The 57671-nt window shown below is 42.7% G+C and carries 51 protein-coding genes, 9 tRNA genes and 5 pseudogenes (1 of these 65 only partly in view); 16 read left to right on the forward strand and 49 right to left on the reverse strand.

The window, feature by feature from the left end:
- The 3 genes from M1E09_RS16735 to M1E09_RS16745 form a co-directional block, all read right to left on the reverse strand.
- On the reverse strand, nt 1-617 hold the 5' portion of the coding sequence (locus M1E09_RS16735; RefSeq protein WP_456271976.1) for an HD domain-containing phosphohydrolase. It extends 592 nt beyond the left edge of the window; only the first 617 of its 1209 coding nucleotides appear in the window; the start codon lies at nt 615-617; its stop codon lies off the left edge, out of view.
- A 318-nt stretch (nt 618-935) separates the two neighbouring features.
- A complete protein-coding gene (gene chrA / locus M1E09_RS16740; protein WP_456271977.1) occupies nt 936-2120 on the reverse strand; it encodes a chromate efflux transporter in 1185 nt (394 codons plus the stop codon).
- Between the two features lie 210 nt (nt 2121-2330).
- The gene (locus M1E09_RS16745) at nt 2331-2666 is read right to left on the reverse strand and encodes a hypothetical protein (protein WP_456271978.1); all 336 of its coding nucleotides are present in this window, start codon (nt 2664-2666) and stop codon (nt 2331-2333) included.
- A gap of 180 nt (nt 2667-2846) precedes the next feature.
- On the opposite strand from M1E09_RS16745, the gene M1E09_RS16750 reads away from it, so the two are divergent.
- The gene (locus M1E09_RS16750) at nt 2847-4214 is read left to right on the forward strand and encodes a TrkH family potassium uptake protein (protein ID WP_456271979.1); all 1368 of its coding nucleotides are present in this window, start codon (nt 2847-2849) and stop codon (nt 4212-4214) included.
- A 69-nt stretch (nt 4215-4283) separates the two neighbouring features.
- On the opposite strand, the gene M1E09_RS16755 is transcribed toward M1E09_RS16750, so the two are convergent.
- The 7 genes from M1E09_RS16755 to M1E09_RS16785 all read right to left on the reverse strand — a co-directional run bounded on the left by M1E09_RS16755 (nt 4284) and on the right by M1E09_RS16785 (nt 12553).
- Nucleotides 4284-6419 carry a heavy metal translocating P-type ATPase gene (locus tag M1E09_RS16755; protein ID WP_456271980.1) on the reverse strand — a complete coding sequence of 712 codons (2136 nt, stop codon included), beginning with the start codon at nt 6417-6419 and terminating at the stop codon, nt 4284-4286.
- Entirely contained in the window at nt 6412-6789 is a 378-nt protein-coding gene (locus M1E09_RS16760) for an ArsR/SmtB family transcription factor (protein WP_456271981.1), read from the reverse strand. Before M1E09_RS16760 ends, M1E09_RS16755 begins: the two co-directional genes overlap by 8 nt.
- 282 nt (nt 6790-7071) lie before the next feature.
- The gene (locus M1E09_RS16765; protein WP_456271982.1) at nt 7072-7491 is read right to left on the reverse strand and encodes a universal stress protein; all 420 of its coding nucleotides are present in this window, start codon (nt 7489-7491) and stop codon (nt 7072-7074) included.
- Between the two features lie 16 nt (nt 7492-7507).
- The gene (locus M1E09_RS16770; RefSeq protein ID WP_456271983.1) at nt 7508-8956 is read right to left on the reverse strand and encodes a SulP family inorganic anion transporter; all 1449 of its coding nucleotides are present in this window, start codon (nt 8954-8956) and stop codon (nt 7508-7510) included.
- Between the two features lie 227 nt (nt 8957-9183).
- On the reverse strand, nt 9184-10602 hold the full coding sequence (locus M1E09_RS16775) for a SpoVR family protein (protein ID WP_456271984.1): 1419 nt from the start codon (nt 10600-10602) through the stop codon (nt 9184-9186).
- 209 nt (nt 10603-10811) lie between these two features.
- A complete protein-coding gene (locus tag M1E09_RS16780; RefSeq protein WP_456271985.1) occupies nt 10812-12017 on the reverse strand; it encodes an MFS transporter in 1206 nt (401 codons plus the stop codon).
- 227 nt (nt 12018-12244) lie between these two features.
- Nucleotides 12245-12553, reverse strand: coding sequence for a DUF3889 domain-containing protein (locus M1E09_RS16785; RefSeq protein ID WP_456271986.1), 309 nt, complete (start codon nt 12551-12553; stop codon nt 12245-12247).
- 169 nt (nt 12554-12722) lie between these two features.
- On the opposite strand from M1E09_RS16785, the gene M1E09_RS16790 reads away from it, so the two are divergent.
- Together M1E09_RS16790 and M1E09_RS16795 are read left to right on the forward strand one after the other, a co-directional pair.
- Nucleotides 12723-12977 carry a YhdB family protein gene (locus M1E09_RS16790; protein ID WP_456271987.1) on the forward strand — a complete coding sequence of 85 codons (255 nt, stop codon included), beginning with the start codon at nt 12723-12725 and terminating at the stop codon, nt 12975-12977.
- Between the two features lie 122 nt (nt 12978-13099).
- A complete protein-coding gene (locus M1E09_RS16795) occupies nt 13100-13492 on the forward strand; it encodes a VOC family protein (RefSeq protein WP_456271988.1) in 393 nt (130 codons plus the stop codon).
- 90 nt (nt 13493-13582) lie between these two features.
- Here the strand turns inward: M1E09_RS16795 and M1E09_RS16800 are convergent, their stop codons facing one another.
- From M1E09_RS16800 to M1E09_RS16830, 7 genes and pseudogenes are all read right to left on the reverse strand, one after another.
- Entirely contained in the window at nt 13583-14224 is a 642-nt protein-coding gene (locus M1E09_RS16800) for a response regulator (protein WP_456271989.1), read from the reverse strand.
- Between the two features lie 15 nt (nt 14225-14239).
- Complete coding sequence (locus tag M1E09_RS16805; RefSeq protein ID WP_456271990.1) at nt 14240-15364, reverse strand: GAF domain-containing sensor histidine kinase; 1125 nt, start codon at nt 15362-15364, stop codon at nt 14240-14242.
- Nucleotides 15365-15915: 551 nt separating this feature from the next.
- Nucleotides 15916-16637 (reverse strand): annotated as a pseudogene (locus M1E09_RS16810) (SDR family oxidoreductase).
- 48 nt (nt 16638-16685) lie between these two features.
- Nucleotides 16686-18431: a phospho-sugar mutase gene (locus M1E09_RS16815; protein ID WP_456271991.1), complete on the reverse strand. Its 1746-nt coding sequence runs from the start codon at nt 18429-18431 to the stop codon at nt 16686-16688.
- Between the two features lie 275 nt (nt 18432-18706).
- Nucleotides 18707-20248 (reverse strand): GNAT family N-acetyltransferase, encoded by a 1542-nt coding sequence (locus tag M1E09_RS16820; protein WP_456271992.1) that lies wholly within the window; start codon nt 20246-20248, stop codon nt 18707-18709.
- Nucleotides 20249-20310: 62 nt separating this feature from the next.
- Entirely contained in the window at nt 20311-20862 is a 552-nt protein-coding gene (locus M1E09_RS16825) for a hypothetical protein (protein WP_456271993.1), read from the reverse strand.
- An 84-nt stretch (nt 20863-20946) separates the two neighbouring features.
- Nucleotides 20947-21150, reverse strand: coding sequence for a hypothetical protein (locus tag M1E09_RS16830; protein WP_456271994.1), 204 nt, complete (start codon nt 21148-21150; stop codon nt 20947-20949).
- Between the two features lie 220 nt (nt 21151-21370).
- On the opposite strand from M1E09_RS16830, the gene M1E09_RS16835 reads away from it, so the two are divergent.
- The 3 genes from M1E09_RS16835 (at nt 21371) to M1E09_RS16845 (ending at nt 23256) form a co-directional block, all read left to right on the forward strand.
- Nucleotides 21371-21793 carry a disulfide oxidoreductase gene (locus M1E09_RS16835; protein WP_456271995.1) on the forward strand — a complete coding sequence of 141 codons (423 nt, stop codon included), beginning with the start codon at nt 21371-21373 and terminating at the stop codon, nt 21791-21793.
- Between the two features lies 1 nt (nt 21794).
- The gene (locus tag M1E09_RS16840; protein ID WP_456271996.1) at nt 21795-22262 is read left to right on the forward strand and encodes a thioredoxin family protein; all 468 of its coding nucleotides are present in this window, start codon (nt 21795-21797) and stop codon (nt 22260-22262) included.
- Nucleotides 22263-22332: 70 nt separating this feature from the next.
- Nucleotides 22333-23256 carry a nuclease-related domain-containing protein gene (locus M1E09_RS16845; protein WP_456275022.1) on the forward strand — a complete coding sequence of 308 codons (924 nt, stop codon included), beginning with the start codon at nt 22333-22335 and terminating at the stop codon, nt 23254-23256.
- Nucleotides 23257-23936: 680 nt separating this feature from the next.
- Here the strand turns inward: M1E09_RS16845 and M1E09_RS16850 are convergent.
- Nucleotides 23937-24332, reverse strand: a complete 396-nt coding sequence (locus M1E09_RS16850; RefSeq protein ID WP_456271997.1) for a DUF5365 family protein — start codon at nt 24330-24332, stop codon at nt 23937-23939.
- Nucleotides 24333-24506: 174 nt separating this feature from the next.
- Here M1E09_RS16850 and M1E09_RS16855 point away from each other — a divergent pair, with 174 nt between their 5' ends.
- The gene (locus tag M1E09_RS16855; RefSeq protein WP_456271998.1) at nt 24507-25415 is read left to right on the forward strand and encodes an RluA family pseudouridine synthase; all 909 of its coding nucleotides are present in this window, start codon (nt 24507-24509) and stop codon (nt 25413-25415) included.
- Nucleotides 25416-25555: 140 nt separating this feature from the next.
- On the opposite strand, the gene wrbA is transcribed toward M1E09_RS16855, so the two are convergent.
- The 6 genes and pseudogenes from wrbA to M1E09_RS16885 all read right to left on the reverse strand — a co-directional run bounded on the left by wrbA (nt 25556) and on the right by M1E09_RS16885 (nt 32239).
- Entirely contained in the window at nt 25556-26161 is a 606-nt protein-coding gene (gene wrbA / locus M1E09_RS16860) for an NAD(P)H:quinone oxidoreductase (RefSeq protein WP_456271999.1), read from the reverse strand.
- Between the two features lie 268 nt (nt 26162-26429).
- Nucleotides 26430-27257 carry an aldo/keto reductase gene (locus tag M1E09_RS16865; protein WP_456275023.1) on the reverse strand — a complete coding sequence of 276 codons (828 nt, stop codon included), beginning with the start codon at nt 27255-27257 and terminating at the stop codon, nt 26430-26432.
- Nucleotides 27258-27359: 102 nt separating this feature from the next.
- Nucleotides 27360-29630, reverse strand: a complete 2271-nt coding sequence (helD, locus tag M1E09_RS16870; RefSeq protein ID WP_456272000.1) for an RNA polymerase recycling motor HelD — start codon at nt 29628-29630, stop codon at nt 27360-27362.
- Between the two features lie 955 nt (nt 29631-30585).
- Nucleotides 30586-30945 (reverse strand): annotated as a pseudogene (gene mscL / locus M1E09_RS16875) (large conductance mechanosensitive channel protein MscL); the annotation flags it as partial.
- 96 nt (nt 30946-31041) lie between these two features.
- Complete coding sequence (locus tag M1E09_RS16880; RefSeq protein ID WP_456272001.1) at nt 31042-31500, reverse strand: hypothetical protein; 459 nt, start codon at nt 31498-31500, stop codon at nt 31042-31044.
- Between the two features lie 421 nt (nt 31501-31921).
- Nucleotides 31922-32239 carry a winged helix-turn-helix transcriptional regulator gene (locus M1E09_RS16885; protein ID WP_456272002.1) on the reverse strand — a complete coding sequence of 106 codons (318 nt, stop codon included), beginning with the start codon at nt 32237-32239 and terminating at the stop codon, nt 31922-31924.
- Between the two features lie 162 nt (nt 32240-32401).
- Between M1E09_RS16885 and M1E09_RS16890 the strand changes: the two genes are divergently transcribed.
- Nucleotides 32402-32992: a nitroreductase family protein gene (locus M1E09_RS16890; protein WP_456275024.1), complete on the forward strand. Its 591-nt coding sequence runs from the start codon at nt 32402-32404 to the stop codon at nt 32990-32992.
- 219 nt (nt 32993-33211) lie between these two features.
- Here M1E09_RS16890 and M1E09_RS16895 read toward each other — a convergent pair whose 3' ends face one another.
- Nucleotides 33212-34861, reverse strand: a complete 1650-nt coding sequence (locus tag M1E09_RS16895; RefSeq protein ID WP_456272003.1) for a M20/M25/M40 family metallo-hydrolase — start codon at nt 34859-34861, stop codon at nt 33212-33214.
- A 176-nt stretch (nt 34862-35037) separates the two neighbouring features.
- Here M1E09_RS16895 and M1E09_RS16900 point away from each other — a divergent pair, with 176 nt between their 5' ends.
- From M1E09_RS16900 to M1E09_RS16915, 4 genes are all read left to right on the forward strand, one after another.
- Nucleotides 35038-36336 carry an NCS2 family permease gene (locus M1E09_RS16900; RefSeq protein ID WP_456272004.1) on the forward strand — a complete coding sequence of 433 codons (1299 nt, stop codon included), beginning with the start codon at nt 35038-35040 and terminating at the stop codon, nt 36334-36336.
- A 964-nt stretch (nt 36337-37300) separates the two neighbouring features.
- A complete protein-coding gene (locus M1E09_RS16905) occupies nt 37301-38248 on the forward strand; it encodes an L-lactate dehydrogenase (protein ID WP_456272005.1) in 948 nt (315 codons plus the stop codon).
- Between the two features lie 70 nt (nt 38249-38318).
- Nucleotides 38319-38750 (forward strand): transporter, encoded by a 432-nt coding sequence (locus M1E09_RS16910; protein WP_456272006.1) that lies wholly within the window; start codon nt 38319-38321, stop codon nt 38748-38750.
- A 9-nt stretch (nt 38751-38759) separates the two neighbouring features.
- On the forward strand, nt 38760-39422 hold the full coding sequence (locus tag M1E09_RS16915) for an SIMPL domain-containing protein (protein WP_456272007.1): 663 nt from the start codon (nt 38760-38762) through the stop codon (nt 39420-39422).
- A gap of 134 nt (nt 39423-39556) precedes the next feature.
- On the opposite strand, the gene proC is transcribed toward M1E09_RS16915, so the two are convergent.
- The 7 genes from proC to M1E09_RS16950 form a co-directional block, all read right to left on the reverse strand.
- Nucleotides 39557-40363, reverse strand: a complete 807-nt coding sequence (gene proC, locus M1E09_RS16920) for a pyrroline-5-carboxylate reductase (RefSeq protein WP_456272008.1) — start codon at nt 40361-40363, stop codon at nt 39557-39559.
- A 106-nt stretch (nt 40364-40469) separates the two neighbouring features.
- Nucleotides 40470-41534 (reverse strand): phosphotransferase enzyme family protein, encoded by a 1065-nt coding sequence (locus M1E09_RS16925; RefSeq protein ID WP_456272009.1) that lies wholly within the window; start codon nt 41532-41534, stop codon nt 40470-40472.
- A gap of 123 nt (nt 41535-41657) precedes the next feature.
- Nucleotides 41658-42824, reverse strand: a complete 1167-nt coding sequence (gene yhbH, locus M1E09_RS16930) for a sporulation protein YhbH (RefSeq protein ID WP_456272010.1) — start codon at nt 42822-42824, stop codon at nt 41658-41660.
- 351 nt (nt 42825-43175) lie between these two features.
- Complete coding sequence (locus M1E09_RS16935; RefSeq protein ID WP_456272011.1) at nt 43176-45071, reverse strand: PrkA family serine protein kinase; 1896 nt, start codon at nt 45069-45071, stop codon at nt 43176-43178.
- A gap of 411 nt (nt 45072-45482) precedes the next feature.
- The gene (nfsA, locus tag M1E09_RS16940; RefSeq protein WP_456272012.1) at nt 45483-46232 is read right to left on the reverse strand and encodes an oxygen-insensitive NADPH nitroreductase; all 750 of its coding nucleotides are present in this window, start codon (nt 46230-46232) and stop codon (nt 45483-45485) included.
- Between the two features lie 141 nt (nt 46233-46373).
- Nucleotides 46374-46847 carry a tRNA (uridine(34)/cytosine(34)/5-carboxymethylaminomethyluridine(34)-2'-O)-methyltransferase TrmL gene (gene trmL / locus M1E09_RS16945; RefSeq protein ID WP_456272013.1) on the reverse strand — a complete coding sequence of 158 codons (474 nt, stop codon included), beginning with the start codon at nt 46845-46847 and terminating at the stop codon, nt 46374-46376.
- Between the two features lie 66 nt (nt 46848-46913).
- Complete coding sequence (locus M1E09_RS16950; RefSeq protein ID WP_456272014.1) at nt 46914-47771, reverse strand: amidase domain-containing protein; 858 nt, start codon at nt 47769-47771, stop codon at nt 46914-46916.
- Nucleotides 47772-47990: 219 nt separating this feature from the next.
- On the opposite strand from M1E09_RS16950, the gene M1E09_RS16955 reads away from it, so the two are divergent.
- Complete coding sequence (locus M1E09_RS16955) at nt 47991-48890, forward strand: glycerophosphodiester phosphodiesterase (RefSeq protein WP_456272015.1); 900 nt, start codon at nt 47991-47993, stop codon at nt 48888-48890.
- 97 nt (nt 48891-48987) lie between these two features.
- Here the strand turns inward: M1E09_RS16955 and M1E09_RS16960 are convergent, their stop codons facing one another.
- Nucleotides 48988-49260 carry a hypothetical protein gene (locus M1E09_RS16960; RefSeq protein WP_456272016.1) on the reverse strand — a complete coding sequence of 91 codons (273 nt, stop codon included), beginning with the start codon at nt 49258-49260 and terminating at the stop codon, nt 48988-48990.
- 237 nt (nt 49261-49497) lie between these two features.
- On the opposite strand from M1E09_RS16960, the gene M1E09_RS16965 reads away from it, so the two are divergent.
- On the forward strand, nt 49498-49770 hold the full coding sequence (locus M1E09_RS16965; RefSeq protein WP_456272017.1) for a DUF1292 domain-containing protein: 273 nt from the start codon (nt 49498-49500) through the stop codon (nt 49768-49770).
- Between the two features lie 182 nt (nt 49771-49952).
- Here M1E09_RS16965 and M1E09_RS16970 read toward each other — a convergent pair whose 3' ends face one another.
- The 3 genes from M1E09_RS16970 to queG all read right to left on the reverse strand — a co-directional run bounded on the left by M1E09_RS16970 (nt 49953) and on the right by queG (nt 53614).
- On the reverse strand, nt 49953-50690 hold the full coding sequence (locus tag M1E09_RS16970; protein WP_456272018.1) for a hypothetical protein: 738 nt from the start codon (nt 50688-50690) through the stop codon (nt 49953-49955).
- Between the two features lie 25 nt (nt 50691-50715).
- On the reverse strand, nt 50716-51933 hold the full coding sequence (locus M1E09_RS16975) for a Bcr/CflA family efflux MFS transporter (protein ID WP_456272019.1): 1218 nt from the start codon (nt 51931-51933) through the stop codon (nt 50716-50718).
- 544 nt (nt 51934-52477) lie between these two features.
- The gene (gene queG / locus M1E09_RS16980; RefSeq protein ID WP_456272020.1) at nt 52478-53614 is read right to left on the reverse strand and encodes a tRNA epoxyqueuosine(34) reductase QueG; all 1137 of its coding nucleotides are present in this window, start codon (nt 53612-53614) and stop codon (nt 52478-52480) included.
- Between the two features lie 122 nt (nt 53615-53736).
- On the opposite strand from queG, the gene M1E09_RS16985 reads away from it, so the two are divergent.
- A complete protein-coding gene (locus tag M1E09_RS16985) occupies nt 53737-54402 on the forward strand; it encodes a B3/B4 domain-containing protein (RefSeq protein ID WP_456272021.1) in 666 nt (221 codons plus the stop codon).
- A 68-nt stretch (nt 54403-54470) separates the two neighbouring features.
- Here the strand turns inward: M1E09_RS16985 and M1E09_RS16990 are convergent.
- Nucleotides 54471-55145: pseudogene (locus M1E09_RS16990) on the reverse strand (sugar phosphate isomerase/epimerase family protein); the annotation flags it as partial.
- Here M1E09_RS16990 and M1E09_RS16995 point away from each other — a divergent pair.
- Nucleotides 55087-55245 (forward strand): annotated as a pseudogene (locus M1E09_RS16995) (sugar phosphate isomerase/epimerase); the annotation flags it as partial. The pseudogenes M1E09_RS16990 and M1E09_RS16995 overlap by 59 nt on opposite strands.
- Here M1E09_RS16995 and M1E09_RS17000 read toward each other — a convergent pair.
- The 12 genes and pseudogenes from M1E09_RS17000 to M1E09_RS17055 form a co-directional block, all read right to left on the reverse strand.
- Nucleotides 55225-55455, reverse strand: a complete 231-nt coding sequence (locus tag M1E09_RS17000; protein ID WP_456272022.1) for a hypothetical protein — start codon at nt 55453-55455, stop codon at nt 55225-55227. The pseudogene M1E09_RS16995 and the gene M1E09_RS17000 overlap by 21 nt on opposite strands.
- 124 nt (nt 55456-55579) lie before the next feature.
- Nucleotides 55580-55891, reverse strand: a pseudogene (locus M1E09_RS17005) (extracellular solute-binding protein); the annotation flags it as partial.
- Between the two features lie 92 nt (nt 55892-55983).
- Nucleotides 55984-56469, reverse strand: coding sequence for a carbohydrate ABC transporter permease (locus tag M1E09_RS17010; protein WP_456272023.1), 486 nt, complete (start codon nt 56467-56469; stop codon nt 55984-55986).
- 259 nt (nt 56470-56728) lie between these two features.
- Nucleotides 56729-56802: transfer RNA gene (locus tag M1E09_RS17015), tRNA-Gly, on the reverse strand.
- Between the two features lie 16 nt (nt 56803-56818).
- Nucleotides 56819-56903: transfer RNA gene (locus M1E09_RS17020), tRNA-Leu, on the reverse strand.
- A 7-nt stretch (nt 56904-56910) separates the two neighbouring features.
- Nucleotides 56911-56985, reverse strand: a tRNA-Cys gene (locus tag M1E09_RS17025).
- A 5-nt stretch (nt 56986-56990) separates the two neighbouring features.
- Nucleotides 56991-57065, reverse strand: a tRNA-Gly gene (locus M1E09_RS17030).
- Between the two features lie 5 nt (nt 57066-57070).
- A tRNA-Gln gene (locus M1E09_RS17035) sits at nt 57071-57145 on the reverse strand.
- Nucleotides 57146-57191: 46 nt separating this feature from the next.
- Nucleotides 57192-57267, reverse strand: a tRNA-His gene (locus tag M1E09_RS17040).
- Nucleotides 57268-57279: 12 nt separating this feature from the next.
- Nucleotides 57280-57353 (reverse strand) — tRNA-Trp (locus M1E09_RS17045).
- A gap of 136 nt (nt 57354-57489) precedes the next feature.
- Nucleotides 57490-57573 (reverse strand) — tRNA-Tyr (locus M1E09_RS17050).
- Between the two features lie 12 nt (nt 57574-57585).
- Nucleotides 57586-57661, reverse strand: a tRNA-Thr gene (locus M1E09_RS17055).
- Nucleotides 57662-57671: the final 10 nt, after the last annotated feature.

The raw sequence follows: 57671 nt of genomic DNA on the forward strand, positions 1-57671 counted from the left end.
TCTTTCAATTCTAAAGTAGCTATTATTCCTTTGACTATACCTTCCAATTGTTTATTGTAAGAAGATTTAATTGCTAATACATAGCCTAAAAACCTCTTTAATAAGATGTAAGCAATAGATGCAAGCACTAAAATTAATACGATAGGAAGTACCACCTCTGGGGAACTTGTAACAATCCCTACCGTTATATACTTGAGGAAAATAGATATTACTACAACAAAGAAAAACACTTCACTAACAAATATTGGAGAGAATAATAAAATAAACAATTCAGCGACGTTACCTACCGCATATGGCTGATCATTTCCCCAATATATACTGATGTCATTAATTAGAGTTAAAGAAATATAAAGGATCACGGCAAAATATTTAATTCTTCTAAGGTTGCGATCTTTATAAAAAAAGTATAGTGCCGGAATCAAGGTAAACATCAGCAAATAGAGGGCATATCCGAATCCTGAGGGAAAGCCAATTTCCCCGTCTGTATGGAATATAGGGCTGATAAAATAATAAATACCATCATAAATAATGGAAATCGACAAAAACAATATCAAAAACCATTTCAGTGTTCTCTTCTCTTCATAAATCAAAGTTGAATCTTTAATATTTTTTAACATGGCTGCCTCCGCTTGCTGTAAATAGTTCTCTAACATAGCATTTCGTTAATATTCGACGTTGTTAATTCTATAGCAAAAGTCCCATCAGGGAAATAGGTAATTTTGCATTATTCGAATATGAGTTCTTATGTATAGAAAACCCTTTACTAACCTTCTGAAATCCCAAATAATTCGCTGCCATTTTTTATCTTAAGCTGTCGTTTCTGCTATTTCTTATATCGGCAGAAAAGCTTTCATTCGCAGAGGACTAAAGTACTGTTATTTTCCCAGTAATAAAACGAAAAGCCCTTCTCAAAGAGAAAAGAGCTTTAGCATTTTTTATAAAAAGGAAACTGCATAACCAAGAATTGCTGTTATGATAACGACCGCCCAAGCTGGAACCTTCCAGAAATAAAGGATTCCAAATGAGATTAAAACTACAGCAAAATCGATCGGTTCCAAAACAGAACTCGTAAACACCGGATCATAGAGAGCTGCCAGAAGGATTCCAACTACTGCAGCATTCACTCCCATTAAAGCAGCTTGCACAGCAGGCTTTCTGCGGATTGCATTCCAAAAAGGCAGGGCACCGATGACTAACAGGAATGACGGCAGAAACATTGCAACAACCGCTATGATTGCCGCTTCCCAGCCTTCAATTGCTGCGCCGAGATAGCCTGAAAACGTAAACAGCGGTCCTGGAACTGCCTGAGCCGCCCCGTAGCCTGCAAGAAAGACTTCCTCACTGATCCATCCAGTCGGCACGACTTCACGTTCAATCATCGGAAGAACCACATGCCCACCACCGAATACGATTGCACCTACCCTGTAAAAAGTATCGAATAAGCTCAGATAAAACCCCGGAAAGAGCGCTCTCAATATTGGAAGGCCGGCAAGCAGCCCAAAGAATAATATCCATGCTGCCGCGCCTGCTTTTTTACTGATCCTGACAGGAAGATCAGGGACCGGAATCACTTTTGCTTTTCTATATAATAAATATCCTGCGATTCCCGCACCGATAATAATCAAGATCTGTCCAATTGCCGTGGGGAATAACAGTGTCAGGACTGCAGCCAGTAATGCCAAGGTGATTCTCTGTCTATCCGGGGTTAACTTTTGCCCCATTCCGATGACGGCGTGCGCCACTACCGCAACGGCGACAAGCTTTAATCCATGGATCCATCCTGAATCCACCACATCTGTCCCCAAAAGAAAATAGGCAAACAGAATTAAAGCAATCACAGATGGCATTGTAAAACCGAACCAGGAAACAATGCCGCCAGCAATGCCCCCTCTGACGATTCCAATTGAAATACCTACCTGGCTGCTGGCAGGTCCGGGCAGAAATTGACAGAGTGCAATTAAGTCCGCATAGCTCTTTTCATCCAGCCATTTCCTCTTTTTCACATACTCTTCCCTGAAGTATCCCAGGTGGGCTGCCGGTCCCCCAAACGATGTTAAACCGAGCCGGGTGGAAACCAGCAGGATTTCAATTAATGTCCTGATGCCTGTTTTGTTGTTCATCCGTGACCTCCATCTGATATATTTGAGTCTTATTCTATCGAAATTCAGGTTTAAAGTGAACATAGGAATGAGCAATCATAATTAACGGAATCTTTCAATAATGTTTGTTGTTATAAGGATTGGATATGTTGGTTTGGCTTCTTCTTATAGAAATAGTCTATCCAATACGCCCCACATACAAAAAAAAGGCCCATGAGGCCTTTTTGCCTGCTACTCGGCAAGCTTTTCTTCTACATCACTATTTCGTTTCATCAACAGGTCTATTGCCAGCCAAAAGAAAACGGACACTAAAGCATAGATCCCGATTGAGTAGTAGATATCTACTGTTTTCCAGTCAAGCTTCGGGATGAACATCCCCAGTATGCCGGTGAAAATATAATAAGCCCCGATTAGGTGGAAGAATAATCTTTCCGTAGTCAAATTTCTTCTCTCCATATAGCCTTTGCCCGCTTTACCAAAGAATATAGCTATTCCCCTGATGATAAAATAAACGGAAAAAGCAATAATAATAGCAACTATTGTATTATTATTGAAAACGTTCGCCATATTGATACTCCTTTCAAACATACACCATTCTTTTATCTTTAAAATTGTACCACAAGAATCCCTCTTTTGAGTAGGGAGTATATTCCAATGAGGATATTCTTATTTCATTCTTTATTGATGTTCCTCCGCATGTCATATGGTATAGTGATAAATAGCCATTATCCTTAAAGGAGTTTACTAATGATTTTCAATATATCCAACTTCAAAGATAAAATTGACAGATTATCGCCTGCCCAGATCATTGTTGTTTTCTACTGTCTGGCTGTAGGGATTTCCATTCTGTTGCTAAGTCTCCCGATCACTATCAATCCGGGGGTCGAATGGTCCTTCCTGGATATTATGTTCACAGCAGTCAGTGCCATCAGTGTCACTGGCCTGACCGTTGTCAATACAGCAGAGACTTTCAGTAATGCCGGAGTATTCATCCTCATGTTCATCCTGCAAATCGGCGGAATTGGGATTATGACATTGGGTACGTTTTTGTGGCTTATTCTGGGTAAAAAAATCGGACTGAAAGAACGGCGCCTTATCATGACTGACCAAAATCAATCCAATTTGTCAGGACTGGTCAATCTGATGAGACAGATACTCTCTATCATCCTCCTCATTGAGGTAATAGGCGCCCTCATTTTAGGTACATATTTCTTGGGATACTTTCCAACCTGGCAGGAAGCCTATTTACAAGGTTTATTTGCGAGCGTCAGTGCCACTACCAATGGCGGATTCGATATCACAGGGCAGTCCCTCATCCCCTATGCGCATGATTATTTCGTTCAATGTGTAAATATCATATTAATTACACTAGGAGCTATCGGGTTCCCGGTTTTAATTGAATTGAAGGATTTTCTCTTGAATAAGAATGATAAACGGGTGAGGTTTCATTTTTCACTTTATACCAAAATAACCACGGTTACGTTCTTTTCTTTAATGGCAGCGGGAACCATCCTGATTCTTGTCTTGGAATTCAATCACACATTCGCCGGACTTTCCTGGCACAAATCGTTTTTCTATGCTTTTTTCCAATCAACCAGTACCCGGAGCGGTGGATTGGCGACAATCGACGTCAGCCAGTTTACAGAACCGACCCTTATCATCATCAGCATGTTAATGTTCATTGGTGCTTCACCAAGTTCAGTGGGCGGCGGGATTCGGACGACGACTTTTGCTATCAACATTCTGTTTCTTATCAACTTTGCAAGAGGACGTTCTACAATTAAAGTGTTCCGCAGGGAGCTTGATCAAACAGACGTTATGAAATCTCTTGCTGTTACACTAATGGCTGCACTGCTATGTTCAACATCGGTGATCATACTCTCTATCACGGAACCGTTCTCCACGACTGAGATACTTTTTGAAGTATGCTCCGCTTTCGGTACAACTGGTCTTTCGATGGGAATCACGCCTAACCTGAGTTCCATAGGAAAAATCATCATTATGGCACTGATGTTCATAGGAAGGATCGGACTGCTTACTTTCCTTGTCATCTTGGGTATTAAGCAAAAAGAAACTCACTTCCATTATCCGAAAGAAAGGGTTATTATCGGATAAATAAAAGAAGAAGCCGGATCTTATTCGGCTTCTTCTTTTTAATTATACAGCGCTTTTTTGAAAAACTAATTACTTATCCTTTACACGGAGCAATCTTAAACCATTCAAGGTAACAATCAAGGTAGCCCCCATATCGGCAAAGATGGCAATCCAAAGCGTCAGCCAGCCCGGGATGACCAGGAGCAGGGCGAGCAATTTGATTCCTAAAGAGAAGGTAATATTCTGCTTGATGATCGCCAGTGCTTTTCTGCTCAGTTTCACTGTAAATGGCAGCTTCCTTAGATCATCAGCCATCAGAGCGATGTCGGCTGTTTCCAAAGCTGTATCCGTTCCGGCTCCACCCATCGCAATCCCAACGGAGGAGGCGGCAAGAGCAGGTGCATCATTTACACCGTCTCCGACCATTGCGACCTTGCCATACTGCTTTCTCAAGCGTTTAATATAATCAAGCTTATCCTGAGGAAGTAATTCAGCAGCTGTTTCACTTACTTTCGTCCTTTTAGCTATGGCTTCTGCAGTGCCCTTATTATCTCCCGTAAGCATGATTGTCTTCTCAATGCCCAGCTCATGAAGCTTTTCGATGACTTCAGCACTGCTGTCCCTGACTTCATCTGCCACTGCTGCCAAGGCAAGGATTTCTGAATCTGTACCTAGCACAATGACTGTCTTCCCCTCCGCTTGCAGGGCCTGAATGCGGTTTTGCAATTCCTCAGGAAGAGGCGCCCTCATAACTTCTGACATAAATGATGGGCTTCCTACATGATAGGGGGTTCCTTGAATAAGGCCTTTAATTCCTTTTCCAGTGACAGATGTGAATTCTTCAATCAACAGGGATTGATAATCCAGGCTATTCTCTTCCGCTTTCTTCATTAAAGCAGAGGCCAAAGGATGTTGTGAACCATTTTCCAGTGCAGCAATCACTTTCAAATGATCCCCTGCCTTGCCTTCATCAAGGGAAATGAAGTCGGTCACAGCAGGAATCCCTCTTGTAAGTGTTCCTGTTTTATCAAACGCAATTGCTTTTAAAGCACCGGTTTCTTCTAAATAGATACCGCCTTTGATCAAGACTCCGTTACGGGCAGCATTTCCTATCGCCGTAACGATCGACACAGGAGTTGAAATGACAAGTGCACAAGGACAGCCTACGACGAGTACGGCAAGCCCCTGATACACCCAGGTACTCCAATCAGCGGCAAATAATAACGGTGGAACAACCGCCACAAGCAGGGCAACAAGAATGACTGCTGGTGTATAGTATTTGGCAAAACGATCAACAAATGCTTGTGACGGAGCACGTTCCGCCTGCGCTTCTTCCACTAGATGAATGATCTTGGCAATCGTTGTATCTTCAGCAAGCTTTGTGACTCTAACTTCCAGAAGCCCATCTTCATTCAGCGTACCAGCAAAAACCTCATCATTTTTTTCTTTTGCCACAGGCACGGACTCTCCCGTAATGGCAGCCTGGTTGATAGCCGACCTTCCTTTTTCAACGACTCCATCCATGGCGAGCTTTTGTCCTGGCTTGACGATCATGATATCGCCGATTTTTATATCTTCAATCTTAACCTTCAACTCTTGGACGCCTCTTCTGATTAGCGCTTCTTTCGGTGCGATATCCATCAATGAGTGGATGGACTGGCGGGCTTTATCCATAGAATAGGCTTCCAGCACTTCACTGATCGCAAACAATATGACAACTGTAGCGCCTTCTCCCCATTCCCCAATCAAAGCGGCACCGATAATCGCTATCGTCATGAGGGTCCTCATATCAAATTCAAGGCGAAGCAGATTCTTTAATCCTGTTGTGAAGAGGCGGTAACCTCCGACTGAGATAGACGCTAGATAAGCGCCAACGGAATAAATGCTTCCTTCTCCGTAAAATTCGCCTAATATCCATCCAAGAACCAGGAAACATGCAGAAACCAAAACATTGAAATGTTTTTTGATAAAAGGTTCCTTGTTCTCTGAAAATTGTTCATTCTCGGGAATCACCTTGATGTTCTCGAAAGCTCCCGCTTTCTCGATCTCTTCTATTGTTGTTTCACCATAGACTGTAAGCTTGGCAGCTCCAAAATTTACATTAGCTTCAGAAACACCATCCAGGTGCTTCACGTTCTTTTCGAACTTTGCGGCACAGCCTGCTCAGGTGAATCCGGATACACGGTAGGTTGTTATAGCAGTTGTCTGTTCCAGTCCTTCAGCCACGTTGTTCCACCTCCTTATGATGTGTAATCGCGATGTCAATCAAGCTTCTGACGTGTTCATCATCAAGGGAATAATAAACCAGTTTCCCTTCTTTACGGTATTTGGCAAGGCCCATGTTTCGGAGCAGACGTAAATGATGGGATGCAGTGGCAGTTGTCGCACCCACAATATGAGCGACATCACACACGCACAACTCATCTTCACGGCTTAAGGCGAATGCTATTTTCATTCTAGTATCATCCGATAAGGCCTTAAATATTTTCGCAGCACCATTTGTGTTCGTAACCGATAATTCTTCCTTGACAAAGGCAACTTTATCACGCTCATAGCAATTGACCTCACAAACATCTTCTTTGGGCTTTGGCTTCACATCATCACCCCTTCATTCAAACATTCATTTGAATATTAGTATATGGCTCCAACTTCCCTTTTGTCAAAGAAAAGAAAGCCTATTCTTTGATCCGCTTTAGCCCTGTAAAGCGCGAAGAGGGACAGTCCCCATCAGTACGGTAACGCATTAACGCATTGAGAGGGACAGTCCCTCTCAATGCGTTAATGCGTTAAAGTAAGTTAAAGTCAATTAGCAGGACCTTTCGCCAAAGCTGCAAACAGATAAAAGAACCCCTGCATATAACAGAGGTTCTTCGCCTGATCACTTAACGATCAACACAGGGCAATTCGCGCGTTTTGCCACTTTATGGCTTACACTGCCCAAAACAAATTCCTGGAGTCCATTCAATCCCCTGCTGCCGATGACAACCAGGTCGACTTCATTGGCATTCACATATTCCACGATCGCCGGTCCAGGTTCCCCGTGAAGTACCTTGATATCATAGCTGACCCCTGCTTCCTTCGCCTTCCGTTCTACATCCTTCATTCGCTCTTTACGAAAATCATTCATTTCTGAGGAGTTCCAATTCGCTAACACATCAGACTTAGCACGGCCGGCATCCACTACATATACCACTTCTATGGCAGAACCTTCAGAGCATTGAGCGATATGGATCGCATTCTCGGCAGCACGCTTTGAATGTTCAGAGCCGTCTGTAGCCAGTAAGATTTTCTTGTACATCCCTTCACCCCATTTATTAATGTGATCCCAGTTTATTAGCAAGCTTCCCTACTAATTCTGTACTGTCCTCATTTAATCCTGTCACATTCACAATAATTCCATTTGCCTCGAATTTAGATACAATCTTATCAACCGCAGCGACAGCTGAATCATCCCAAACATGTGACCTGCTTAAGTTTATTTCGACTTCGGCAACGTCCTCCATATAATCGAACCGGTTCATAAGTTCCGTAACCGAAGCAAAGAACAGCTCTCCATTAATGTTATATATTCTTTTATTGCCTTCCCTTGTTCTATTTACCCGTACTTTTGATATTTTTGATACAAAGAAAACTGCACTCAACAAGATTCCTGTGAAAACACCTATAGCTAAATTATGGGTCAACACTACAGTCAGAACGGTAACGACCATGACCACTGCGTCACTCCTTGGAACAAGATGGAGCGTACGCAATGAATTCCAGTCAAAGGTGCTGATTGACACCATAATCATGACACCCGCCAAAGCGGCCATGGGTATCTGGACGACAATTTCGCCAAGTACAACGATAAGGAACATAAGAAATATTCCGGCCACCAGTGCAGATAATCTTCCTCTCCCCCCGGATTTTACATTAATGACGGATTGTCCGATCATCGCACAGCCGGCCATCCCTCCAAAAAAGCCGGTGATGATATTTGCGATTCCCTGGCCCCGGCTCTCCATGTTCTTATCACTATCAGACTCAGTCATATCATCAACAATGGTTGCCGTCAGAAGGGATTCCAGCAAACCGACCACTGCCAATGCTGCCGAGTATGGGAATATGATGATAAATGTTTCGAATGTCAAAGGTATATCAGGCAGAAAGAATTGAGGGAGCGACTGGGAAATCGTTCCCATATCCCCGACTGCCCTTACCCCATAATCCATAAAGATTGCCAGTGCAGTCACAACAACAATAGCCACCAATGTCGAAGGAACAGCTCGGGTCAAATAGGGAAATAAATAGATGATTGCCAGCGTCAATCCAACCAGTGCAAACATGATCCATTCTTCCCCTTCAAAATGCTGAATCTGTGATGTAAAAATCAAAATGGCCAGAGCATTAACAAATCCGACCATAACCGAGCGAGGAATAAACTTCATATATCTCGCCAGTTTAAAAATACCAAAAATGATCTGTAAAATACCTGTTAAAACTGTTGCAGCCAAGAGATACTGGAGGCCGTAGTCAGCCACTAAATTAGTGAACAGCAAGGCCATCGCTCCCGTGGCGGCAGATATCATCCCGGGCCTCCCTCCTGTAAAAGCGATCGTGACCGCAATAGTAAAAGAAGCATACAAACCTACCATTGGATCGACTCCTGCAATAATCGAAAAAGCAATCGCTTCAGGAATCAAAGCAAGAGCTACCACCAGCCCCGATAATACATCACCCTTTATATTTCCAAACCAGGATTGCCTGTAAGTAAATGAGTCCAAGATAAATCCTCCTTTGAAATTAGTATGAGAGGTTTTCCGAATAAAAATCCTCATTTTCAAAGGAGAATAGTTCAAGCGCTTTATCCCTTTCGCACCCGGGGAAAGTCCCCCAGCGCTTTAACGCTGTACAGCACGAAGAGGGACAGTCCCCTTTCTCTGGTTAAAGCACTAAAGCAATCATACAAAAAAACACTGCACGCTTTCGTACAGTGTTTTCATAGGAAGGACTACAAGTATTTTCTTTGAACGTTGCGCCCCTCGTAGGTAAACAGCATTTGCCGGTTTTCGACGTGAGTTTCGATATGGACGGGACGTCCCCATAGCTGGTGAATATAAGGGAGAACTTTTTCCAAGTATTTAAGATCAAGTTCAATCCCTTCATACCAGTGCTTTAAGTAAAGCTCTCCATTTTTCATATAATCGCCGTCATTGACTGTGATAAATGGAAAGCCTCCATTCACCCGCATGCCGACCAGCTGATCTCTTACTTCCTTCCATTCTTTATCGACAATTTTATAATCTTTGCCCTGTTTCTGGAACAGGTACATATCTTCCCTTGTCACCAAATCCTTTGTCAGGTAATTGCGCAGGAAAGATATATCCGATTCAATTTCCCTTACCTCGAACATTTTTTCTCTTCCGGACCCCGGTTTCTCACCGCGCCTAATCATTTCTTCCGTCGGATTATCATAACGCTCTTCAATGTCTTCAAAGATTTTCAATCCTAAGTAATACGGGTTGATGCTCGTTTTTGAAGGTTGCACTACGCCTGCATTCAACTTGGCAAACTCTATGGATTCCCCGCTTGTTAAATCAAGTTCCCTTATAATTCTCTGATGCCAGTAGGATGCCCAGCCCTCATTCATGATTTTTGTTTCAAGCTGCGGCCAGAAATAAAGCATCTCTTCCCTCATCATCGTCAGGATATCCCGCTGCCAGTCGGCAAGCTCCCTGCTGTACTGTTCGATGAAAAGGAGAATATCTTTTTCGGGCTTAGGCGGGAACTTTTTCTTCACTTTCTTCCTTTGCTTCCTGTCTTTTTTTGCTCCATCATCTAAATTCCATAAATCATCATAAGGAGAAGCAGCAGGCACTTCTTCCTCTTCCCACTCGACATCGTCCATGCTCCATGTAAGCTTCGGCCTCATGAGGGAAGGATCAATATGTTCATCGATGGCGAGAATGGCATCAAGGAAGGTTTCCACTTCTTTTTTTCCATGCTCGATTTCATACTGGCGGATTCTGTCCGCAGTAGCTGCCATACTTTCAACCATATCCCGCTTTGTATTTTGAAATCTGACATTGTTTTTGAAAAAATCACAGTGTGCCAGCACATGAGCGACAATCAGCTTATTTTGAATAAGTGAGTTTGAATCAAGCAGAAAAGCATAACAAGGGTTAGAGTTGATGACAAGCTCATAGATCTTGCTCAGGCCAAGATCATAATGAAGTTTCATCTTGTGATACTGTTTTCCAAAGCTCCAGTGGGAAAATCGCGTCGGCATTCCATATGCACCGAATGTATAAATAATATCTGCAGGACAGACTTCATAACGCATCGGATAAAAATCGAGACCGAATCCTTTAGCAATTTCAGTTATTTCCCCTATAGCATGCTGTAATTGTTTTTGTTCCTCTTCTCTCATCCCATTTCCCCCCAGTAAAAATTTGCCCACACGCGATTCACAAATTTACTCTTATTTAAATGTATGAGCAGGGACAGGGATTCATGAGAATAAAAGTGCAAGCGCCCTGTTTTATCCCGACAGGCAGATGTTCCCTAAAGCTGTTCTCTGTTGGTCTCTAGGCATTCCTATTAAAAAAAGAGCCTCTTGAATAGAGACTCTTCTAAAACTTACTGTTCAGAATATTTGACCTGTAGCTTTCTTACAGGCAGAACGGCTAAAATCAACAGAATGGCTGAAGCAGTAAAAACAGCCTGGACTCCGATTTCCTCCGAGACATACCCTGCAACCAAGGAAAAGACCCCAAAAATCAATGTCGTCATGGCTCCCTGCGCTGCGAAAACCTTTCCCAGCCTTTCGGGATTTACACTCTGTTGAACGATCGTCTGCAGCAAAATGACTTTTATTCCATCAAAGAAGCCGAAAATCACAGAGAATATAAGCGCCAGCAATGCACCGCTGTTCCAGCCGAAGCAGAAGGTTGCGAGGGAACCGCTGACAATCGCAATGAAAAGCCACTTGTACATATGACCTGAAAAAAGTCTGTGAACCCTTAATAACAGCATGCCGGCTGCAATCAGTCCAATAAAAAAGGCGCTGTTTATAAAGCCCCACCACTCCTCTCCCCGAAGAAGCTGTTCTTGCACATAGACATAAAGAATGGCGGCAATCCAAACCACACTTGCAGCCGCTTCTATTGCATAAACAAGAAAAATATTTTTTAGTGTTGAGTTTCGCAAGACATCCGTCCAACCTTCTGCCAGTTTCACCGCCAGCTTCATATCTTTGTTTTGATTAAGCGGGATATTGTCTCCATTCACCGGCAAACTGTACATCATCACACTGCTTGCAAGAAACAATAACGCTGTCAAAGCCATCGTCCACTCATCCCCAGCTATGGCTACAATTACTCCACCCAAAGCCCAAGAGCCGAACTGAACACCCTGATCGATAGTGGATAAAAACCCGTTTGCTCCCATCAAATCCTCTCTCCTGACAATTGAAGGAACAAACGCGTTCCGTGCCGGCAAAGCAACTCCATCCAAAAAAGCTACACAGCCTGCCAAAACAAAAAGCAGGAACATGCTCCCTGCATCAGCAAGTAACAATAAGGACATGATTCCAAGCAGAATGGTTTTCACCAGTTGAGAGTAAAACAAGAGATTCTTGAGATGAAACCGGTCTAACACTAATGGTGCCATAACACTGCTTACAAAACGTGAAAAAGTAACAACCACCGGAACGATACTTACAAAAAAAGGCGATTGTGTTTTCTCGAAAATTGCCGCAATCAGGGCAACAATAAAGAAAACATCTCCTCCGTTAGCTAATGCCTGGCCTGCCCACAAGTAACGAAATGCTTTTGTTTTCATCATTCTTCCTCCTTAACGTTCTATTCAGTTGATTGGGGAAAAGAATGAATATCACAAGGGACAGGCTCCTCTCAGTTATATGTAAAATAAATACATAATCAGTATAGTATCAAACAAACTGTATTGCCAATAAAAAAGCGCAAGCGCCCAGTTTAGCACCGACAGGCAAACATTCCTAAGAGAAAAAAGCTTGCTCCAAAAGAGAAGCAAGCCTTGACCCTTGATCTTTCCTATTCCAGTTCATCAACCGAAATGTTCAACTCATTAGGTTTTTCAGGATTATGAACGACAAGTACTTGAACGTTCACTTCCTTGCCATCTTTCACTACATCGAAAGTAAAGGAATCCTGCACGTTTCCGTCTGAAAGGGTTTTGCGTCCTTCATACTTATAATCCTGGAGCTTGTCTCCCGTGTAATCTTCCTTGACCACTGATGTCGCAATCCTTCCGAACTTTTCATAATCCGGTTTCTGAGCCATCGACTCATGCCCGCCGACCAGGAATAGGGAGGCAGCAAAAATAATAATCCATTTTCTCATCTTTATTTCACCTCTGCATATAATTTCATATATAATATGCAGTTTTATTCTGATAACTATTCATCCAATAGAAGGAAAGCCCAGCAATACAGGACAACCAACTTTTACTGCGGAAATTATGCTGAAATGAGACCAAACTAGTATTAACCCTTCAGAAGGAGGGATTCAATTGAACAAAGTTGATTATGACAGAGCTTTGTACTATACACACCGAAGCGAATGGGATAACCTGCTCATTCTTATGGTTCGGACAAAAGATGACCTATTAGCGAAAAGGATCGAACATTTCCTTCACGCTTACCATTTTTCCCGTGATTACTCGAACATTGAAACAAATATGTATACCCTTCTCAGATATATCGAACATGCAAACCTGACTGCCAGTCAATTAGAGCCAATGGAAGAGCATATAATGAAAATCTAATGAATAGAAGGATTCCACCAATCCTGACGGGCTGATTCGTTCAGCCCGTTTTATATTTGCAAACTTTTTGAAAAAGGACTTCCAGCAGTTTTTTCTAATATAGAAGGCAAAGGAGGATTATAATGAAGCAAATACATAGTTCCTTAAAAGTACTTCTCCTTTCTGATTTAGAAAGGTCAAAACAGTTTTATCAGGAAAAACTGGGCTGCGAAGCAACAGAATGGTGGGTGATACGGGATGGATTTGAAGGCTTGGCACTGAAGCATTTGCAAGCCCAGTCTATCGAAGATGTTCAGCCTAATAAACCGGCTAAAGGGTCTGCAAAAGCTCTTGATATGTATTGTTATATTGAAAACTGGGCCGCACTTGATGAACTTTATCGTGAATTCAATAATAATGGCGTAGAAGTTGCCATTGAGCCTTGGGTTGATGAAAACAATGGGCCTTGGAAAGAGTTTGCCGTAAAAGATATTGATGGGTATTGCATTGCATTTGGGGGTACTGACGAAAACTGAATCAATTGACTATGAGAGAGTAACGTTCATTGAGTGTATCCTTTTCTCATTTTTAAAAGAGGAATAACTCCCCTGAAAATGCAGGGTAAATCATTCCTTGGAGAGTCCATGCTTGACTGCATACAAGGCTGCTTGTGTGCGGTCCGACACTTCTAACTTCGTAAAGATATTGGATATGTGCGTTTTAACTGTTTTCTCGGTTATAAATAAGCTGGAGGCGATTTCTTTATTGCTTTTTCCTTTCGCCAGCTCTGATAATACATCTTTTTCCCTGTTGGTGAGCTGGTGTATCTGATGAGGCGGCCGATTGTTTCTTGAGACCCTCTTCAACAGATGGTTTGTCGCTTTGGGATGGAGTGAATTTTCTCCCCTGAAGAGTTTGCGGATCGAATCGACCAGTTCATCCGGCTCAATGTCCTTAAGCTGGTATCCGGCAGCACCGGCTTCAATGGCCGGAATCACATGATCTTGATCGGAGAAACTTGTAAGCATCATGATCTCTATTTCCGGGTAAGATTTTTTGATAAGCCTCGTTGCCTGGATTCCGTCCATTTCCGGCATGACAAGATCCATCAGAATCATATCCGGCTGCAGTTCCCCGGCCAATTCAACCGCTTCTTTTCCGTTTTTCGCTTCTCCGATGATCTCGATATCTTTTTGTGTTTTTAAAAAGAAAACCAACCCTCTTCGGACAACATGATGGTCATCCGCTATCAATACTTTGATTGTCATATATGTTCCCCACTTCTAATATGGAATCTCCACATTTATTTCTGTCCCTTCCCCCGGGCTACTTTTCAGATCGAAACACCCACCCAGATTTCTAACCCTTTCCTTCATTCCCTCAATACCTACGGATGGAATACGCTGCGAAGGACTGTACTGGAAGCCGGTGCCTTTGTCTGCTAAAGAAAGCTCCACCATTTTGCTTGAAGTCTTAAGAATAAAATCCATTGAATCTGCACCTGAATGTTTCTTCGCATTGTTGATCGCTTCCTGTCCAATTCTCCACAAGGCTTCCTCTATTTTTGAAGGAAGAGCCACAACCCCGTCTATCGTAACGTTAATATCCATTCCAATCATTTCCCCGTACCCTTTGACTGCGTCGCTTAAGCCATTCTCAAGTCCGTGGGGCCTCAACTGCCAAATCAAGGCTCGCATTTCAGTTAAAGCTTCCTGGGCAAGGCTTTGAATGGTCGAAAAAGTCTCTTTAACATCCTTATCCTCACTTAACATTGCTCCGCCCCGGGCAGTCAACGTCAACGAAAACAACAGCTGGTTGACCGAGTCATGCAAATCTCTCGCAAGCCTGTTTCTCTCCTGTATCAATGCCATTTCCTGCTCTTTTTTAGTTAATGTTATCCGCTTTATTGCCGAACCTATTTGAAATGCCACCGATTCTAATAAGGCAAGTTCATGATCGTGAAAATGAGTTTTTCCAGGCGCTGCCACATTCAGCAGACCAAATGATTCACTTCCGGACTGAAGAGGTACCGTAGCATGATAAACAATATCCCCGGTATCCCCCCTGTTTTCGGCATTCGCCTTTTCGATGCGCTGGCATTCAATGATGTTTGACGCTTTGGTCAACTTTCCCCCGCGGAATCTGTTTACACACCAGCAGCTGCCATTCTTCATTAATTGGCAGCCGTCTGCCGAAAGCGATGAAGGCAATTTATGAAATGCTTCAAGAGTGTGTCCTCCGCTTTCATCGATGAAAAAGATCCATCCAGTCGTAAAATCGGTCCCATTTAACAGAACCTGAAGTGCACATGACAGCATCTGCTTCAGCTCCGTTTCTTCATTCAGAAGCTCAGCGATTTCTTTTAATAAATGTATATTGGAATTATGGCGGTCTTCAAAATTATCCAAGAGGTCAACCTCCTTATCTCTTGATAGTATATAGGCAGGCCAAGCCTGTTGATATGGCTTTATGTATGAAATTATATACGACTTTGGCTGTAGATTTAGGCATTATTAAGTATTTCGACTAATCCTGAGTGTTTTTCCTTTATTTATTAAGGCTTAGTTAAAGAGTAATATTGTTTTTATAAACCTATGTAGATAGTGTTGCATGATTTCCGCTCCAGGTGCGCGACTCCGCGGGGCGGGCGGTGAGCCTCCTCGGCTTCGCCTGCGGGGTCTCACCTGTCCCGCTAATCCCGCAGGAGGTCGCACACCTTCCGCTCCAATCAACCGTTGTTTCTATACTTAACTGAATCATAAAGTCCTAGAAAGAAGAAACGGATTTGCTTCTAAAAATGGGTCCAGAACACCTATTCACTAATAACAGAAGTAGCATCAGAACCAATGCAGTTTATTAACGAATAAGATATTCCCCTGTTAAACCTGAATACCAACATCATCATCTAATTAAAAAATGTACCAGGCGATAAATCGGCAGCCTGGTACGCTTGATCAAATTAACTGATCGGATAGTTTTGTGCAAACGGGTGAATTTTCATTTCATCAATCATCATATGTTTTGGTGCAGCAGCCATGTAGACAACTGCACTGGCGATATCTTCTACCTTAAGCCAGTCTTCTTTTTCAGGCAGTCCTTTTTTTGACTCGGCAAAATAGGTATCCACCATTCCAGGATTGACAGTCCCTACGCGAACTCCGTGTTCTCTTACCTCTTGTGCCAATGATCCGCAAAAACCTTGAACGGCATACTTGCTGGCGACATAGGCAGATCCGTTTGGAATCGTATAGCGTGCAACATCGGATGAAATAGTGATGATCGTACCGAATTTCTGTTCTTTCATATAGGGAAGTACCGCTTTAGAGCAGTGAAAAACGCCATGAACATTCACATCAAAAAGCTTTCGCCACTCATCGGCTGTCACTTCTTCTGTCGGTTTAAAAAATCCAATCCCTGCGTTATTGACCAGGATATCAATTTTCCCAAACTGTCTGACTGTTTCTTCAACAGCTTTCACTACATCTTTTTCATTACTTACATCCGCTTGAATGGAATGCAGTTTATCAAATCCCTCTTTCTTTAATCGCTCACCTGTTTTATGGATCTGAGCAGAACTGCCGACGATTGTAACGCTCACTGAGTTCTTTAATAACTGCAGGCAACTTCTTCACCAATTCCCCTTGATGCGCCCGTGACAAGTGCCGCTTGATTCTTAATCATTTACATTTTTTCCATGTTCCCAGAAAAAAAAACAGGAAGGCATTAAGCCTATCCTGCAAATGAGTTAACCATAGAATCTATTTTTTCCATCAGTGCCTGTTTCAATCCTTCTAACTTAGCCTGGCTTTCATCCAGTGATTTTCCAACAACACTGAAGTAGAATTTAATCTTCGGCTCTGTCCCTGAAGGACGAAGGCATATCCAAGACCCGTCTTCAAGGAAATACTTGATGACATTGGACTTCGGCAATAAAATGGTTTCTTCCATTCCATTTGTGAAAGTCGTGCTCAGTCTGGTTTTATAATCTTCACTTTTGGCAACAGCCAGTCCCCGGATTTCCTTTAACGGCTCTTCCCTAAAGGTCGACAGAATTGACTGAATCTGTTCAGCACCTTCTTTTCCTTTAAGTGTAAGAGACTCAAGGCCTTCCTGATAGTAACCGAAACGCTCATAAAGATCTAACAGGGCGTCATACAAGGTTTTTCCTTGTTGTTTGAAATAGGCCGCCGCCTCTGCTGCCATCAGCACTGCCTGAACCGCGTCCTTATCACGCGCAAAATCGCCGATCAGGTATCCGTAGCTTTCTTCATAACCGAACAGGAACTGATATTCACCGGATTCTTCATAGTTTTTAATTTTTTCACCAATGAATTTAAAGCCCGTCAGGACATCTTCTACAGAAGCACCGTAGGATTCAGCAACCTTTCTTCCTAACTCGGAAGTAACAATTGTCTTAAACACTCGGCCGTTTGCAGGGATCATGCCTTTTTCCTTTTTTCTCCCTAGGATATAATCAATCAGGACGGCACCTGTCTGATTGCCTGTTAAAAGAATGTACTCACCATTCTGATCTTTCACCGCGACACCCAGGCGGTCAGCGTCAGGGTCTGTCGCAATGAGGATATCCGCATTCTGCTCTTTCCCATCTCGGATCGCAAGTTCAAACGCTGCTTTATCTTCAGGATTAGGAGATTTCACTGTAGAGAATTCCGGATCCGGCAGCGATTGTTCTTTTACGATGTGGACATTGGAATACCCTAAGGCATCCAAGCCTTTTTCCACCATCTTCAGAGCAGTTCCATGTAATGGAGAAAACACAATGCTTAAGTCGACTTCTTTCGCAATTTGCGGTTTTTCAGAAATGGAAAGGAGGTGTTCCAGGTAAGAACGGTCGATGTCTTCACCGATTATTTTGATAAGGCCCTGCTCCTTAAGCTCTTCCTCTGATTTTACCGAAATTTGAAGTTCGTTTTCCACTTCATTCACTTTTGCGATTACTTCATCGGCTTCTTTTGGAGGCAGCTGAGCCCCATCTTCACCATATACCTTATATCCGTTATATTCAGGAGGATTATGGCTGGCCGTTACAACAATTCCCGAAAAAGCTTTAAGGTATCTAACTGCAAAAGACAGTTCCGGTGTCGGTTTCAGCTCATCGAAAACATAGGTTTGAATTCCGTTTGTTGCCAGCGTTTTTGCCGCTTCCATGGCAAATTCCGGGGACTTATGGCGCGAATCGTATGCGATCGCCACTCCACGCTTTTTCGCTTCCTCTCCATGAGAAATTATGTATTGTGCCAAGCCTTCGGACGCTTTGCGGACAGTATAGATGTTCATGCGGTTGATGCCTGCGCCGATCTCACCGCGCATTCCGCCAGTTCCAAATTCGAGATTTTTATAAAAAGCATCTTCCAAGCTTTTTTCATTATCCTTCATTTCAGTAAGAAGGCCCCTCATTTCGTTGTCAAGTTCAGTATATGAATCCCACTTTTGCCAAGCTGATTTCCAATTCAAGTTAATCTCCTCCTATTGATGACTTAGTATATGTATTTCTGGGTGGATTGCAATATTCCTTTTAAAAGAATCCGCCTTTTTATGACAACCTTTTCATCACTTCTATATTATCACAGAGATATCCAGTGACAAGTTGTTTTGGGATTTGGTTCCATTTAATTAGGATTCCGAGTGCACTGATTTTTGGTCTTCTCTGATTCCAAGCTGTAAGCATCCCTTCAGGAGATCAGAACTTGTCATAGCAAAAAAGACCGCTAAAAAGCGGCCTCCGCAGGTTATCTCTTATATTTCACTTCATACACGTCATGACGGCGGTCTTTCAGCTGCCTTACAGTACCAGATTGGCGCTGGCGCCTTAGGACTTCAAGGTCCACATCCCCGATCATCACCATTTCGATATTAGGGTTGGTTTCACCCACAATGCCATCACGGGCAAACTCGAAATCCGATGGAGCGAAAATCGCTGACTGCGCGTATTGAATGTCCATATTTTCAGTTTGCGGCAGGTTGCCGACTGTACCTGAAATGACTGTATAGATCTGATTCTCGACAGCCCGTGCCTGAGCACAGTAACGGACTCTCAAGTAGCCTTGGCGGTCTTCCGTACAGAAAGGAGTGAAGATAATTTTTGCACCTCTGTCCGTCGCAATCCTCGCCAATTCAGGGAATTCGATATCATAACAAATCTGGATTGCGATGCGTCCGCAGTCAGTATCGAATACTTTGACACGGTCTCCCGGGCTGATTCCCCACCATTTGCGTTCATTCGGCGTGATGTGGATTTTATATTGCTTTTCAATCGTACCATCACGGCGGAATAAATAAGCGATATTATAGATCTCATCATCTTCTTCTTTGACGAAATGTGAGCCGCCGATGATATTGACGTTATAACGGACAGCAAGATCAGTAAATACTTCAATGTAATCCTCTGTAAAATCAGTCAGCTTGCGGATAGCCAAGCTGGGTGATTTCTCATCAAGGAAGGACATCAGCTGTGATGTGAAAATTTCCGGGAACACAACGAAGTCGGATTTTGCGTCTGATGCCACATCTGTGAAGTATTCAACCTGGTTCGCGAATTCTTCAAATGAAGTAATTTTTCTCATCATGTATTGAACGACACAAATCCGGACCGGATAGCTTGTCTTAAAATGCCTTTTGCTTGATGGACGGTAATCGACGTTATTCCACTCCATCAGAGTCGCATACTTCTGCGATTTCGTGTCATCAGGCAAGTAATTTGGATTGATCCTCATCAAGGTAAAAGCATTCATCAACTGGAATGACAAAACAGGGTCATAGATCTTATGCCTGGATACAGCATCTACATATTCCCTTGGTGACATTTCATCCGCATGTTTATGGTAGTTCGGGATCCTGCCTCCAATGATGATACTTTTCAAATTCAGCTGGCGGGCAAGATCTTTCCTTGCTTCATACAATCTGTGTCCGACTTTCATCCTGCGATATTCCGGATGAACCATGACTTCGATTCCATAAAGATTGTAACCATCGGGATTATGGTTCGTGATATACCCGCTGTCCGTTACATCATCCCAGGAATGGCGGTCATCATACTCATCAAAGTTGATGATCAGACTTGAACAGGAACCGATAATTTCACCTTCAAGTTCAGCGACCAGCTGTCCCTCCGGAAACACTTCAAGATGGCTCTCGATGTGCTCGGGTTTCCACGGCTCCATCCCAGGGAAACAATGGCTCTGCATTTTAATGATATTGTTAATATCCTTATGTTCCATCTGCCTAATAATCATTTTCTTCTCAAACTGAGATAAATCCAGTTTTTCTGACATTTATAGTAACACTCCTTTTGCACTCATCTTTACGTTTTACCCTGCAAGCTGCGGGATTCAAACTAATATCCCGGCCGCTCCTCCCAAGGCTCTGTGACTCCTGTAATTGAAACGGGAACCCTGGTTCTCAATGCTGAAACGACCCCTTCGGAAATTTCTGAGTCAGTCAGCCATCTGGATTCTCCATTTTCTATTTTAAACCCTAAAATGATATGATGCATGTTTAATGATTGATATTGGTTTGACGGCAGAGAACTCCTTGAGGCAGAACTTCCATTCACCCTGAAAACTTCTATACCATTTCGTTGGTTACTCAAAATTCCCACTATAGCATCGAATGATTCTGCCGCATTACTTCTCATCCAAATCACAGCCTGATCAAAAGATCCATTCCTTTTAATATGCTCATTCAAGACTTGTATCAATGCGCCCTTGTTAAAATAATCTGCCGAAATGAAAGATACAGCTTCCTGTGAAAGCTGCTGCCGTTCAAGCATTCTATAGAATTTATCTTTTGACCTCGCCAGCACCGTTACCTGGCCACCTTTTTTCACCAGATACTCAACCACTCCTCCAAGCATACCAGTGCCGCTGATTACGAGAGTTTTTTTCATGGCTGAACCCGCCTACCTTTCTTACAAAAAAAGCCCCCGTAAAGAGAGCGTTCATAGGTTGTTTTATTCACTTCATTTCAAGTATCAACTGTTTTTTTCTTGTTCTAATTGCTCCAGCTTCTTGATTCTTTCCGCAGTTTCTCTTTGCACTCTTTCCCATACATGACCCAGTTGTCTATCTATATCCTGCGCTATTTCATCATGGGTGTATCCCGCTCGAAGATATGACAACATTATCTCACTTACATCCATTTCCTCATGTATTACTATTTTTTTCTTTCCATTCATACGTCCGCCTCCCTTATTATATCTCCAGTATATAGTTTTTTTTTTTCACTCAAGAAAGGAAAGTCAGATACTAAACGGGACAAAGCTCCTGTTTTGCGCCGTATGTGTCAGACCTATGTCCTCCCTGCTTATTTTTATGATAAAATTAGTGCTGGAGGTTTTACTTTATTTAACGGTACATAATATAATCTGAGTTAGTACTAGAGGAAAGGAAACAATTATGGAGAAAAAAATTGAAAACCTGTTATTCATAGGATTTGCGGCAGCATTGATTGCCATGCTTGGAAGCCTGTTTTTCTCTGAAATCAAGCAGTACGAGCCTTGCGTTCTGTGCTGGTATCAGCGAATCATGATGTATCCGATGGCTGTGATTCTCGGTATTGCAGCAGTAAAAAAAGATGCTTCGATCGCCATTTATACTCTGGTTATATCAGGTATAGGCGTACTAACATCTCTTTATCATTATTCTTTGCAAAAAGTAGATTTTCTAAATAACTCAGCACCTTCCTGTGGACGCGTTCCATGTACGGGTGAATATATCAACTGGTTGGGGTTCATCACCATCCCGCTTCTAGCATTAACAGCTTTCATCATCATTTTCGTATGCAGTTTCTTACTATTAAAAACAGCAAGGGAGAATTAATATGAAAAAAGTCATTATCTTTTTAGTTGCCATTATCGGTATCTTTGCGGCGATCGCTGTCGTGACAAAGATGCAGCAAGACCAAGCAGCGGAAGGAAATCCGTACGATAAAGAAAATCTTCGAGCTTCAACTATCGACCTGCTTGATGATCCCAATTATCAAAACTTGATCATGCCGGATGAGCTTGAAACGAAGCTGGAAAACGGAGAGGATGTCACGGTCTACTTCTTCAGCCCTGAATGCTCTCATTGTTTAGCCACAACACCAATTTTAGCGCCACTGGCTGAGGACATGGGAATTGACTTAGTGAAGTACAATATTCTTGAATTCGAACAGGGTTGGAATGACTACAATATTGAAGCAACACCGACCATCGTCCATTACGAAGATGGAAAAGAAACAGCGCGAATCGTCAGCTCTCAATCAGCAGAAGCGTTCGAGCAATTTTTCAATGAAAATGTGAAGTAAGATAAAAACAGTCCTCGTAGTGAGGGCTGTTTTTTTGTGGTAAAATTTAGAAAAGGAGTGATGTTTATTGATGATAAAAGAACGTAAGGAATCAGATGAATTAAGGATATATAAATCTCTTAATTCCAGAAAAAATTTAAGTACAAAAGAGAAACACTACTATGCTGGTTTGGATAAAGGGTTTATTGGAGAGAAACGATTCGATGATTGGCTCGAGCCTGTCCTCGATAATCGAATCTTATTACCCGATATGCAGTATATGCCTAACACCACTTATGTTCAAATTGATACCATTCTTCTGACTTCTAAGTTAATCTATTTATTTGAGGTCAAAAATTTTGAAGGCGACCACATTTTAGAAGGAGATAACTTTTACAGGACCGATGGCTCTGATGTAAAAAATCCCATTCTTCAGCTGAAAAGAAATGAACCTGTGTTTCGTACAATATTACAGGGACTAGGTTACAACCTTCCCATTAAATCGTTCGCCGTCTTTGTAAATCCCCGCTTCCATCTCTATAACGCCCCAAAGGACCTCCCGATCATTTATCCAACTCAGCAAGATCGTTTTATCAAAAACCTGAAACAAAATCCCTCTTTTATAAAAAGGCCCCAGACTGAACTTGCTCAAAAATTGATTTCCAAGACTACGGCTAAAAACCCATATGCACAGCTGCCTGAATACCGTTATGATGAGTTGAGAAAAGGGATTATTTGTCCTAGATGTGGAGAATTTTATGTTCATTATGTACGTTCAACATTAACATGTAATCAATGTGGAGGACGCGAAAGTGCCCACTCAGCAGTTCTGAGGAGCTTGGAAGAGTTTAAGTTGCTATTTCCTGATAGGAAGATTACGATCTCTCAAGCAATAGACTGGTGTTCAATAGTTAAGAGTCCTATAACTTTGCAAAGAATTCTTAAAAGTAATTTTAATCTAATCAAGACAGGAAGAAGTTCTCATTATGTTAGAAAAGAGATATTCCTTCCTTAAGTGTCATATTTAAGAACTTTTTTCTGGATTCACAGCATAATTCTATCTTAAACACACTATTATAAAGCGTTTGTCGTTTATATTAGTGTGTTTATACTTTAATCCCACTACTGTACCTCTTGTATCCGTTTATAATACTGTGTTTGTCTCTTAATCACACTACTGTACCGCTTGTATCTGTTTTATAATACTGTGTTTATCTCTTAATCACACTACTGTACCGCTTGTATCTGTTTATAATACTGTGTTTATCTCTTAATCACACTACTGTACCGCTTGTATCCGTTTATAATACTGTGTTTGTCTCTTAATCACACTACTGTACCGCTTGTATCTGTTTATAATACTGTGTTTGTCTCTTAATCACACTACTGTACCGCTTGTATCCGTTTATAATACTGTGTTTATCTCTTAATCACACTACTATTCGAATTTTTACGGTTTAGTATTCTGTATTTTTCCGAAGTCTCATCTTGTTCTATCTAATTCACACTCATCTCCCCAAACAAAACAAAAACCACCAAGCGCCTAAACACTCAGTGGTTAATCATCCTGCACGCAGCAGAATATAGAGGAGAATTACAAGATGAATCAATAAAGAGATTGGTGATGATCTCTTTTTGATTAGTAATAAGTATGCTCTCTCCTGCTATTTTTATTCATAGATAGGAAAATATTTTTTAAACTAGCAGCTGGTTTGCCGGTCTGGCGTAGAGGCTGAGTTTGTCTTGGCAGTCGAAGCTTTTGCGGAAATGGTCAAGCTCGAATGGGAAAAATAGATTGAAGCTTTTCAGGATGCATAAGTTATGCTCATACATTTCTTCGTAATCAGATTCTGTTGTATCTGCCTCTATTAAAGAGATCAGCGTTTGAAGACTGGAGATTACTTGAAAAGCTTCTTTTAGAGTACCATTGTAGTTTGTGTGCTCCGTGTCAGTATGCAATACTTCCAGGTTTTCAAATTCTTCAATTTCATCATCTGTAAAATAACGAGGGAAAATAGTACAATAAATGTACTTTATCAGTTCTTGAATAGTATCTTCCTGTTCCTCTGTGGAAGCTAATAGGATTTTCACTTCTAACCCACCTTTGTAACGATTGTCATCTCTATGTAATAGTTATTCTAAGAATACCATAATTATAGTTCTTTCTGGGTGGTAATTATAGCCATGGTGACATCGGTACCAATCGAATAATAGATATAATTACCTATAAAAAGGGAGTAAATACAATAAAAAAGGAGTTTTTTGATGAAATCACCTGAAGAAGGTCCTGGTTTTATAATTTCCATTCCGGCAAAATGGGATAATGTTACAGCCGAAGCCTTAATGCGGGAAATTTGGCAGGCTCCGAAAAAGACGGTTCATCAACTGCGAATGGATAAAGCTGTCAGTATTGACGGGTCTCCGATTAACTGGACAAGTCCATTAAAAGCGGGAGATAGGTTGGAATTCACATTAGCTGAAAAAGATTATGGGGTGATTCCTGCGGAGATCCCCATCAATATTCTTTATGAAGATGACCATTTGATGATCATCAACAAGCCGGCCGGAATCAATACCCATCCTAATAACCCGGCAGCTGAAAAAGATACGCTTGCTAATGCGGCTGCATGGCATTTACAGCAAAAAGGGGAAAAAGTTGAAGTCCAGCATATCCATCGTCTTGACCGGGATACTACCGGAGCCGTCATATTTGCAAAGCATGCGTTGGTGAAAGGAATACTGGACAGGATGCTCGCTGAAAGAAACATCAAAAGGACTTACTGGGCAGCTGTGCATGGCTTAATCAAGCAAAAGAAAGGCACCATCAATAAAGCGATCGGGCGCGACAGGCACCATAATACACGCAGGAGGGTCTCACCTTCCGGACAGCCGGCAGCAACCCATTTTGAACTGCTGGAACAAAATAAAGCGAGGAACCTCAGCTTGGTCCAGTTGGTATTGGATACCGGAAGGACCCACCAGATCAGAGTTCATCTGAGTTCCATGGGATATCCGCTTGCAGGAGATACTTTATATGGAGGAAAACCAGTCGTGAGCAGGCAGGCCCTTCATGCTAAGTATATCGAACTGCCACATCCCTTGACCGAAGAGAGGATGTTTTTTGAAGCACCCTTTTTAGACGATCCCCCTATTTTTCCGGCCCTGTTCAACTAACAATAAGTCAGGTATCTTCCATGGGTACCTGACTCAAAGTTACACTTCTCAAAAGCCATGAAGCTTCATTTGTTGGAACTGGGAACTGGAGTATTTATAAAAAAAACAGGCATCCGCAATGGATACCTGCCTCTCTTGAATTATTTTAAGCCGTTTTTAACAGCTTCCGTTACAGCAACTGTTCGCTTAGCTTGGTGCTTGACAGCTGCTTCTACATCCTCAACCATGTTGCCTTCCTGGTCCACGGTTACGCTTGTTCCATAAGGATTTCCGCCTGCAGCGAACAATGATGGATCAGTGTATCCAGGTGCAGCAAGGATTGCTCCCCAGTGCATCATTGTTGTATAAAGGGCAAGAATGGTCTGCTCTTGGCCGCCGTGTGCGTTTGCAGCAGAAGACATGCCGCTGACAACTTTGTTTGCCAGTTTTCCTTGTGCCCAAAGTCCGCCAGTGGAATCAAGGAATTGTTTTACTTGTCCTGGAACGTTTCCGTAACGAGTCGGCACGCTGAAGATGATGCCGTCTGCCCACTCAAGATCATCCGTAGAAGCTACTGGTACATCCTTTGTATTCTCAAGGTGTTGTTCCCATGCAGGATTAGAAGAAATAGCTGCTTGAGGTGCAATTTCCTCGATTCTCAGCAATTTAACTTCTGCGCCCGCTTCCTTCGCCGCTGATTCAGCCCATTGTGCAAGTTGATAATTTGTTCCTGTAGAACTGTAGTAAATAACTGCAATATTAGCCATGTAAAAACCTCTCCTCTTTTAATATATTTTAACCTTTAACAGGTTAAATTCTTTCCACAAAACTCCTGTTCTAGACATTGTCGCCACTTCATACAATTCCCTGTGCAAGAGCTTTTAAACATTTTGATTTCATGTATTTCGAAAATATTTATCTTTGATTCGAGATAATTGTATCTTCTTTTCCACCTGTCTGTCAAATATGAAATGTATTTCTTAACTCATTAACGCACCGAGGGACTGTCCCCCAGTGCGTTAACTTGGTGAAGTATCAGAAGTCGAAGTTGTCAGGGTCCGGACCGAATCTTTCGTTCATGTTCAATCCGTTGATCTGGGTGACGTCTTCAAGCGAAAGATTAAAATCAAAGATTTCGCTGTTTTCTTTGATTCTGCCAGGGTTCACGGATTTTGGGATAATAACAGTCCCATTTTGCAAATGCCAGCGCAGGATGATCTGGGCTGCCGTCTTGTTGTATTTGCCGGCAATGTGATTCAGCGTGGGCTCATCAAGCAAGTTCCCTCTGGCAATCGGAGACCAAGCTTCAACAGCTATTGCATTTTCTTGACAATATTCCCTCAGGGGTTCCTGACTCAACCTTGGATGAAGTTCAACCTGATTGATAACCGGCTTTTCGCTGGCCCCCTTCATTAAATCTTCTAAATGATGCTGCTGGAAGTTACTTACGCCGATTGCTTTGACCATACCTTCGTCGTACAGTCTTTCAAGGGCTTTCCAAGTTTCATTGTACTTTCCTTCAACTGGCCAATGAACCAAGTAAAGATCGAGATAATCCATACCCAATCGTTCCAAGCTGTTTTCAAATGCCCTGAGAGTGGAATCAAACCCCTGCTCCTTATTCCAGACTTTAGATGTAATGAATAGGTCTTTTCGGTGGACACCAGACTCACGCACCGCATGGCCGACACTTTCTTCATTTTTATAAACAGAAGCGGTATCAATAGATCTGTAACCCAGATCTATCGCTGTTTTGATCGCACTTACTGCTTCATCGCGGTCTTTCATTTGGTAGACCCCGAGTCCCACATAAGGTATTTCCACACCGGTATGAAGCTTTAATGTGCTTTGCAAATTAGTAATCAATCGAATTCACTCCTTTTCTCCATTTTACAAATCTTCTTGATTTAACGCTAAAATAAAGGCTCTTCTGCTCAAAAATAGAGTGAAGAGCCTTGAAAAAGATTATTCCAGAAGGAAATCAGCTTTATTTTTTCCGAAGAAGTACAACCTGTGCAGCGGCCTTGTCATCCCGACATAGAGCAGTTTGATATCAAGCTCATTGGCATGACTATATTTCTCATCTATCGAGGCAATAATGACCACGTCAAACTCCAGCCCCTTTGATAGATAAGAAGGAACGACAACGATCTTATCTTTCGGTATGCTTTCCTGTTCGGCAAGAAGCTTGACGCCGCCTGGAAATTGAGACTCCAACAGCCCGGCAATCCGCTCGCAGTCTTTCATCGTTTTTCCGATTACCGCGAACGTTTGGAAGTCTTCTTCCCCCCTTAACACAGCAATCAAGTCTGAGAGCTCACGTGTCAGCTCTCCTTCATTTTCATAACCATAAAATTCGGGTTTATCCCCATGTCGAACGACTGGATTGACTTGTGGAAAATCGTAAGGAAGCTTTTTTAATAGTTTGTTAGCCTCCTCCATAATTTCGATTGTTGTCCGGTAGCTTTTTTGCAGTTCTGTATACGTCGCCCTCGGAAAGATATCTTTATAGACCAACTCCCACGAATCGAGCCCCCGATAGGAATGGATTCCTTGTGCCAGATCGCCGACGAGCGTAAACATATCTGTCTGCAAGGCCGTTTTCAAGGAATAAAGCTGCAGATAGCTGTAATCCTGGGCCTCGTCTATGACTATATTTTTCGCTTTATAGAAAGAGTCTATTCCGAAGAGGGATGTTTGCAGATAAAGAAGCGGCGCAAGGTCTTCCATTTCAAACGTTTTCTTTTTCAACCTTTTCAATGTGTACTCACAAATCTCTCTGGCTTCCGCTTCTGAAAGACGGGCTTCACTATACTCAGAAAGCTTATCCCAGTCAGAAAACAACTCTTCATAATACTGAAGGAGCGACTTCTTTTCGAATTGCTTCATATATTGTGATGCACCAGTACGAATGGCTTTCTGGACTTCCTTCATCCTTGCTGCCTTTTTATCCAGTGCCTGAGAAATATACTCTTTGCGGTTGGCGGCATATTTTTTATGATAGAGAGCTTTTTCAATTTTCTCATCAAAAAACTTTTCTACCTTTTCAACCATCATCTTTTTATTGGTACGAACGTAGCTCTGCAACAGCTGTTTTAACTTCTCAACCCTTCGATAAAGGGGCATGTAGGTATAATCTTCTTTTAAAAGAGAAGTGAATTTTTTGGCAGAAAAAAGCCTGTATTTGTCTACCACGAAATCCTCTGTCGGATAAAACCGGCTTTCAATATCGGCGATATAGGCATCTAAAATCTTTCTGAAATCCCTGGAGCCTTTCCAGCCCGAGATCCAGGCAGCCTGTTTTGCTTCATCGTCCGTTTTTTCTATCAATCGGATCAGTTTATTGTCGTCTGCCAGCTTCAATTCCTTTTCCAGGCATGTCATCACATAATCACTGAATGTCGACTGTCGGACTTTTTCGACCCCAAGTTCAGGGAGGGCTTCAGAAATATAATCAATGAACAATCTGCTTGGCGCCAAAATCATCAGCTGCCTTGGATCAAAATGCTGTTTATAGTTATAGATAAAATAGGAAATTCTGTGAAGTGCAATCGTTGTCTTACCGCTTCCTGCCGCCCCTTGGACGATAATCGGCTTATTCAGGTCGGCACGGATGATCCTGTTTTGTTCTTCTTGTATCGTCGATATAATCTCTGTCAAACGGTTGCTGGAACTTTTGGATAGCGATTCTTGAAGCAGTTCATCGGTGGTCGTCAAATCAATATCACGGATTTCTTCAAGGCTTCCCTCTTCAATCATGTACTGCCTTTTCAGGGAGAGGTTGCCGTGATAGGTTTCATCTTCCGCTTCGTAAGATACCTCACCGATTCTGCCCTCGTAATAGAGATTGGCTATCGGCGAGCGCCAGTCAACTATGATTTGTTCCTGATTCTCGCGCTGGTATAAAGACGTTTTGCCGATATAATGCTTTTCCTCTTCAGGTGATTCGTCGTGTTTGAAATCAATTCTGGCAAAATACGGTTTCTTCTTGGCCTTTTGCAGCGCTTCCAGTTCTTCCTTTGACATTTCGAAAAAGCTGGCATTCGTCAAAATATCGATATAGGCTGCAGATGATTCCAGCCAGTCAACATCACCGAATGCACTTTCGATATTCTCTTTGAACTTGTCTTTGCTTGTTTGGGCGGTTTGAATGACAACGTCAATGTAGCGTTTGGTAAACTCAAGTCTGTCTTTTTCCTTTGATAATTCGGGGTGGTTTTGTGTTTCGTTCGTCATCGTTTTCTCCTTTCCATGTGTTTTCAGCCGCAATGGAGAAAGTTGACAATTATGTAGGCGTTTTTGGAGCAGAAGATTATATTATCAGAAAAGTTCAACGATGACAACATAAAAAGCGCAAGCTCCCCGTTCAGCGGCGTACGGACTGTACCGGCCCCGCATGAGATAAAGGAATCACGAAGAGCAAAGCGATTCGATGATGACTTATCGCAAGGAGGGGACGGGCAGTACGCTAGCCGTTGGGGCGCTGGAGCTGGATTGCACAAAAAAGCGGAAGCGCCTTGTTCAGCCCCGACAGGCATAAGACGAGCCGGCGAGAAGGTTGCTCTTTAACCTTCTTGACGGATTGGCTTATGACCCGAGGGGCTAGGCGCTGGAGCTGGATTACACAAAAAAGCGGAAGCGCCTTGTTCAGCCCCGACAGGCATAAGACGAGCCGGCGAGAAGGTTGCTCTTTAACCTTCTTGACGGATTGGCTTATGACCCGAGGGGCTAGGCGCTGGAGCTGGATTACACAAAAAAGCGGAAGCGCCTTGTTCAGCCCCGACAGGCATAAGACGAGCCGGCGAGAAGGTTGCTCTTTAACCTTCTTGACGGATCGGCTTATGACCCGAGGGGCTAGGCGCTGGAGCTGGATTGCACAAAAAAGCGGAAGCGCCTTGTTCAGCCCCGACAGGCATAAGACGAGCCGGCGAGAAGGTTGCTCTTAACCTTCTTGACGGATCGGCTTATGACCCGAGGGGCTAGGCGCTGGAGCTGGATTGCACAAAAAAGCGCAAGCCCCCGGTAAGCCTCAACAGGCAACCTAATTTTCAATCTGCAAATTTTATAAAAAAACAAGACCGGCACAAAGTATCCCTCTGTATCAGTCTCTTTTCTTAAAGCGTATTGTTGTCCGTCTTCTTTCCGGTGGATATCCCCAGCGGTAATTTTCATTTTCATCTTCTACAGGAATTTTCTTCAGCAAGTCCCTTATTTCCATTAAGACATCAAGATTGGTCGTCGGTTTGATTTCAATCGCTTTTCCTTTTCTGCGGAGTTTGTTAAAGATTTTTATCATCAAGAAGATTGAGAATGCCATCAAAAAGAAGTCGACAAGGGTTTGTATAAAAGCTCCATACCGTACAACCTCTTCACCGATGGGATAACTTAACCCGGCGAAATTCACTCCTCCGAAAAGAATGCCCAAAAAGGGGATCATCATATCTTGCACAAGAGACTCAACGATCTTTCCAAAAGCAGCACCGATCATCACCGCCACTGCAAGGTCAAACACATTTCCTCTTGACATAAACTCCTTAAATTCTTTCCACATCCGGTTTCCTCACCCATATAAAGTATTAGGCCGTTGTCGTATGCCTGGCTAAAATCACGACAATACCTTGTACTAACTTATGCGAAAAGAAGCCCTTTAAGAAGTATGTTCTCCTTTTGGAGTGTACCCTTTGAATGAATTTATTTTTACAATATAGACAATTTGAACAATTAGTCCAGCGACAACGATGGCAATAAGGAACATCATAAACATTTCCCTGAATACCAGGGCTGTTGGGAAACTGAAAATCACCATTAAGTTGAAAATTGTATAGAATGTCTTGAATTTCGCTAAGGACCTGTATTGTTCCTGATTGATACTCTCGTTCACCAATTGAAGGAGGCCCGACAGCAAATTAAGATGAAAAAACAAGGAAATAATCGACACAATTCCTACCACCAATATCTCTAAAGTGATATTTTGGTTCAACTCATTTAGGTTGATATTTGAGAATCCGAAGATTTCAAGGATGGAGAAAATGGCAAGAATGACAGCTGCGTTTTTGGCGTATTTCAGCGAGTGTGTGACAGCAAGGCTTGCGATTCCCTTATACACCAAGATATAGCCTATAAAATCATGGATGGCATTCTTTAACCTTTTTATTGGAGTATATAAGCTTCTTAATTCAAGACCTCAATGTTTCATTGAATATAGAAACAACAGTTGATTGGAGCGGAAGGTGTGCGACCTCCTGCGGGATTAGCGGGACAGGTGAGACCCCGCAGGCGAAGCTGAGGAGGCTCACCGCCCGCCCCGCGGAGTCGCGCACCTGGAGCGGAAATCTTTCAACACCATCCAAATAGGAATTTAAAACAACATCACTGTTTAACAAAGCCTTTTAAAAAATTCCAATGATAACATTCAATCTAAAAGAAAAACTTTCTCATAATAGCAATTAACAGAAAAAACGCAACGGCGAACATGACAATGACGAGAATTTTTTCCTCTTTATTTCCCAGCAACGAAAACATCCTTTCTAGCACTGTTTCATCCATTTCGCGGCCCAGATTTGCACTTCTTCAAGAACCGGTTTTAACTCTTTTCCCATTTCAGTTAAACAATACTCTATCCTTACAGGTTTTTCATTAAATACTACCCTTTTAATAATCCCTTCCTCTTCCAGCTCCTTCAGTCTCTCTGTTAATACTTTTTGGCTGATACCGGGAATCTTTTCATTAATATCTTTAAAACGGGAGGGCTTGTCAAATAATACTTTTATAATGATGCCAACCCACCTTTTTCCGAGAAAGCTGAAAGCAGCTTGAAACCGGGGACAAAGTACTGTATTACTCATAAAAAACACTTCCTTAAGTTTCTTCACTTGACCAACAGATACAACAATAATAAGATGTACATGTCCAAACTTACTAAAAGTAAGTAACTTACAAAAAGATACCACATATTCACAATATTTTCAAACAGGGGGTACAACATCTTGGAAAACATCCTGAAGGCCATGACAGAAAGGCGATCAACGAAAAACTATGATCCTGAAATTGAAATATCCACAGATGAACTAGTAGAGGTTCTTGAATATGCGGGAAGAGCTCCATCCGCATGGAATTTGCAGCAATGGCATTTTTTGACGTTCCACAATAAAGAAGCACAGCAAAAACTCCTGCCAATCGCCTACAATCAGCAACAAATAGTTGATGCCTCTGCAGTAATTGCAGTGCTTGGCGATTTAGAAGCTAATAAAAATATAGATCCGGTTTTCGATCCTTCTATTGAAAAAGGGGATATGACAGCAGAGCTGAAAGATATTCTTGCCGGGCAAATTGAAGGTGCTTACTCGCGTGAGCAATACCCGCGCGATGCTGCCTTCAGCAATGCTTCATTAGCAGCAATGCAGTTAATGCTCGCAGCAAAGGCAAAGGGCTGGGATACCTGCCCGATCGGAGGCTTTAACCCTCAAAAGCTTATGGAAGATTTCGATGTATCCGACCGTTACATTCCCATCATGTTGATTACAATCGGGAAGCCGGTTAAAGAAGCACGGAAGACAGACCGCCTGGATATTAAAAGCCTTATTACGTGGGCTAAATAAATTTGTGGAGAAGAAGCTGATATTGTTCAGCTTCTTTTTTAAAAACCGCTCCAAGTTTTGAATGGTAGTTTTTGCTCCGGTCATATTACTCCACGCCGCCTGCAGTGAGCTGTCTTTGCCCAGCCAACACGGACATATTTAGACACATCTCTTCATGCATGACAGCTTTCTTGCCTCCATAAAAAAACAGCCATCAACATAGTTGACAGCTGTTTGAAGTTACTCTATTTTCAGAAGTTCTCTGGTCACACCCTGAATGATTTTCGGGAGTGTGGAGAAGGTATAGGGCTTATAAACCCTTTCTGTCCACTGATGCCCGTCTTTTCCATATACCCCAATATTGATGGATGGAATGTTCAGTTCGCGGATGCGGTCGATCGGTACCGGATACAGCGATTCAATCATTGGCATATTATCTTTGAAAGCTTCAATTTCTTCATCGCTTTCATGGAGGGAAAGAAAACTTCCATCTGCCAGGTAAGGGAAAAACCGCTTGATTTCGAATTCTTCACCGGTTTCTTCAGAAGTTTTCTGCAGACATTCCCTTAACACCGTATTCACTTTTTTACCGTATTCATTTTCATTGCTTAAGTAGTTATGCGGCAGAAACGGCGGAGCGAAGAACAGGATGACTCTCGGTGTTTTATCAGGATCATGCTGCTGAAGCGCTTCCACAATCGAAAATGCTATTTCACGGTTGTCTTCTCCTGCCATCTTGTTGAGCGTTTCTTTCATTACCTTTTCAGGGTTCAGGCCTTTTTCGGTGAGATGTTCAACAAAATCTTCAAAAGTGGTGACTTCCACCTTCCATGATACTTCACGTTCAGGAAAGTTGTGGAGGCTTCGGTATTTTTCATATTTACCTTTGGAGGATACTTCCAGCTCCTGAACTGAATCCTCCGCTATTTTCAATAACTCCTCCAGCACTTCTTTGGATGTCTTTTTGTATACAAAGTAATTAAAGTACATTCTCGTTTCCAGCGGCGTCTGCACGTTATAGACCGTTTTCTTATCTTTAAAATAAAGGCAGGATGGCGGAAGGACAAATTCTCCTTCTATGTCCTCGAGAAGCTCAATGTTCTGGTTGATCTGCAAATTGATTTTTGAAGCTATCCTTGTCGGATCGATGGATGTCAGTATGTCCCCTACATGGGCTTCCCGGCCCGCTATATAGAAACAAGGAAGGAGTTTCCCGGCGGCCCCTGTATAAATATATCGTTTGCAGTCCCCGTCATAGACTGGGGAAATAAAATCATTATTGATGGCAGCGAGAAACTGTAACCCTTCCGATTTCAGACGGTAGAGTTCATTAATGGCCGCAATCATTCCTGCATGTTCACTTTCCTCATCTGCATTAAACAGGAAAAGAAGGTTTCCATCAAGGCTGCCTGGGTCATTTGAAAAATGAAGCAGGTTGGCCAAATGGACGGCGATACCACTCTGCATATCAAGCGAACCTCTTCCAAACAGCCACTTGCCTGACTGGGCATCTTTTTTTACTTTTTCATCACCTTCAAAATCCGAAAAGAACTTTTCCAGAAGATCGGGGTCGTGAGCCTGCTCCTTTATGATTCCATAATCGTCCGTGCCTACAGTATCATAGTGGGCATGAAACAGAAGTGTCTTGTCAGAGTTTCCATTCACTTTGGCGAAGACGTTGAAACGACTGTGTTCATCACCGGGAATGGGCTGAATCCAAAGGTTTTCCGGATACTGCTGAAAATAAGGAAATTCCTGAATGATTTCCTTGATCAGCTCAGCCTTCCTCTTTTCACCTTCCGTATTATTGTAGCTTTCCATAGCAACCAGAGTTCTGGTCAACAGGTCAATTTGGTCATGGATTGGTTTCCCTTGGAGCTGACGATACATGTCCAGAACATCCTTTCATTTTGTGTTTTTACCATCTTATCGAAGTACCCTCTCATTTGGAAGTGATTCAGTTCAAAAAAATGCAGAGTTTTTCAGAACCCTCTTGAAAAATGAACCATAAACGAATATTATAGAATTTGTGTTTAAAAATCGTTCGTCTTTTTGGAGGTTTCTTCATGTTTAAATTAAAAGAGCACAACACCAATGCCAAGACTGAGGTCATTGCAGGTATAACCACCTTTTTAACGATGGTCTATATTGTAATCGTCAATCCGGTCATTCTTTCCGATGCAGGTGTCCCCTTTGAACAGGTATTCACCGCAACCATCATCTCGGCGATAGTCGGAACACTTTGGATGGCATTATTTGCTAACTATCCGATTGCGATCGCTCCCGGGATGGGCCTGAATGCTTACTTCACCTATTCGGTGGTAGGAGCAAATGATAACATTTCCTATGAAACAGCTTTTGCAGCTGTATTTATTGCCGGTATTATCTTTATCATTCTTTCCCTGACGCCTTTCAGAAAAAACTTAATTGAAGCGATTCCCGAAAATCTAAAGCACGGAATAACCGCCGGAATTGGTTTATTCATTGCTTTTATCGGTTTGCGCCTGACAGGAATCATTACTTCACATCCCGAAAACCTTGTGGCACTGGGTGACCTGCACTCTACATCAGCTGTTTTGGCACTGATCGGCCTAGCCGTTACTTTGATTCTAATGGTTCGCAAAGTCAATGGCGCCTTGTTCCTAGGGATGATTGTCACTGGTATCATTGCGTTCTTCACCGGAGAATTAAAGTTTGAAGGAATCACCTCTCTTCCTTCGCTTCCAGAAGGCTTGATTGTAGCAAACCCAATCACTGCCTTTGCAGATGTATTTCAACACAGCCTTTATGCTGTCGTGTTCTCTTTCTTATTAGTAACTATTTTTGATACAACCGGAACAATGATCGGTGTAGCCGAACAAGCCGGTTTAATGAAAGGAAAGTCTATGCCTCGTGCAAGAGAAGCCCTGCTTGCCGATTCAGTGGCCACTACGGTCGGTTCTATGTTTGGAACAAGCCCGACAAGTGCTTACATTGAATCATCCGCTGGTGTCGCTGCAGGAGGAAGAACCGGCTTAACATCCTTGACGGTTTCAATTCTATTCATCGTGGCTGCTTTCTTTGGCCCGCTGGTGAGTGCGGTGTCAGGTATATCTGCTATCACGGCTCCCGCATTGATTATCGTTGGAAGTCTTATGATGGGAAGTATTTCCCATATCAAATGGAGTGAGCTTGATGAAGCGTTTCCTGCTTTCTTAATCATTCTAAGCATGCCGCTGACTTCCAGTATCGCAACGGGAATTGCCCTTGGATTCATTTCCTATCCTCTCTTGAAAGTGGTAAAAGGGCAATGGAAACAGGTTCATCCTCTTGTGTACCTTTTCGCTGTTTTATTCCTTTATCAGCTGGCATTCCTGCCTCATTAACCAAACGTTCAAACGATATCAGCCTGGACCTAAATCACCGGTCCAGGCTGTTTTTATATACCAATACTTTAACGCTTTAAACCACTAAGAGGGACAGTCCCTTTTCTCGCTTTAAAGCGTTAAAATCTCTTAGACAAGATTATAACGTATTTTGAGAGGGAAAAGGCATGCGGCCGTCATCTATGACCTGCTGCATTTCAGGAAAGCAAAGTAACAGCGCATGACACAAGAAACGGTGTCAGATACAGAAGTAACGATGTAAAACTGATTAGGCGGTTCCCTTCTTTCAGGAATCGTCTTCTTCATTTGCGGGAATGATTGTTATGGATCAGTCAAATTTTTTCTCTTTTAGGGTGAGTTGTTCATATTGCATACATGGGGATTGCTGACATCGCTTAAGTTCCTTCATCCGCCTGATGCCTTCACTTTTTACAGTTTAATTGATGTCTACCGCCGTTTGTGTGCTATCTATTTGCTTTTGTTCATGGTTAGATGGTCTTTATCTCTCGTTTATGTACCAGCTATTTGCTTTCGGGCACGGCCAGATGGTCTTTATCTCTCGCTTTTTTACCAGCTATTTGCTTTCGGGTACGGTTAGATGGTTTTTATCTCTCGTTTGTGTACCAGCTATTTGCTTTCGGGCACGGTTAGATGGTTTTTATCTCTCGTTTGTGTACCAGCTATTTGCTTTCGGGCACGGCCAGATGGTCTTTATCTCTCGCTTTTTTACCAGCTATTTGCTTTCGGGCACGGCCAGATGGTCTTTATCTCTCGCTTTTTTACCAGCTATTTGCTTTCGGGCACGGCCAGATGGTCTTTATCTCTCCCCACCCTGCAAAAGTTTTTGAACTCAAGTGATTTTTGTCACATGATTTTTTTATTCTTCTATGATATATTAATATTGTGAAAAACTTCACAATCAATAATCACTAACATAACAAGCCAAAAATAAGGGTGATATAAAATGACAAAGCACAAAAACAAAGTCGCATTAATCGGAACTGGTTTTGTAGGTTCAAGTTATGCCTTTGCTCTCCTTAACCAAGGCGGGGCACAGGAACTGGTATTAATCGACTTAAATAAAGAAAAAGCAGATGGCGATGCCAGAGACTTGAACCATGGACTCCCCTTCTCTTCTCCAATGAAAATCTGGGCAGGTGACTACAGTGACTGCACTGATGCAGATATTGTAGTCATTACCGCCGGAGCTAACCAGGCGCCTGGTGAAACCAGACTTGACCTGGTAGACAAGAATATCAAAATCTTTAAGAACATTGTGGAAGAAGTAATGAAAAGCGGGTTTGACGGCATCTTCCTTGTTGCAACAAATCCGGTAGACATATTGACTTATGCTACATGGCATTTTTCAGGCCTGCCAAAAGAGCGTGTAATCGGTTCAGGCACAATCCTTGATACAGCTCGTCTCCGCTATCTTCTGGGGCACCATTACGATGTTGATGCCAGGAATGTCCATGCCTATATAATGGGAGAACATGGCGATACTGAATTCCCTGTCTGGAGCCATGCCACCATTGGAGCAAGTCCACTGCGTGAGATGATTGATATGGATTCTCCTGAAACGCAAAAAGAACTGGATGAGATTTTTGTGAATGTAAGGGATGCCGCCTACCATATCATCGAGAGAAAAGGTGCCACTTACTATGGTATCGCGATGGGACTGGTGAGGATCACAAAAGCTATCTTTAATAATGAAAACAGCATTCTTACCGTTTCCGCATTGTTAGATGGCGAGTACAGCACAAATGGCCTTTATATCGGCGTCCCTGCGATTATCAATCGTGAAGGTATCAGAAAAGTGATTGAGATGCCATTGAACCAAAAGGAAACGGAGCAATTTGCCCATTCTGCCCAAACCTTGAAAAATGTAATCAACAGAGCATTCCAAGAGTAAGCTGATTCGACAAATGGCACCGATAATTCCCCCTCCGCATATAGTGAAATTGACTATATATGAGAGGGGTATGTTTATGTACGATTATCGTCAATTCTCCCAATTTCCCGGATTTCCTCCAGGAGGCGGCCAAGGGGGGCAAGGTTTTCCATCCTTTCCACCAGGCGGCGGCCAGGGTTTTCCTGGACAGCCGGGTCAAGGTCAGGGGCAGGCTCAGCCTCCTTCAGGTCCTCCTCCGTCTTTTACACCATCCCAGGCATCAGCACAATCCCTTGGTTCTCCACAAGGAGCACAAGGGCCAAGTACACTCGCAGTTGAATCAGGTGCAATAAGAGGTTGTCTATACCGATATACGTATATCTGGCTGCGGAATGGAAGATCCTTCTGGTTCTACCCAACATTCATCGGGCGCCGCTCAATTTCAGGGTTTAGATGGAACGGTTTCATGTGGATCTATTTTGGTACTGATTTAAGAAGAATCAGGTCATTCCAATGCTTTTAGGTGATGACGATGTATTATCAACAACCTATGAGGAATCATTCTGAAATGAAGAATGCCAGGACCGTCAGTGTCACGGGTGAAAAAACGGTAGATGCACAGCCGGATATGGCCATAGCGCAGATCGGCGTTGTCACCAGTGACAAAGAATTGGTTACTGCACAAAATGAAAATAACGAGATCAGTACAGCCATTCTTAATTCATTCAAGCAGAACGGGATAGCTGAAAAAGACATTCAGACATCCACTTATCAAATTTATCCTCAATACGATTACCAGGACGGGAAACAGATGTTCAAAGGCTATGAAGTAAGACAGGTTTTTTCTGTGAAAATTAAAGACATAGATAAAATCGGAAAAGTCATCGACGATGCTGTCCAAAGCGGTGCTAATATCATTGAAAGAGTCCAATTCGCCATTTCGGAACCTCGCGTCTATTATCAGCAGGCACTTTCAAAGGCTTATGAAGATGCTTTCCGAAAGGCAAAAGTGCTTGCCCGATCAGCAGGAATGAACCTTAATCCCCAGCCTGTCGAGATCATTGAAGAAACCAGCATACCTTCGATTCCCCAACCTGGAAAATCATTTGTGCTGGCTGCCGAAGCTTCCACTCCTGTACCGCCCGGGGAAGTCGGCATAATGGCAAGACTGAATGTGAAGTATAAGCTGATGTAATAGAAAAAACACCGGTTGCCGGTGTTTTTCTTGTTTTAAGGAAGCTGAGATTCAGGTCCATGTCATCCTTCATATTTTTATTCTTCCGTTCTTTCCCTCGATTACTGACCACGTTCCATTGGGAAATCCTTTCTTTAGTCGATCATGTTTTTGGATTTCTTGAAACAGCTTTCCATTGCAGATATCACAGAAGCGCGGAAGCCTGTTTTTTCAAGAGAATTAACTGCTTCTATTGTTGCCCCGCCTGGTGAACATACTGCATCCTTAAGCTCTCCGGGATGGCTTCCTGTTTCCAACACCATTTTTGCAGCTCCCAGTACAGCCTGTGATGCCAATTTATAGGCTTTTTCACGGGGAATCCCCTGCTGAACGGCTCCATCTGCCAAAGCTTCAATGAACATGAAGACATAAGCAGGGGAAGACCCACTCACTGCAGGCACCGCATCCATCAGGCTTTCCTCTAATATCTCTGCGTCTCCAAAGCTTTTGAACAGTTCTACAACCGCTGAAACCTCTTCCTCGGTTACATTTTTGTTCGGACATAGTGCGCTCATCCCTTCCCCGACCAAGGAGGGTGTATTCGGCATCGTGCGCACTATTTTGACGCTTTTGCCAAATTGTTCACCTAACGAATCCAGTGTCACTCCTGCCGCTATGGTAATGATGATGGTATTCTCATGAATCGAGTCCTTTATCTCCTCTATTACTCCTTCATACTGATCGGGCTTAACTGCGAGAAATAGATAATCAGCAAAACCAGCCACTTTCTTGTTATCCCTTGTTGTTTCAATATTGAATTCTTCGTTAATAGCCGTTATTGTTTTCTCAGTAAGAGCACTTGCAATAATATTACCCGCTGCCGTTAGTTCAGAGGACAGCAAACCGCCGAGAATGGCCTTGGCCATATTCCCGCTCCCAATAAATCCAATTTTCTTTTGCATATCTTCACATCCTGTATCGTAATGGCACTACTGATACCGTATTATAACGAGCCTGGCATTTCAAGAAAAAGCAAATTTACCAACACATTTTCTGCGCATCTAGAGCTTATTCACCTTTAACTTTATTTAGAATCTGCTCATAGTCAAGGCTGACCATAAGTTCGTCACGCTCCAATCTTTCCTTGATCCCGCTGATGGCACTTGCCTCTCGTGCAGATAAATTCTCAACATCAAACTTCTTATTGAACACAGTGAACAATACGTAATCCCTCAACTTGAGAAATAGAGGAATTCTCTTAATCCACTCATCACCAAGGCTGTTTTCTTCAAAATATCCTTTCAGGAAATGAGTGAGAAATTCTTCTCCGAACCCAGATCGTTCATTCAAATTTTCACCGCTCATCTTTGCCCACGTTGAATAAAAAAGAGGGATTGCGATATCACTGGCAAACCAGTGATAAGAACTGTCATCAAAATCAAAGACATGGACCTCCCCTTCATGATAAAAGAAATTCCCGGAGTGGATATCGGAATGGATAAGACCATATTCCTCTTTTCCTGCTGACAGCGAGGTTAGCTGTTTGACAAGCTCCTTTCCTCCTTTAACAATTGCCTCTTCTGTTGAAGGCAGGTAGATTTCCATATTCTTCAGGAGGTCATCATCATACCAGTGCTCTCTCGCCGTTTCTCCTTCCTGATAGTCTTTCGTCACTCTATGCATTTTCCCGATTGTCCTGCCCCATTCTTTATAGAGTGCAGGGGCCATCCATTCGGATTTAACACTGACAGGTTCACCCGGTGCTTTGTCGAACAGGCAAACAAAGAAAGAAGTATCATCCACAGGGATTTCCTCCACAATATTACCGTTTTCCGAGTGGCTCACAAGCGAGACATTGACACCTTGTGAATGAAGGTAATTCACCCATTCCAGCTCTGCCTCTACCTGATCTTTGCATCTGTGAGAACTGTGCGTGAGCCTGAGGATGTAGGGCCTGTCGTTTTTATGTATTTCAAAAACATAGTTTTCAAAGTCACCAAGCTTTTTTGCGTTTGCAATATCAGCACCATAAAATTCAGCAGCTTTCTGTAAGACTTCTTTTGAAAACAAATCCTCTACCCATCTTTCCATCATATGTACCTCCCATTTTTCATTCCCTACTAAGTTCGCCATGATAAAGAAATCTCCTCCAAGGCTATCCGCTTTACTCCTTTAAAGCGCCATAAGGGACTGTCCCTCTTAGTGATTTAAAGCATTAAAGGTTCAGGAAAAATAAAAGACAGGTTTCCCTGTCTTTTAAGCGTACATCTTATTTTCTTCGTTTTTGAAGAAGCTTTTCATGGCATGGAATACGTCTGCTTTTTGTTTAAGGATGAAGTACCTGAATTGTTCATCTTTCATGTTTTTGTAGGCACTCATCAGAGTCGAATGGCGGTTATACTGATTCACTTCGCCATAGCCGAACATGTTGGATACTTTCATCAATTCTTCTACAAGCTTCACGCAGCGGACGTTGTCGGAAGTCAAGTTGTCGCCGTCTGAGAAATGGAATGGATAGATATTATATCTTGAAGGCTGATACTTGGTTTCTATCAGTTCCAATGCTTTTCTGTAGGCTGAAGAACAAATGGTTCCTCCGCTTTCTCCCCTGGAGAAGAAGTGTTCTTCCGACACTACTCTTGCTTCTGTATGGTGAGCAATAAATTCGATTTCCACCGTTTCATATTTCGTTCTGAGAAACCTTGTCATCCAGAAGAAGAAGCTTCTTGCCATATACTTTTCCCATACGCCCATCGATCCGCTCGTATCCATCATCGCAAGCACGACCGCTTTTGATTCTGGTTTCATTACTTCGTTCCACGTCCTGAATTTCAAGTCATCCTGCGTAATCGGATGAAAGCTTGGTTTTCCGCTTATGGCATTTCGTTTAAAAGCTGACATCATCGTTTTCTTCTTGTCAATGTTGCCCATTAATCCAGTTTTACGGATATCATTGAATTCTATATTCTCCACCGTTTGGATATCTTGTTCTTTTTTCTTCAAGTTGGGCAGTTCCAATTGGCTGAACAGCGCCTCTTCGATTTCCATCATTGAAACTTCTGCTTCATAGTAATCTTCTCCAGCCTGATCCCCTGCACCTTGGCCTTTCCCAGGACCTTTTTGCTGTGAGCCGTCTCTCGCTACCACATCTCCAACCTGACTGTCTCCCTGCCCCTGCCCGACGTGTTTGTTCTTATCATGATTATAGCGGATTTTGTATTCATCTAATGATCTTATTGGAATTTTCACAACGTCACGGCCGTTTGACATAATAATATTTTCTTCGGAGATTAAGTCTGGCAGATTGTTCTTTATGGCATCTTGAACTTTTTCCTGGTGCCTTTGCTGATCATCATAGCCTTTGCGGTGGAGGGACCAGTCTTCCTTCGAAATCACAAACTGATGATTATCCATTTGACTCATTCTATTCCCCTCCTTATTTAATTTTTTCACAAAGATACAACTGGTTGCATATACTGTCTTGAGTGCCAAAATTAGAAATTCAACAAAGATAAAACTATTGCTGATTACTCTATACTATGCAGAAGCGCCGATAAATTTACAAATTATTTCGACAATTGTACGAATACCTATAAAATGGACAAGCCTGCAATTCTTGAGTAATCAGGTGTGTATAAATAAGTATTAAAGTGACAGGCTTCTTATGAGTAAAATCAGTCAAAAATTGAAAAATGGGCGGATGCCTCATCCTGCTTCGATAAAAAATAGAGAGCTGACAGCCACGGTTACCAGGGCTGCCAGCTCTTTCTATCATTATCTATTCAACAAGCTTCCGACATACTTCAATAAGTCATTGGCTGATGATGAATTATACCCGTGCTCATCAATCAGGCGCGCCACAACTTCATTGACCTTTTTCAACTGCTGTTCATCCGGTGTTTTGGAGGAAGTCGTTATTTTCACTACATCTTTAAGGTCAGCAAACAGCTTCTTCTGGATCGCTTCTCTTAAACGGTCATGTGAATTATAATCGAACCTCTTGCCTTTGCGGGCATAAGCTGAAATTCGGATAAGAATTTCTTCGCGGAAAGCCTTCTTGGCGTTTTCACTGATACCGATTTGCTCCTCAATTGAGCGCATCAACTTTTCATCAGGATTGATTTCTTCCCCTGTCAGAGGATCGCGAAGCTTAGCCTTATTGCAGTATGCTTCAACGTTATCCAGGTAATTGTCCATAAGCGTTTTGGCGGATTCTTCATATGAATAGACGAATGCTTTTTGAACCTCTTTTTTCGCAATATCATCATATTCTTTCCGTGCTACTGAGATGAAATTGAGATACTTCTCTCTCAACTCCTGGGTAATGGATGGATGCTGATCCAGTCCTTCTTTCAAGGATCTCAGCACATCAAGGGCATTAATTGAATGAACCTCTTTTCGGATAATCGTTGATGAGATCCTGTTAATGACATAGCGGGGATCAATTCCGCTCATCCCTTCATCCTGGTACTCTTTCTTCATTTCTTCTACATCAGCAGAATTGAAACCTTCCACATTCTTTCCGTCATATAGCCTCATTTTCTTAAGAAGGTCAATGTCTCCTCGTTTTGGCTCTTTCAACCTTGTCAGGATGGTAAACATGGCTGCGACTCTTAAAGTGTGCGGTGCAATATGGACATCCGATACATCACTCTCATTTATCATTTTTTCATAGATTTTTTCTTCCTGGGTCACTTTTAGATTATATGGCACCGGCATGACAATAATCCTTGAATGCAGAGCCTCATTCTTCTTATTTGAAATAAATGAACGGTATTCCGTTTCATTCGTATGGGCAACCACCAGTTCATCCGCTGAGATAAGTGCAAATCTTCCGGCTTTAAAATTACCCTCTTGTGTAAGAGAGAGCAAATGCCACAAGAATTTCTCATCACACTTGAGCATCTCCTGGAATTCCATCAATCCGCGGTTCGCCTTATTCAATTCACCATCGAACCGATAGGCCCTTGGATCGGATTCTGATCCATATTCAGCAATGGTAGAGAAATCAATGCTTCCTGTCAGGTCGGCAATGTCCTGCGATTTAGGGTCGGATGGACTGAAAGTACCGACACCCACCCGTTTATCTTCTGAAAAGAACACTCTCTCGACCAGAACATCTTCTATCCTGCCGCTGTATTCTTTTTCAACCCTCATCGTATTCAATGGAGATAGATTGCCTTCAATCCTGATTCCATGATCATTAAAGAAATCTTCCCTTAAATGCTGGGGAATCAAGTGAAGCGGATCTTCATGCATCGGGCATCCTTTAATCGCATAAATTGCTCCGCGATCAGTACGGGAATAGGCTTCCAGTCCCCGCTTAAGCATGGATACCAATGTAGATTTACCGCCGCTGACCGGCCCCATCAGCAGAAGAATTCTTTTGCGTACATCCAGCCTTTTGGCAGCCGGGTGAAAGTATTCCTCCACCAGTCTTTCTAATGCTTCCTCAAGCCCAAACAGCTGGTTGCTGAAAAACTTGTATTTTCTTTTTCCATTAACCTCTTCTACCCCTGCATCCTTGATCATATTGAACACACGTGAATGTGCTGACTGAGCAACAATCGGTCTCTCTTTAATAATTTCAAGATAATCTGCAAATGTGCCTTCCCATTTCAACTTTTCTTCTTCAACTCGATAGCCTTCAATCTTTTTTAAAATATCCATAAAGGACCTCCCCTGTCACTTGTTGAGAGCGATTATTATACTCTATGCCCTCATTCAGACAAACATGCTAACTAAAGTGCTTCTTGGAAAAAATGTGAGCCGGGTTTGAAAAATTGTCATAAAATCACATCAAAAAAATCGGGGTTAACATTCACATCATCAGGGAAATAGGCTATACTAAGAGAAGGAAAAAACACTCGAATCACTACTTAAGGAGGATTACATAGATATGGGTACAATTATCATTCTAGGCGTTACTGCTGCATTCCTTTCAGCGATCTTCACTGCAGGCTATAACAACAAACCAGGAACAAATAAAGACTGATTCAAACACCCAAAAGCCCTGCCGGTTGCCGGCAGGGCTTTTGTATTTGCAGAGTCCTCATATTGCTCAATCGCCTCTTGTACCATTTACTTCAGATCATATTTCTTCTTTTCAACAAACTCTTTCATGTACATCCGCTTTTTGGCAGACAGCATTCTTCCCATTTGCGAGGACCAGGTATCGTTTCTTTTTCCATTGGTCCGGTCGTGATAGTACTTGGATACCACTTCGTCATATTCTTCTAACTCCTGGTGGATCGTTTCTTTGTCAGATTCATATTTATTTTCATGATAAACGTGATGTAACGGAAGTCTTGGCTTGGTTTCGTTGTCTTCATCCGGAACTCCCACAGCCAACCCGAATAACGGAATCACCCTGTCAGGAAGGCGGAGGACATCACTGACGGCGTTCAGGTCGTTACGTATTCCGCCAATATAGCAGATTCCCAGTCCCATCGACTCTGCAGCGACACTTGCATTTTGGGCAGCAAGCGCGGCATCAATCAGTGCCACCATGAATTTCTCCGTGCTTTCCAGGGATTCGATTACTTCAGCACTTTCCTTTTCACCAATCACTTCATGCCTGTAAAGATCAGCACAGAATACAAAGAAGTGGCCATTTTTCTCGACATAGCTTTGATTACCGGCAATGGCAGCAAGTTCTGCTTTTTTATCAGAATCAGTTATACCTATTATGGAGTAGGCCTGTATCATGCTTGAAGTGGATGCAGATTGTGCACTTTTGACCAGGGTTTCAATTTGTTCCGCACTGAGCTTTTCATCTGTGAACTTCCTGACCGATTTATGTGATAAGATTGTATCAATTGTTGAATTCATTTCTTACAGCCTCCATCTATCATTTTATTCTCTATGTTAAGGCTGCCCTATTGCCATTACAAATAAAAAGAACCGAGAGGACTCGATTCTTTTGAATGCCTTTATTTTTATTCAGGCTGGGTTAAAGATTATCCAGAAAACCTATTTAAGACGCAGAAAACCCTGCTGGCGCAACGCCTCGTAGACAACAATGGCTGCTGTATTCGACAGATTCAGTGAACGGACATTGTCATTCATCGGTATTCTCAGGCAGCGGTCCTGGTTATTGGCGATGATTTCATCCGGGAGCCCGTTTGTTTCTTTACCAAAAATAAAGTAATAATCTTTATCCTTCTGACTGTAATCATATCCCGAATGGACTTTCTGGCCATGCTTTGTTAAGTAGAAGAACTCTCCGCCAGCATTTTTTTCAAAGAATTCATCAAGCGAATCATAAAAGACTATTTCTACAAACTGCCAGTAATCGAGACCAGCCCTGCGCAGCATTTTATCATCTGTGGAAAATCCCAATGGCCTGATCAGATGAAGAGTCGTACCAGTCGCAGCACAGGTCCTGGCGATATTGCCTGTGTTTGCCGGAATTTCTGGTTGATATAGAACTACATGTATACCCACTTTTCAGTCACCTCATCAATAAACTCTAAGTGACATTATACCACTGTCCTTCCCGCGGACAACACTCTAGCGGTCATCCACGATCGTAAAGAACTTATATTTAATATTTGGTGTATAGGCAGTCGAATCTTCATAACTCCAATACCTCAGTCTGCTGTTCGTTGTATGTGCATTCACCAATGGCATGCCGAATGCATCTTTTGAAGTCACAATCGTATTATGATTGTATCGGCCGTCTCCTTCAAAATCATAGCAGATCACATCTCCAAGCTTCAGTTCATCCGGGCTGTTCACTTCTCTTGCCCTCACTCCTGTCTCAGATGCAGGTAAATACCTCCTGAGGGCATTGGCCACCGACCAGCTGTAGCTCCAGTTATTGTTCCTCATCCACCACCCTTTCCCCCGGTTCGGGTATCCCCTCATTGGACCATTGCCGGCATGAAGGCATTGTGAGATAAAGTTAGTACAGTCGACCTCAAATTTTTTGTAAGCCGGGTTATAACTGTTCCACCATTTTTCGGCATATTGCACTGCCTTCAGCCTGTCATATTGGTAAGTATAACGCTCATCCTCCTGTTCGCGAAAGGAGATTTCCGGCTGCACATCAGTTGGGTACTGAACCATTGCTTCTTCGTCACTGACCAGGTCGTCACCATAAAAAAAAGCTTCCCTCCATTCAGCTTCTTCCTCGATATGCATCAGATCTTTTTGTTTGATTAAATATTTCATATGGACGGAATAATCAACGCGGCTTCCATTTTCAATTGCCTCTATCCGGTAAACTTTACCTGTCCCCTCCACCTTTACAATTTCACCGTTTCTTCGGTTTAATAAGTCATTTTTTCTCTGTATCTTATCAGAGCCTTTTCCATCCACAAAACATGCGATTCTGTCCTCCAGCTTTGCCATCAGTTTCTTTCTCATTTGCCCGCCTCCTTCTCTCATTCATTTTTATGTTAATAGGAGACGGAACAAAACCACTATTTCAGATCAGGAAGCTCTTTCGCTATTATTAAGTCTTCATGCTGACCAACCCTATCACTTCTGCATATCTTGTATTAAATACAAAATATGTGTAAAAACCTTCCTCTCATGGGTATAGACTTTAAAAAGGACTATTTTATCAACAAATGGAAAGGAGGAATGATTATTAGGATATTCTTATCTTTTTTGCTCAGTTTCTCTGTTTTCTGCTTCTTAAACGGGATAACCGAATCCTTTGCCGCTGATAAAGAAGATAACACATTAATCGTCGCCCACCGCGGAGCCTCTTCATTAGCCCCTGAAAACACGTTATCTGCATTTGATAAAGCAGTCAGCCTGAAAGCCGACTATATTGAGCTCGATGTACAAATGACGAAGGATGGCGAGATTATTGTCATGCATGACGTGACCGTTGACCGTACTACCAATGGCTCTGGCAGGGTAAAGAACCTCACTTATGAACAAATAGCCGATCTGGATGCTGGCAGCTGGTTCAGCCCTAAATTCCAAGGAGAAAGAGTCCCTGCACTTCAAACTGTACTGGATCGATATGAAGGAAAAATCGGCATCCTTATTGAATTGAAGAAACCTTCTATTTACCCCGAGATTGAAGAGGAGCTCGCAAAGCTCTTAGCTGAACGAATCACCCCTGGAGGTCCTGCTCCAAAAATCATCGTACAGTCATTCAACAAGCAGTCGATTATTGAATTTCATGAATTGAACCCCTCAATCCCAACTGGCATAATTGTTGGGACCTCAACAGATTATGCCTCAGAGGAGGACTTGTTTGCAGTTGATGGATTTGCCTCCTTTATCAATCCTAATGCCTCACTTGTAACTGAAAGTTTTATGAAACAAGCTAAAGAAAAGAACCTGAATGTTTTCAGTTGGACAGTAGCCGACTCAAAAACTGCAAACCACCTAAAGAGATTAAATGTAAACGGCATTGTCACCGATTACCCTGCTGAAAACTACTTCGGTTCTGATAATGCACTGAACCAAGCTTCGTTCCTGATAAGTGCCATTACGTTCCTTTTTATGCTCCTGTGGAGAAAATAGTCCATCTGGCTTTTCATTAAGAATGGCAACCCTGTCCCGATGTCAAAGTAGAGAACCCTATTCTCTACTTTTTGCCGTGGATGATATCAATTTCAGCCTATTCTTCAGGTTCTTCATCCTTTTCTTTCACATCATCCAATGGCAGCCACTCTAACAGCTCAGCAATCACTTTGTTCACTTTTCCATTCACTTCTTCTTTACCATATTTAATGACCGCTTTGCCCAAAAGTCCTTCATTTTCTTCCGTCAGTTGCAGCAAAGGTTTATCTTCGACTGATTCATTATAGAGTTCAATAACCGTATCAAGGCCTTCCGATAGTTGATCGATTGCCTGGCTGAGCTGATTTCTTTCTTTGTCATCTACCTTCATGTACTGCCCCCTCCTTTTGAGTGTTTTTTCATAGTATGTCCTTCCATGTTTTTTTCATTTTTAGCCTGACCCTCTGCTGCTGGTGAAAAAGCTGTTGGCTGACTTTCACTTCACTTATAAAACAACCTTTACTTTCAGGTGGAATATTCTTTCATTCCTGAATTATCCTCACAGCACATTAACCAAGAAACCATGGACAAAATAGAAAGGTAAATCCAATACACTGGGGGAACGATCATGCATGATATATACAGGGATACGATAACGGTTGAGGATGGATGCGGCATTCAGGAAGAATTCACAGTAGAGGCCTTATTCGAAATGAAGGGGCACTCATACGCCATGCTGAAATCGGCCAGAAACCAGACAATTGTTATGAAAGTCGAAGAAGATGATGAAGAGCAGTACCTCGTTAATATTAAAAGCCAGGAAGATTATCATTCACTATTAGATGCTTATCAGGTAGCGGTTGAAGGAACAGAAACCCTCGAACCCGACCAGCCTCAATAAAATGCAAAAGCGGCTCGTTTAACCCCGTGGGGCCTAAGCTGGATGCAGAACCGCCGCCAAGATTCTAAACACATGTTTTTTTATCAAATAAAAAAGTGAGCTCCTCCCAAGGCGGCTCACCTTTTCATGTTCAGGTTATGAATATTTTTGCAATCAACTTTCTTCCCATCAAGTATGATAAATCAAAATGTTTCTTTAAGTAAAGCCCTCACTTCTTTCCTCCTCATTCTTTTCCGATCCCCCATCCAGAAAACCAAGCTGCTTAATACGAGAATGAGGGCGATAATCCAAAACAATGGCCTGATTCCGAAGTCAGTGAGGGTGAACATTCCCAAGGAGGGACATATAAACCTTCCTAACTCCTTGAAGTTATGGGCGCCATAATAACTTCCTCTCAAATGTGCCGGCGCCAGCTGGTCTATCAATATCGTTCCAGAAGGAAAACAAAGGACCTCCCCTGATGTATAGACGACCATCACCAAAATCAAGCCTGCAACATTCTCAGAACGCAAATCCGATGCCTCCAATAGCATAAAACATATTCCCCATATAGGTACTCCAAATCGCCGGGAATCGCTCAAAAACGGCCGAAAGAGGCTTTGTGTAATCACCACTACCGCAGCATTCACCGTCATGAGCCAACTGAAGACCAGGACACCCTCTTCAAAAGTTGCTGCAAGGTGGCTGGAAAGCGGCGCAAGCGGTGCAAAAGCTATTTGGGTCAAGCCTCCCCCTGCCGAAAAGCAAACTAGAACTCTATCCTTTTTTAATATCGTAAGAGAATCAAAGAATTTCACAGGAAGTCCAGGTGCTGAATTACCGGCAGCAATTCCGAACGTACTCAACAACGAATGTAATAAGCCAGAATAGACGATGTAGGATAATCCTGTAATGATAAATGCATTGCCGTTTGTTGACAATCCTGCTTAAATGTAAATATTTTCTTTATTGTGTATTATATTCTTTTTTTCGCCCATCCTGAGTCATCCTGAAGAAAGTCAATGCCCCAAGAAAAGAAGTAATGAATAACACCGCCCCCATTGGCACGGCAGTCGATTCATCAATCCCAACCAGTGGAGCCACAATCGCCCCGACAACTAATGGCAGCATCCCAAGCAAGGCACTGGCACTCCCTGCCCGGTGTCCCTGATGCTCCATTGCCAAGGTAAAAGTACTCGTCAAAACCATTCCCATCGTAGTCATATAAATGAATATCGGCATAACAATCGCTGCCAGAGGACCTTCTATGATTGTCATTACCAGAAGGAATGACGTTGCACTGACAGCGGTGATCACGGCGATTTTCAACAGCCTTCTTTCATGGATGATTCCGCCGAAACGTCCGATGATAAAGCTCCCGCTTATGATTGCCAGGCCATTGATGCCAAAAAGGATACTGAATGCCTGCGGCGACACTCCATATATTCCCTGATAGACGAAAGGTGTTCCGGCTACATAAGCGAAGCTTCCTCCATGAATGAGTCCGATTGTGAGGACGTATCCGATATAGGACCTGTCCCTAAACAGGCTCCCCATGGTTCGAATGGAGCTCCCGGCTGTGCTTGGGATACGTTTTTCCGGAGGCAGCGTTTCCTTTAATTTAAAAGCAATGACAGCCACAATAATAAAACCGAGAAAGCCCAAAAAGTAGAAAATCGTATTCCATGTCGCAAACGGCAATAGCAAAATAGCTCCGCCAGCTATTGGTGCAGCCATTGGCGCTGTAGCATTAATGACCATCAATAGGGCGAAAAACTTGGTAAGCTCCCTTCCGCTAAAAACATCCCTGACAACAGCCCTTGACAGTACGATCCCTGCTGATGCTGTGAAGCCCTGTAAAAAGCGGGCAGCCACTAAAATCGAAATACTCGGTGCCAGTGCACAGAGTATGGATGACAATGCAAATAAAAAGATAAATAATAATAACGGCTTTCTTCTCCCCTTTGCATCACTGATCGGCCCGACTACTACCTGGCCTGCAGCCAAGCCCAGCAAACAGCTTGTCAGGCTCATCTGTACCAATGAAGCCGCCGCATTTAAATCTTCTCCTATTTCCGGAAAGCTCGGTAAGTACATATCAATATTAAGCGGTCCCAATATGCCGAGCATTCCAAGCAGAAATGCCAGCCCGATCCGTTCCTTGCCTGTAGGTTGCTGAATCATCTGGTTCAAACTTCCTTCCTATCTGTTCATACCTTAAGTTCAATTGATTCTAGCAAAGAAGATGTTATCGAGACAATCAATTTGATTTGCTCTTTTTGGTATGGAACCAGAAGTGAATGATTTACTCTAGGCCATTTATTCCCTTTGAAAAACTTGAGAAATAACGGGAGAAATTCCGCTTATTTAAGAAAAAGCACGAAAAACAGTAAAAATAAGCTGAGAAATTCCCCTTATTCTCTTTACAAGATGTGAAAGTGGTTCATTTGGCTGTGATAAGGGGAAAAATTCCCTTTATATACCCTAAATCGAATGCTAATCCACAGCTTAAGGGGAATTTCTCCCCTTATTTTAGATAGGATTATTCATGCCTTTCAACAGGCATACCTCCTGCTTCAATGAAATGAAGTGATAGGGAAACCTGCTTATCCTACTACCATGAAGGGAGAATTTTTTATACCACGCCATAAGCTCTCTGAATCCCCCGCCATAGCCAGGGGGTTCAGGACCATCATAAAAACAGCCTAAGCGCAGGAGCTTAGACTGTTTAATTTGCTGAAATCATTTCCAGCCCTTTATTGATCTCATTGATCACTTCTTGTTCTTTCTCTTTTTCCAAGCTTCGGTGAAGGGCTGCTTCTGCTTCATCTCCACCGATTTTTCCCAACGCCCAGGCAGCCGTTCCACGGATGACTGGTCTCACGTCATTTTCCATAACAGAAATAAGGTCTGGCAGAGCCGTTTCATCTTTGTAATGAGCCAGTGCAATGATTGCATTTCGCTGTATCGGCTTCTTTCCTCTCCAGGAACCTGACACATGTCCATACTTCTCTTTAAAGTCCCTGTTGCTGATCGTCAATAGCGGTTTCAGAAGGGGCTTTGCAATTTCAGGGTCAGGCTCCATTTCCCAATGGTTATGGAAGTCTTTCCCCTTATTTTCGGGGCAGACCGTCTGACAGGTATCACAACCATATAACCTGTTGCCAAGCTTTGTGCGGAATTCATCGGGAAGGAATCCTTTGGTCTGTGTCAAAAATGCAATGCAGCGCTGGGCATTTAACTGCCCGCCTTCCACCAGCGCACCGGTTGGACATACGTCCACACACTTGTTACATGTGCCACACTGGTCCTCCATCGGCTCATCCGGCTCGAAAGGCAGGTTTGTCACCATTTCACCAAGATAAACATAGGAACCGAATTCCGGGGTGATAATCGCACAGTTCTTCCCGCTCCAGCCAATCCCGGCTCGCTGGGCAACGGCCCGGTCGACAAGTTCCCCTGTATCAACCATCGACTTAAAGCGGGCTTGCGGAACTCTGGAACGGATATAGCTCTCAAGCTTCGATAACCTGTCTCTCAGCACATCATGGTAATCCGTTCCCCACGACGCCCTGCAAAAGATGCCTCTTCGTTCTCCCCGCTTGCTTTGGGGAGCATTCTTCATTTTTGAAGGATAGGCGAGAGCAATCGCAATAATCGATTTCGGTCCATCGAATATTAAGGAAGGATCTACTCGTTTTTCAATATCTTTTTCTTCAAAGCCGGATTGATAACCCAGCATCTCCTGCCTCAGCAGCCGGTTCTTCATTTCGGAAAAAGTATCTGAAGTAGTGAATCCAATTTTATCAATGCCAATTTCTTTACTGTATTCGATAATATCCTTTTTCAACTGATTAAAGTCCATCACTCTCTCCTCCTTTCTTATCTATGTAAGTATCTATATAAGTAAAACGTTAATTCGTCTGATATGAAATAGAGCCGTGTCCTATGATAAACTATTTTAAAATAAATGTGGAGGGAAAATAAGTGGAAATTACGATAAACCCTGCAATTATGTCGAAAGTTGAGAATTTCAAAGCCGGATTTATCCAGTATCGTGATATTGAAGTCGGACCGTCCCCCCAAATGCTGAAAGGCCGGCTGCAGCTCTTTCAGGAATCCATCTTCTTTGATCTTCAAGAGAAAAACGTGACGGAGATAGAAGGAGTCGCTCAATGGAGAGACATCTTGAAAAAGACTGGAAAAGATCCGAACAGATACCGCCATTCAGCTGAAGCCTTATACAGAAGAGTTAAAAAACAAAACTACCTGCAATCAATTAATTCAGCGATTGACCTGAATAACTTCTTCTCCCTTCAGTACGAAGTACCAATAGGAATCTATAACAGCGACCAGCTGCAAGGAAACCAAGTTGAGCTGAGGATCGGTGCTGAAGGGGAAAGTTACAAAGGGTTAAACGGCCGCGAAAACTCATTAGAGAACTTGATTGTTGTCAGTGATGAAGAAGGGCCGTTCGGCAGCCCGTTTGTAGATTCAGACCGCGCTCCTGTCGGCGAGGGAACCAAGAATGCTGTCCAAATAATCTATTTAAAGCCGTCCCTGTCATTGGAAGAAAGTGAAAAGCTGACAAAATCATTGATGGATATGTTTCTCTCCATTCATGGTGGAGAAGGATCGTTTTCAGTTGTGTAAGTGAAAATATTTTAAGCTAACACCCAAAAAAGAGAACCCACTTTTGGATTCTCTTTTTTTGCGTGTATCTATACCCACCATAATTCAGCAGGCTGCTCTTCTATCAATATGGACTTAAGATTTTTCACCGCTCGTGCAAAACCTTCCTCAATGGACATGATTGGATCCTCATGTTCGATGCTGACCACATAATCATACCTACACGTTCTTAGGGCACTCATCATGTCAGACCATTGCTGCAGACTGTGTCCACATCCCACTGAACGGAAAGACCATGCTCTGGTTTGGATACTTCCATACGGCTGCATATCTGTCAGGCCGTACATGTTCACATTGTCCTGATCGATATACGTATCTTTTGCATGGAAATGGTGGATGGCCTCTTCTTTCCCAAGGATCTTAATCGCGGCAACAGGATCGATTCCCTGCCACCACAGATGGCTTGGATCAAGATTGGCTCCTATTGCATCACTCGTTTCTTTCCGCAATTTTAACAGGGTATAAGGTGTATGGACAAGAAAACCTCCATGCAATTCAAGGCCGACCTTGACATTATTCTCTTCGGCAAGCTTGCCCATCTTCTTCCAATTGGGAATCAATTTTTCTTCCCACTGCCATTTTAAGATTTCACCATATTCATTCGGCCAGGGAGATACGGGCCAATTTGGATGTTTCACTCCTTCGGGGCTGGAAATCAGCGCTTTCAGCTGCCATGGAAATCCGCTCACCCCAGATAATGCATTTGCTGCAGAATCTCATACCGCTCTGGAAAAAACAATAAAGCTGGCCGGGCTCTTAAAGGTTCCGGTCGTCAATTGCTTTTCAGGGACAGCGGGGGACCATTTCTAATAGAGAATCAAGGTCACAGTTGGCACTTCCCGGATACCCTCCTGTTCCGATTTCAACAGCAGGTTGCTGCTTTCCTGGATGCCTTCCTCCTCTATTGAATTCTTCGTATACAAATATTGTAATCATGATGGAACAGCCGAATGGAATGATTGTTGTAATCATTAAAAGGACAATCAGTTTATTTCTGATGCTGTTTTTTAGCATGGGACGACCTCCAAGTCTCACTTATACAATAGTATAGAGTGTAGAATATTATTCTTGGAAGTATTTTCTAAAAAATTCCGATAAGTTTAATATAAATAGAAAGCATGCCTATGGAGACATGCTTTCTGCCGTCCTCATCTGTCATTGGTACTTTGCCAATAGGAAGTACATGCTCCACCCAAGGCTCCTCTGATAGATCAGCCAATTTTTCTTTTCACAGCTCCAGCTCTTTAAAACCGCCGTTATTGAAAATATCCGGCTCTTCCCCTGAAGCAAACTTTGCCTTAAGAGCAGCACCATAATCGGCACCTCCGCCAACTGTTTCAAGCTTCACCTTAATATTCGGGTGCTCTGCTTCAAATTCCTTGATCATTTCAGCAAGCTAGTCGGCAATCTCAACTTTGAATTGGAAGAAATTCAGTTTTACCACGTCATTGCCTGAAGTACTCCGCTGATCTGCCAGGCAAAAACAATGACGATTCCCCAGAAGGCGGTCTTCTCATCCCCGAGCCATGGCATTTCGAAAAATCAGAAACCCGTCATCTTTCCAATGGAGGCAAAACCTTTAACAAAAATGAACTGCCATATGAACCCGAGCAACAGTCCCCCGATTACATTGGGAATAAAGAAAACAGTTCTTAAAATATTGCATGTCTTCAAAGCTGCATTTAAAAGCAGGGCAAAACTGAAACCTATTAAATTACTAATAACAACTGCAGCTATCATAAACTTTGTCGTAAATTTAAATGATTCATAGAAAGCCGGATCATTCGTAAAGATCTTCGTATAGTTCTCAATGCCAACCCACTCAACAGCTGAGCTGACTCCATTCCAAGAAGTAAAAGAATAATAAAGCCCCATCAAAAACGGAACGATTTGAATCACAAGGAAAAACAGCAGTGCCGGTCCCACAAATGCAGCATACGTCAATACTCCTTTGTACTTCTTCTTTTTCATTGCCGGCTGTATCTTCATCTCCGGACTTGCCGGACCGGTCTCTATCTTCGTCTCCACCCTTATCACCGCCTAATTAAAATCAGTTTCTTGTATTATAATGGAAGCGCTTTCTTTAATAGGTCAACAAAATTGACAAAGAAGGGGAAAAATTTTGATTAGTTATGTTGGGATAAGGAGGAGTGCTGGATGTGCTCGGTGACTGTCACTACCCGTTTTTTGAGGAGTTTTGTCGAATGGCTTATCTTTATTGGAGGGAGATCGATAAAATGTAAAAAAAGCCTTTCTCATTATGAGAAAGGCTTTGAATGTGTATGTATGGAGCGGGTGAAGGGAATCGAACCCTCATCATCAGCTTGGAAGGCTGAGGTTTTACCACTAAACTACACCCGCAATATACATATGAAATTGGTACCGGTGGCCGGGGTCGAACCGGCACTCCAGAAGGAACACGATTTTGAGTCGTGCGCGTCTGCCAATTCCGCCACACCGGCATGTGTTTGGAGGCGGCAACCGGATTTGAACCGGTGAATAGAGGTTTTGCAGACCTCTGCCTTACCACTTGGCTATGCCGCCATCAATGGAGCGGAAGACGGGATTCGAACCCGCGACCCCCACCTTGGCAAGGTGGTGTTCTACCACTGAACTACTTCCGCAAAATTGGCTGGGCTAGCTGGATTCGAACCAACGCATGTCGCAGTCAAAGTGCGATGCCTTACCGCTTGGCTATAGCCCATTGATATATTATATGTTTTTGATTTAAATATGTTCAAAATATTTAGTGGGGCGACTGATGGGAATCGAACCCACGAATGTCGGAACCACAATCCGATGCGTTAACCACTTCGCCACAATCGCCACAAATATAATTGGCAGGGGTAGTAGGAATCGAACCCACACTGGAGGTTTTGGAGACCTCTGTTCTACCTTTAAACTATACCCCTATGAAATATTAAAGTATTTGCTGTCTTTACCAGTATACCTTGCTTCGCTTCGATACGCGATTTTCAAGGACAGTTATTTTACTCCGCTTCGCTTCGTAAAGCTAAGGACTGTTATTTTCGCTTTGCGAAAAAACAATGGTGGAGGGGGGCAGATTCGAACTGCCGAACCCGAAGGAGCGGATTTACAGTCCGCCGCGTTTAGCCACTTCGCTACCCCTCCAAATATTCCCGATGGTGCCGGCAAGAGGACTTGAACCCCCAACCTACTGATTACAAGTCAGTTGCTCTACCAGTTGAGCTACACCGGCACTATCTAAA

Source organism: Bacillus sp. AK031 (assembly GCF_053903065.1).

Bases quoted from the DNA above. Each gene is read 5' to 3' on its own strand.
- chrA (WP_456271977.1), bottom strand. From the start codon at position 2,120: ATGAACAACAAAACAGGCATCAGGACATTAATTGAAATCCTGCTGGTT.
- M1E09_RS16745 (WP_456271978.1), bottom strand. From the start codon at position 2,666: ATGGCGAACGTTTTCAATAATAATACAATAGTTGCTATTATTATTGCT.
- M1E09_RS16750 (WP_456271979.1), top strand. From the start codon at position 2,847: ATGATTTTCAATATATCCAACTTCAAAGATAAAATTGACAGATTATCG.
- M1E09_RS16765 (WP_456271982.1), bottom strand. From the start codon at position 7,491: ATGTACAAGAAAATCTTACTGGCTACAGACGGCTCTGAACATTCAAAG.
- M1E09_RS16775 (WP_456271984.1), bottom strand. From the start codon at position 10,602: ATGAGAGAAGAGGAACAAAAACAATTACAGCATGCTATAGGGGAAATA.
- M1E09_RS16780 (WP_456271985.1), bottom strand. From the start codon at position 12,017: ATGATGAAAACAAAAGCATTTCGTTACTTGTGGGCAGGCCAGGCATTA.
- M1E09_RS16785 (WP_456271986.1), bottom strand. From the start codon at position 12,553: ATGAGAAAATGGATTATTATTTTTGCTGCCTCCCTATTCCTGGTCGGC.
- M1E09_RS16795 (WP_456271988.1), top strand. From the start codon at position 13,100: ATGAAGCAAATACATAGTTCCTTAAAAGTACTTCTCCTTTCTGATTTA.
- M1E09_RS16800 (WP_456271989.1), bottom strand. From the start codon at position 14,224: ATGACAATCAAAGTATTGATAGCGGATGACCATCATGTTGTCCGAAGA.
- M1E09_RS16820 (WP_456271992.1), bottom strand. From the start codon at position 20,248: ATGTCAGAAAAACTGGATTTATCTCAGTTTGAGAAGAAAATGATTATT.
- M1E09_RS16825 (WP_456271993.1), bottom strand. From the start codon at position 20,862: ATGAAAAAAACTCTCGTAATCAGCGGCACTGGTATGCTTGGAGGAGTG.
- M1E09_RS16830 (WP_456271994.1), bottom strand. From the start codon at position 21,150: ATGAATGGAAAGAAAAAAATAGTAATACATGAGGAAATGGATGTAAGT.
- M1E09_RS16835 (WP_456271995.1), top strand. From the start codon at position 21,371: ATGGAGAAAAAAATTGAAAACCTGTTATTCATAGGATTTGCGGCAGCA.
- M1E09_RS16840 (WP_456271996.1), top strand. From the start codon at position 21,795: ATGAAAAAAGTCATTATCTTTTTAGTTGCCATTATCGGTATCTTTGCG.
- M1E09_RS16845 (WP_456275022.1), top strand. From the start codon at position 22,333: ATGATAAAAGAACGTAAGGAATCAGATGAATTAAGGATATATAAATCT.
- M1E09_RS16855 (WP_456271998.1), top strand. From the start codon at position 24,507: ATGAAATCACCTGAAGAAGGTCCTGGTTTTATAATTTCCATTCCGGCA.
- wrbA (WP_456271999.1), bottom strand. From the start codon at position 26,161: ATGGCTAATATTGCAGTTATTTACTACAGTTCTACAGGAACAAATTAT.
- helD (WP_456272000.1), bottom strand. From the start codon at position 29,630: ATGACGAACGAAACACAAAACCACCCCGAATTATCAAAGGAAAAAGAC.
- M1E09_RS16885 (WP_456272002.1), bottom strand. From the start codon at position 32,239: ATGAGTAATACAGTACTTTGTCCCCGGTTTCAAGCTGCTTTCAGCTTT.
- M1E09_RS16890 (WP_456275024.1), top strand. From the start codon at position 32,402: ATGACAGAAAGGCGATCAACGAAAAACTATGATCCTGAAATTGAAATA.
- M1E09_RS16895 (WP_456272003.1), bottom strand. From the start codon at position 34,861: ATGTATCGTCAGCTCCAAGGGAAACCAATCCATGACCAAATTGACCTG.
- M1E09_RS16900 (WP_456272004.1), top strand. From the start codon at position 35,038: ATGTTTAAATTAAAAGAGCACAACACCAATGCCAAGACTGAGGTCATT.
- M1E09_RS16905 (WP_456272005.1), top strand. From the start codon at position 37,301: ATGACAAAGCACAAAAACAAAGTCGCATTAATCGGAACTGGTTTTGTA.
- M1E09_RS16910 (WP_456272006.1), top strand. From the start codon at position 38,319: ATGTTTATGTACGATTATCGTCAATTCTCCCAATTTCCCGGATTTCCT.
- M1E09_RS16915 (WP_456272007.1), top strand. From the start codon at position 38,760: ATGTATTATCAACAACCTATGAGGAATCATTCTGAAATGAAGAATGCC.
- proC (WP_456272008.1), bottom strand. From the start codon at position 40,363: ATGCAAAAGAAAATTGGATTTATTGGGAGCGGGAATATGGCCAAGGCC.
- M1E09_RS16925 (WP_456272009.1), bottom strand. From the start codon at position 41,534: ATGGCGAACTTAGTAGGGAATGAAAAATGGGAGGTACATATGATGGAA.
- yhbH (WP_456272010.1), bottom strand. From the start codon at position 42,824: ATGAGTCAAATGGATAATCATCAGTTTGTGATTTCGAAGGAAGACTGG.
- M1E09_RS16935 (WP_456272011.1), bottom strand. From the start codon at position 45,071: ATGGATATTTTAAAAAAGATTGAAGGCTATCGAGTTGAAGAAGAAAAG.
- nfsA (WP_456272012.1), bottom strand. From the start codon at position 46,232: ATGAATTCAACAATTGATACAATCTTATCACATAAATCGGTCAGGAAG.
- M1E09_RS16950 (WP_456272014.1), bottom strand. From the start codon at position 47,771: ATGAGAAAGAAACTGATGGCAAAGCTGGAGGACAGAATCGCATGTTTT.
- M1E09_RS16955 (WP_456272015.1), top strand. From the start codon at position 47,991: ATGATTATTAGGATATTCTTATCTTTTTTGCTCAGTTTCTCTGTTTTC.
- M1E09_RS16960 (WP_456272016.1), bottom strand. From the start codon at position 49,260: ATGAAGGTAGATGACAAAGAAAGAAATCAGCTCAGCCAGGCAATCGAT.
- M1E09_RS16965 (WP_456272017.1), top strand. From the start codon at position 49,498: ATGCATGATATATACAGGGATACGATAACGGTTGAGGATGGATGCGGC.
- M1E09_RS16975 (WP_456272019.1), bottom strand. From the start codon at position 51,933: ATGATTCAGCAACCTACAGGCAAGGAACGGATCGGGCTGGCATTTCTG.
- queG (WP_456272020.1), bottom strand. From the start codon at position 53,614: ATGGACTTTAATCAGTTGAAAAAGGATATTATCGAATACAGTAAAGAA.
- M1E09_RS17000 (WP_456272022.1), bottom strand. From the start codon at position 55,455: ATGCTAAAAAACAGCATCAGAAATAAACTGATTGTCCTTTTAATGATT.